This window comes from Streptomyces himastatinicus ATCC 53653, from assembly GCF_000158915.1.
Taxonomy (GTDB): Bacteria; Actinomycetota; Actinomycetes; order Streptomycetales; family Streptomycetaceae; genus Streptomyces; species Streptomyces himastatinicus.
On the sequence record NZ_GG657754.1, the window covers coordinates 10,478,941 to 10,521,193 of the forward strand.

The 42,253-nt window shown below is 69.8% G+C and carries 40 protein-coding genes and 4 pseudogenes; 19 read left to right on the top strand and 25 right to left on the bottom strand.

Annotated features, from left to right (window positions below):
• The 4 genes from SSOG_RS57115 to SSOG_RS44085 all read left to right on the top strand — a co-directional run.
• Positions 1-353 (top strand): asparagine synthase-related protein (locus SSOG_RS57115; protein ID WP_009720817.1); only part of this gene is annotated, 353 nt, incomplete at its 5' end.
• An 11-nt stretch (positions 354-364) separates the two neighbouring features.
• Positions 365-1,639, top strand: a complete 1,275-nt coding sequence (locus SSOG_RS44075; RefSeq protein WP_009720818.1) for a cytochrome P450 family protein — start codon at positions 365-367, stop codon at positions 1,637-1,639.
• Between the two features lie 156 nt (positions 1,640-1,795).
• Positions 1,796-2,749, top strand: a complete 954-nt coding sequence (locus tag SSOG_RS44080; RefSeq protein ID WP_009720819.1) for an L-tyrosine/L-tryptophan isonitrile synthase family protein — start codon at positions 1,796-1,798, stop codon at positions 2,747-2,749.
• A gap of 133 nt (positions 2,750-2,882) precedes the next feature.
• On the top strand, positions 2,883-3,605 hold the full coding sequence (locus tag SSOG_RS44085) for a DJ-1/PfpI family protein (RefSeq protein WP_342634403.1): 723 nt from the start codon (positions 2,883-2,885) through the stop codon (positions 3,603-3,605).
• Positions 3,606-3,711: 106 nt separating this feature from the next.
• Here the strand turns inward: SSOG_RS44085 and SSOG_RS44090 are convergent, their stop codons facing one another.
• Positions 3,712-4,674 carry an NAD(P)H-dependent flavin oxidoreductase gene (locus tag SSOG_RS44090; protein WP_039940213.1) on the bottom strand — a complete coding sequence of 321 codons (963 nt, stop codon included), beginning with the start codon at positions 4,672-4,674 and terminating at the stop codon, positions 3,712-3,714.
• Positions 4,671-4,967: pseudogene (locus tag SSOG_RS44095) on the bottom strand (cupin domain-containing protein); the annotation flags it as partial. The gene SSOG_RS44090 and the pseudogene SSOG_RS44095, both read right to left, overlap by 4 nt.
• Before the next feature lie 144 nt (positions 4,968-5,111).
• On the opposite strand from SSOG_RS44095, the gene SSOG_RS44100 reads away from it, so the two are divergent.
• Positions 5,112-6,341 (top strand): hypothetical protein, encoded by a 1,230-nt coding sequence (locus tag SSOG_RS44100; protein WP_245606524.1) that lies wholly within the window; start codon positions 5,112-5,114, stop codon positions 6,339-6,341.
• Positions 6,342-6,391: 50 nt separating this feature from the next.
• Here the strand turns inward: SSOG_RS44100 and SSOG_RS44105 are convergent, their stop codons facing one another.
• From SSOG_RS44105 to benA, 5 genes are all read right to left on the bottom strand, one after another.
• Positions 6,392-9,187 (bottom strand): helix-turn-helix transcriptional regulator, encoded by a 2,796-nt coding sequence (locus SSOG_RS44105; protein WP_009720824.1) that lies wholly within the window; start codon positions 9,185-9,187, stop codon positions 6,392-6,394.
• Between the two features lie 72 nt (positions 9,188-9,259).
• A complete protein-coding gene (benD, locus tag SSOG_RS44110; RefSeq protein ID WP_039940215.1) occupies positions 9,260-10,045 on the bottom strand; it encodes a benzoate diol dehydrogenase BenD in 786 nt (261 codons plus the stop codon).
• Complete coding sequence (gene benC / locus SSOG_RS44115; RefSeq protein ID WP_039940218.1) at positions 10,042-11,073, bottom strand: benzoate 1,2-dioxygenase electron transfer component BenC; 1,032 nt, start codon at positions 11,071-11,073, stop codon at positions 10,042-10,044. Before benC ends, benD begins: the two co-directional genes overlap by 4 nt.
• Positions 11,074-11,107: 34 nt before the next feature.
• Entirely contained in the window at positions 11,108-11,614 is a 507-nt protein-coding gene (gene benB / locus SSOG_RS44120; protein WP_009720827.1) for a benzoate 1,2-dioxygenase small subunit, read from the bottom strand.
• Complete coding sequence (gene benA, locus SSOG_RS44125) at positions 11,611-12,963, bottom strand: benzoate 1,2-dioxygenase large subunit (RefSeq protein WP_009720828.1); 1,353 nt, start codon at positions 12,961-12,963, stop codon at positions 11,611-11,613. Before benA ends, benB begins: the two co-directional genes overlap by 4 nt.
• Positions 12,964-13,369: 406 nt before the next feature.
• Here benA and SSOG_RS44130 point away from each other — a divergent pair, with 406 nt between their 5' ends.
• The 3 genes from SSOG_RS44130 to SSOG_RS44140 all read left to right on the top strand — a co-directional run bounded on the left by SSOG_RS44130 (position 13,370) and on the right by SSOG_RS44140 (position 17,641).
• Positions 13,370-15,580, top strand: coding sequence for an MMPL family transporter (locus SSOG_RS44130; RefSeq protein WP_009720829.1), 2,211 nt, complete (start codon positions 13,370-13,372; stop codon positions 15,578-15,580).
• 118 nt (positions 15,581-15,698) lie between these two features.
• The gene (locus SSOG_RS44135) at positions 15,699-16,964 is read left to right on the top strand and encodes a sensor histidine kinase (protein WP_050800201.1); all 1,266 of its coding nucleotides are present in this window, start codon (positions 15,699-15,701) and stop codon (positions 16,962-16,964) included.
• Positions 16,961-17,641 (top strand): response regulator transcription factor, encoded by a 681-nt coding sequence (locus tag SSOG_RS44140; RefSeq protein WP_009720831.1) that lies wholly within the window; start codon positions 16,961-16,963, stop codon positions 17,639-17,641. Before SSOG_RS44135 ends, SSOG_RS44140 begins: the two co-directional genes overlap by 4 nt.
• A 520-nt stretch (positions 17,642-18,161) precedes the next feature.
• On the opposite strand, the gene SSOG_RS44145 is transcribed toward SSOG_RS44140, so the two are convergent.
• Complete coding sequence (locus SSOG_RS44145) at positions 18,162-18,707, bottom strand: MFS transporter (RefSeq protein WP_009720833.1); 546 nt, start codon at positions 18,705-18,707, stop codon at positions 18,162-18,164.
• A 78-nt stretch (positions 18,708-18,785) separates the two neighbouring features.
• Positions 18,786-19,007, bottom strand: a complete 222-nt coding sequence (locus SSOG_RS44150; RefSeq protein WP_009720834.1) for a twin-arginine translocase TatA/TatE family subunit — start codon at positions 19,005-19,007, stop codon at positions 18,786-18,788.
• A gap of 165 nt (positions 19,008-19,172) precedes the next feature.
• On the opposite strand from SSOG_RS44150, the gene SSOG_RS44155 reads away from it, so the two are divergent.
• Positions 19,173-19,556: a BlaI/MecI/CopY family transcriptional regulator gene (locus SSOG_RS44155; protein WP_009720835.1), complete on the top strand. Its 384-nt coding sequence runs from the start codon at positions 19,173-19,175 to the stop codon at positions 19,554-19,556.
• Between the two features lie 8 nt (positions 19,557-19,564).
• On the top strand, positions 19,565-20,494 hold the full coding sequence (locus tag SSOG_RS44160; RefSeq protein WP_009720836.1) for a M56 family metallopeptidase: 930 nt from the start codon (positions 19,565-19,567) through the stop codon (positions 20,492-20,494).
• On the opposite strand, the gene SSOG_RS57120 is transcribed toward SSOG_RS44160, so the two are convergent.
• Entirely contained in the window at positions 20,454-20,777 is a 324-nt protein-coding gene (locus SSOG_RS57120) for an ArsR/SmtB family transcription factor (RefSeq protein WP_245606697.1), read from the bottom strand. The two genes, SSOG_RS44160 and SSOG_RS57120, sit on opposite strands and share 41 nt — an antisense overlap.
• A gap of 81 nt (positions 20,778-20,858) precedes the next feature.
• Positions 20,859-21,311 (bottom strand): annotated as a pseudogene (locus SSOG_RS57125) (tellurite resistance TerB family protein); the annotation flags it as partial.
• A 262-nt stretch (positions 21,312-21,573) separates the two neighbouring features.
• Here SSOG_RS57125 and SSOG_RS44170 point away from each other — a divergent pair.
• Positions 21,574-22,146, top strand: coding sequence for a TerD family protein (locus SSOG_RS44170; RefSeq protein WP_009720839.1), 573 nt, complete (start codon positions 21,574-21,576; stop codon positions 22,144-22,146).
• 44 nt (positions 22,147-22,190) lie between these two features.
• On the opposite strand, the pseudogene SSOG_RS44175 reads toward SSOG_RS44170, so the two are convergent.
• From SSOG_RS44175 to SSOG_RS44185, 3 genes and pseudogenes are all read right to left on the bottom strand, one after another.
• Positions 22,191-23,395 (bottom strand): annotated as a pseudogene (locus tag SSOG_RS44175) (GTP-binding protein).
• A gap of 7 nt (positions 23,396-23,402) precedes the next feature.
• A complete protein-coding gene (gene rpmF, locus SSOG_RS44180; protein WP_039942791.1) occupies positions 23,403-23,573 on the bottom strand; it encodes a 50S ribosomal protein L32 in 171 nt (56 codons plus the stop codon).
• Between the two features lie 214 nt (positions 23,574-23,787).
• Positions 23,788-24,960, bottom strand: a complete 1,173-nt coding sequence (locus tag SSOG_RS44185) for a cytochrome P450 family protein (protein WP_009720842.1) — start codon at positions 24,958-24,960, stop codon at positions 23,788-23,790.
• Positions 24,961-25,236: 276 nt separating this feature from the next.
• On the opposite strand from SSOG_RS44185, the gene SSOG_RS44190 reads away from it, so the two are divergent.
• Positions 25,237-25,965, top strand: coding sequence for a transporter substrate-binding domain-containing protein (locus SSOG_RS44190; RefSeq protein ID WP_009720843.1), 729 nt, complete (start codon positions 25,237-25,239; stop codon positions 25,963-25,965).
• A 76-nt stretch (positions 25,966-26,041) separates the two neighbouring features.
• Here the strand turns inward: SSOG_RS44190 and SSOG_RS44195 are convergent, their stop codons facing one another.
• Positions 26,042-26,971: an NADP-dependent oxidoreductase gene (locus SSOG_RS44195; protein WP_009720844.1), complete on the bottom strand. Its 930-nt coding sequence runs from the start codon at positions 26,969-26,971 to the stop codon at positions 26,042-26,044.
• 80 nt (positions 26,972-27,051) lie between these two features.
• Between SSOG_RS44195 and SSOG_RS44200 the strand changes: the two genes are divergently transcribed.
• Entirely contained in the window at positions 27,052-27,432 is a 381-nt protein-coding gene (locus SSOG_RS44200; RefSeq protein WP_009720845.1) for a winged helix-turn-helix transcriptional regulator, read from the top strand.
• Between the two features lie 839 nt (positions 27,433-28,271).
• On the opposite strand, the gene SSOG_RS44205 is transcribed toward SSOG_RS44200, so the two are convergent.
• Genes SSOG_RS44205 through SSOG_RS44215 form a run of 3 tightly spaced genes read right to left on the bottom strand, consistent with a single transcriptional unit; the run spans position 28,272 to position 30,881 of the window.
• Complete coding sequence (locus SSOG_RS44205) at positions 28,272-29,009, bottom strand: HAD family hydrolase (RefSeq protein WP_009720846.1); 738 nt, start codon at positions 29,007-29,009, stop codon at positions 28,272-28,274.
• Between the two features lie 54 nt (positions 29,010-29,063).
• Positions 29,064-30,320 carry an NAD(P)/FAD-dependent oxidoreductase gene (locus SSOG_RS44210; RefSeq protein WP_009720847.1) on the bottom strand — a complete coding sequence of 419 codons (1,257 nt, stop codon included), beginning with the start codon at positions 30,318-30,320 and terminating at the stop codon, positions 29,064-29,066.
• Positions 30,321-30,347: 27 nt separating this feature from the next.
• On the bottom strand, positions 30,348-30,881 hold the full coding sequence (locus tag SSOG_RS44215; protein WP_050800204.1) for a hypothetical protein: 534 nt from the start codon (positions 30,879-30,881) through the stop codon (positions 30,348-30,350).
• Positions 30,882-30,972: 91 nt separating this feature from the next.
• Here SSOG_RS44215 and SSOG_RS52900 point away from each other — a divergent pair, with 91 nt between their 5' ends.
• Positions 30,973-31,116 (top strand): hypothetical protein, encoded by a 144-nt coding sequence (locus SSOG_RS52900; RefSeq protein ID WP_154686053.1) that lies wholly within the window; start codon positions 30,973-30,975, stop codon positions 31,114-31,116.
• Between the two features lie 25 nt (positions 31,117-31,141).
• Here the strand turns inward: SSOG_RS52900 and SSOG_RS47400 are convergent, their stop codons facing one another.
• The 3 genes from SSOG_RS47400 to SSOG_RS44230 form a co-directional block, all read right to left on the bottom strand.
• Positions 31,142-31,942, bottom strand: a complete 801-nt coding sequence (locus SSOG_RS47400) for a GntR family transcriptional regulator (protein ID WP_009720849.1) — start codon at positions 31,940-31,942, stop codon at positions 31,142-31,144.
• Positions 31,943-31,961: 19 nt separating this feature from the next.
• On the bottom strand, positions 31,962-33,242 hold the full coding sequence (locus SSOG_RS44225; RefSeq protein ID WP_009720850.1) for a DUF3500 domain-containing protein: 1,281 nt from the start codon (positions 33,240-33,242) through the stop codon (positions 31,962-31,964).
• 161 nt (positions 33,243-33,403) lie between these two features.
• Entirely contained in the window at positions 33,404-34,804 is a 1,401-nt protein-coding gene (locus SSOG_RS44230) for a glycoside hydrolase family 43 protein (protein ID WP_039940220.1), read from the bottom strand.
• A 241-nt stretch (positions 34,805-35,045) separates the two neighbouring features.
• Here SSOG_RS44230 and SSOG_RS44235 point away from each other — a divergent pair, with 241 nt between their 5' ends.
• Complete coding sequence (locus SSOG_RS44235) at positions 35,046-35,948, top strand: LysR family transcriptional regulator (protein ID WP_009720852.1); 903 nt, start codon at positions 35,046-35,048, stop codon at positions 35,946-35,948.
• A gap of 70 nt (positions 35,949-36,018) precedes the next feature.
• On the opposite strand, the gene SSOG_RS44240 is transcribed toward SSOG_RS44235, so the two are convergent.
• On the bottom strand, positions 36,019-36,789 hold the full coding sequence (locus tag SSOG_RS44240; RefSeq protein WP_009720853.1) for an oxidoreductase: 771 nt from the start codon (positions 36,787-36,789) through the stop codon (positions 36,019-36,021).
• Between the two features lie 140 nt (positions 36,790-36,929).
• Positions 36,930-37,493, bottom strand: coding sequence for a TetR/AcrR family transcriptional regulator (locus tag SSOG_RS44245; protein ID WP_009720854.1), 564 nt, complete (start codon positions 37,491-37,493; stop codon positions 36,930-36,932).
• Between the two features lie 114 nt (positions 37,494-37,607).
• Between SSOG_RS44245 and SSOG_RS44250 the strand changes: the two genes are divergently transcribed.
• A complete protein-coding gene (locus tag SSOG_RS44250) occupies positions 37,608-38,618 on the top strand; it encodes an NADP-dependent oxidoreductase (protein WP_009720855.1) in 1,011 nt (336 codons plus the stop codon).
• Here the strand turns inward: SSOG_RS44250 and SSOG_RS44255 are convergent.
• Positions 38,605-39,090, bottom strand: coding sequence for a carboxymuconolactone decarboxylase family protein (locus SSOG_RS44255; RefSeq protein ID WP_009720856.1), 486 nt, complete (start codon positions 39,088-39,090; stop codon positions 38,605-38,607). The genes SSOG_RS44250 and SSOG_RS44255 overlap by 14 nt on opposite strands.
• Positions 39,087-39,788 carry a hypothetical protein gene (locus SSOG_RS44260; protein WP_039940221.1) on the bottom strand — a complete coding sequence of 234 codons (702 nt, stop codon included), beginning with the start codon at positions 39,786-39,788 and terminating at the stop codon, positions 39,087-39,089. The genes SSOG_RS44255 and SSOG_RS44260 overlap by 4 nt, the downstream gene beginning before the upstream one ends.
• Before the next feature lie 81 nt (positions 39,789-39,869).
• Between SSOG_RS44260 and SSOG_RS54510 the strand changes: the two genes are divergently transcribed.
• From SSOG_RS54510 to SSOG_RS54515, 3 genes and pseudogenes are all read left to right on the top strand, one after another.
• The gene (locus SSOG_RS54510) at positions 39,870-40,067 is read left to right on the top strand and encodes a hypothetical protein (RefSeq protein ID WP_039940222.1); all 198 of its coding nucleotides are present in this window, start codon (positions 39,870-39,872) and stop codon (positions 40,065-40,067) included.
• 150 nt (positions 40,068-40,217) lie between these two features.
• Positions 40,218-41,615 carry an FG-GAP-like repeat-containing protein gene (locus tag SSOG_RS44270; protein WP_245606525.1) on the top strand — a complete coding sequence of 466 codons (1,398 nt, stop codon included), beginning with the start codon at positions 40,218-40,220 and terminating at the stop codon, positions 41,613-41,615.
• Between the two features lie 89 nt (positions 41,616-41,704).
• Positions 41,705-42,253, top strand: a pseudogene (locus tag SSOG_RS54515) (endoglycosylceramidase); the annotation flags it as partial.

Consider the following 42,253-nt stretch of genomic DNA (forward strand, 5'->3'; position numbering starts at 1 on the left):
ACCGCCTTGTCGAATATGCCTTCGCCACCCCCTGGGCGCTGAAGAGCTTCGACGGCCGGGAGAAGAGCCTGCTGCGCGCGACGGGCAGCGGAGTGGCTCCCGAGTCGGTGCTGTACCGCCCCAAGAACCACTACCCGGCCACCCACCACCCCGACTACAACCGCGGCTTGCAGAACATGGCCCGCGATGCCCTGGCCACCGCACAGGTCCGTGCCCTGGCCGACGAGACCCGCATCAAACCCTGCCTCGACACCCCGCCCGACCAACTGGAGTGGGGCCATCGCCTCCGCCTCGAACGGGTCGTCGACCTCGCCCTGTGGCTGGACCACTACCAGCCCGAACTCGCCCTCTGAGGAGGCATCGCATGACCCTTCAGGACCCCCTTCCGGCCGTCGAACCGAAGGCCCAGTCGGACTCCCTTCCCGACCCGGTCCCGCTCATGGGCTGCCCCTACAAGAGCAACCCCTACCCCCTGTACGAGCGGATGCGCGAGGCCGGGCCCGTCCACCGTGTGCTCTTCCCCAGCGGTGTGCACGCCTGGCTCGTCACCGGCTACGACGCCGCCCACGCCGCCCTCAACGACGACCGCCTGGGCAAGAACCACGACCGGGGCAACGACCGCTGGCGCGCCCGGGCCTCGATCATGCCGGAGCCGCAGCACTCCCAGCTCCAGGTCCACCTCCTCCACCAGGACCCGCCGAAACACACCCGCATGCGGAGCTTCGTCACCGACGCCTTCACCCCACGGCGCGTCGAACAGCTCCGCCCCCGGATCGAGGAACTGGCCGACGCGCTGATCGACGCCCTCCCCGAGACCGGTCCCGCCGACCTCGTCGCCGGTTTCGCGGCCCACTTCCCGTTCCAGGTACTCGCCGAAGCCATCGGCCTGCCACAGGAGCTGGCCGCCCGCTTCGACCGCGACTGGGGCAAGGTCGTGCAGCCGGTCGGCCCCACCGACCCCGCACGCCCCGTGTACGAGGCCCGTCTGCACGGCCTACAGAGCTACATCGCCGACGTCGTGGGCTATAAGCGCGAACACGGGGACGACGACCTGCTCGGCTGCCTGGTGGCCGCCCGCGACCGCGGCGAACTGTCCCAGGAAGAGCTGGACTCCATGATCTTCCAGCTCCTCGTGGCGGGCCAGGAACCGGTCACCAACCAGATCACCACCGCTCTGATCGCCCTCTTCCGCCATCCGGACCAGCTGGCCCGGCTGCGCGCGGAACCCGCGCTCCTGCCGCGCGCCGTCGAGGAACTCCTCCGCTACGACAGCGCCTTCGAACTCACCACTTGGCGCTTCCTCGCCGAGGACGACGACCTGCACGGCACGCGCGTCCCGGCCGGCGACTCGGTGATCGTCTCCCTGTGCGCCGCCAACCGCGACCCCCGCCGCTTCCCCGAGCCCGACACCCTCGATCTGGACCGCAGTCCCAACCCCCACCTCGCCTTCGGCCACGGCATCCACTTCTGCCCCGGCGCCGCCCTCGCCCGCGCCGAACTCCAGATCGCCCTGGGCACGCTCCTCGCCCGGCTCCCGGGCCTGCACCTGGCCATCGCGGACGAGGACATCGAATGGATCTCCGCCGTCCTCGGCCGGGGCACCAACCACCTGCCCGTCGGCTACGACCGACGCCTCTGACACCGGCTTCCGGCTGACCGGAGTGCGCTTCACGGCCCGCTCCGGCTCCGGCTGACCGCCTCCCGCTGACCAACGGCGCCCTGGCCCCCGACACTCGCCAGGGCGCCATGTCGACGTGCCCGCATACCTCAGGAGAACGACATGTCATCGACGACCATGCCGCCGACCACCGCCCCCGCCACCGACATCAGCGCCGCGATCCTGAACCTGCTCCTGCCCCATCACCGTACGACCGACCGGGCCCCCGCCTCGGCGGAGGCGTTCCCCCGCCAGATGCGCCGCATCAACGACTTCGTGCGTGAGGGCGCCACCATCGTCTTCACCCTGCCCGGCTTCCCCTGCAAGTCCCCCAACCCGGCCAAGGTTCTGGGCCACCTCCCCGACCAGGGGGAACGTCTTTCTCTCACCTTCCTGAACACCTTGTGCACCGAGATCGAACGGATCTACCCGCCCGGCGCCCGCCTGATCATCTGCTCCGACGGTCACGTGTTCGGCGACCTCATCCACGTCCCCGACGAGCACATCGACGCCTACGCCGACGAACTACGCATCGTCATGGAGCAACACGGCCTGAGCAGACTGTCCGTCTTCGACCTGCGTGACGTCCTCGGCGACCTCCCGCACGACACGAAACGCGCCCACATCCATGGGCGCCATGCCCCCACGGTGGAGGCCCTGCGAGCCGAGATCCGCGCCGATGACCACGCGCTCGCCCTCTACCGGGGCATCACCCGCTTCCTCTTCGAAGACACCGCCGACCATGCGGGCACTCGCTCCGCCCTGCAACGCGAGTGCCGCGACCGTGCGTACGGCGTCATCCAGCGCAGCCGCGCCTGGGGCGACCTGATAGCCCAGCACCACCCCCGCGCCGTCCGCCTGTCCATCCACCCCCAGCCCATCGGCGCCCCCAAATTCGGTATCCGCCTCCTCGACGCCCCCGACGTCTGGACCACCCCCTGGCATTCGGCAGCCCTGCACCGTACCGACGGCACCTGGACGCTCATGTCCCGGAAGGAGGCGGCCCGACTGGGCCGCCTGGTGCGGCAGGGAGGCAGGCCCAGCCACTTCACACAGAGCTGCGAAGCCGAAATACCGGGAACTCGACCGTGATGTGGTCCGACTACTGGTTGTGCCGGTACTGGGCCGGTGGTGATCACAGGGGAGGGCGTCCTTCATGGCAGATGTGAACCGTAGCCGTCGCACGGTGCTCCAGGCAGCCGCGGCAAGTGGATTGGGGGCGGGGATGGTGACGACGGTCGGGGCGTCGACGGCCCGGGCGGTGGCACCGGAGGCCGGTGGCCCGGCGAGCCACCGAGGCGATGCGGACTCGGTGTCCGTGGCGGTGTTGCTGTACGAGGGGTTCACCGCACTCGACGCGGTCGGGCCGTACGAGGTGCTGTGCCGGGTGCCGCGGGTGACCGTGACCATGGTGGCCGAGAAGGCCGGGCGGATCCGTACGGACACCGGCGAACTGACCCTGGTGGCCGAGCGCTCCCTGGACAGTGTGGACCGGGCCGATGTGCTGGTGGTGCCGGGAGGCAGCGGTACCAAGGCGACGATGGAGAACACCGTCGTACTGGACTGGATCCGCCACATCCACCGGCGGTCGGTGTGGACCACATCGGTGTGCACGGGTTCGCTGATCCTGGGCGCGGCCGGGCTGCTGCGCGGTCTGCCCGCCACCACCTTCTGGGCCGGCCGCTCCTACCTGGCGGACCTGGGCGCCGAATACACCCCGGGGCGGTTCGTCGAAGCGGGGAAGATCATCACCGCGGCGGGGGTCTCCGCCGGTATCGACATGGGTCTGCACCTCGCCGCCCGCCTGTCGGACGAGAAGGTGGCGCAGGCGATGCAGCTCGCCGTGGAGTACGATCCCGATCCGCCCTTCGACACCGGCAGCCCGGAGAAGGCGGGCCCGGAGCTCCAGCAGCTTGCGCTCCAACTGCTCGCGGACGCCGAGCGGTAGCGGGCGGGCCGGGAACCGCGGCCTCTCCGCGTCCGGCTGGCCTGTGCGTCTTGTCTCGACGGCCCGCCCTGACGAGCGGCGGGCCGTCTGACAGCGGCCGTCGCCTTCAGTGTCTTCCCACCCGGTTCAAGATGTCCTCGGCCTGCGCGGCCAGGTGGGAAACCAAGTCGGCCGCGGGTGACAGGCCAGTGATGAGATCGACAGCCTCGCCGGCCCAAACCGGCTCCGGTGGCACTTCGCCCCGTGCCACATCGTCTTGGTAGTCACGCTGAGCCTCCACGTCAGCAGCGAGTTCCGCTTCCCTGCCCCTCCATTGGTCGAGGTAGCGATGGCCCAGGGTCCGAGCGGTGTACTGCGCGGGCCAGGCGGAGCCCCGGGCGATGTCCAGGACGCGGTTTCGCTCGGTGTCCTGCCCGCGTCCCTCGAGGATCGCGGTGGCGATCGACGGAGGGACGAGGGCTTCGGCGGAGGCCTGGAAGCGGGTGCCGATGAGCGCCCCCGCGGCACCCAGGGCCAGGGCAGCTGCCAGCCCACGACCGTCAGCGATTCCACCGGCTGCCAGCACCGGAACCGGTGCGACGAGGTCCACCACGGTCGGCACGAACGGCAGGGTCGACCGTCCGTGCCGGGCCCCGTGTCCACCGCTCTCGGTGCCCTGCGCCACGATGACGTCGGCGCCCAGCTCCACCGCCTGCCTGGCTTCCTCGAGATCGGTGACTTGGATGATGAGCGTCGTGCCGGACTGGCGGATGCGTTCGGTGAACGGGCTCGGATCCCCGAAGGACAACATCATCGCCCTGGGTTGGTACTCCAGCGCTCGCTCGACCGCATCCGCATCGATTGCCCAGGTCAGAAAGCCGATACCCCACGGCTTGTCGGTCCCCTGCTTGACCATGGTGGCCTCGCGGGCCAGCCAGTCCGAATCCCCGTCTCCGGCGCCCAGCAACCCGAGCCCACCGCCACGTGAGACTGCTGCCGCCAGGGCACCCCCGGAGGACCCGCCCATGGGCGCCAGCGCGATCGGGTGCTGCACACCGAATAACTTCGTGAACGCCGTTGACAATGTCATGACGACATCATTGCTTTCGCCAGGAGAGAGTGCGCACGCACCCCTTGCAGGCCGAACAGGATGAGAAGCTCAACCACGCCACCGTCGGCGCTGCCCAGCCAGTGGGGCAGGGACGTGTCGAACTCGGCTGCCTCACCGAGCGGCAGTGTCAGGTCGCGCTCGCCGATCACGAGCCGCAGGCATCCGCCCAGCACGTAGAGCCATTCGAAGCCTTCGTGGGTCTGTGGGGTCGGTTCGAGCGGTTCCGGCGCGGCGGGGATGATCATCTTGAACGCGTGGGGCCCGCTACGCCGAGGAGTGTCGGTGATGCCTACGCCCGACCGCTGTCAGTGGTCGGGTGGAGAATTCCGATCGTGACCATGACTTTGCCCTTGACTCTGCCCGCCTCACTGATGGACACCCATCATGTCGACCCAGCCGCCGACGGGTGGGGGTTCATGACACACCACGTCGTGGCGACGCCGGCCGGTGACACGTACGCGCTGTCCGGGGCGGGGCGCTACCGCGGGGAAGCCGATGGCTCGACGGACCCCGCCGAGCAGAACTTCGGCTACCAGATGATCACCCGGCACGCCCCCGACGGAACGCCCGTCGCCACCGCCTTGTTCGGGCAGCCGTGGCCGGACGGTACCTCCTCGGCGATCGAGGAGGGAGGGAGCCCGAACCTGGCGGTCCTCCCGGACGGGACGGTGGCTCTCAGCTCGAAGCCGGGAAGCACCCACCTGATCTCCTCGGACCTGAGCCGGGTCCTGGCCTCCTGGCCGATGCCCTGGGGCTGGGAGGAGGAAAAGGCGAGGACAGGCGATCCCTACGCCGCGTCGATAGCCGTCACTCCCTCAGGCCTGCTGCTGTGCACGACGTCCGAGTACAACCTGAGCAACTGGGCTGGAGCGCACCCGAACATCGTCGCCCTCTCCGAGCCCGGCAGCGGTCTGGCCCCCGGCTCCAAGGCCACACTGCGGGCCATCGCGACCCACGACTCACGCACCGCCCGGCAGATCGACGCCGACCACTACCCTCATGTCCGCTTCCGGGGCGCGCCGGTGGGGCGCGACAACCGCCCGGCACCCTCGCTGACCGAGGTCGTGTCCAAGGACGCCCGCAGCCCCTATGACTACCTCGACTCCAGGATGGGCCGACCGGCGCCGCTGGGCGACGACCTGTTCGTCGTACCCGTCTTCGGGAAGATCTACCGTTCGGGCAACCGGGGCCAGGTCTTCACCTTCGCGCTCCTCGACGATCAGGGAATGGTGCGGGGCCGCCTGGAGGGGCTGGACCCGTACAAGGACAGCCCGTTCACGGGCTTCTGCTTCACCGTGGTGGCCGACCCACACCGTGCGCGAGCGTTCCACCTCAACCGCTACGGCCTGTACGCGTGGGACGCCGACGGCCGTCTGCGATCCCGGATGTCCACCGAGGACAAGCCGTTCAAGGCCCTTACGCACTTCGCCCTGCTGGACTGCACGCCCGCCGGCGAACTTCTCCTCGCCCACCGCAAGCAGCACCTGCTGCTCCGCGTGCCGGTGCCGGAGGACCTCGATGGCCTGGCGGCCGCGGTGGAGGCCGCCCTGAAGGGCTACGGGACCGGGCGTAACGCGCTGAAGTGGCAGTACGACCCGGTGAACTGGCACTGGGTGGATAACTCCGCCCAGGTACACCACCTTTGAGACGCGACCCAGCATTTTTCTCGGCATCGAGCGTTCCCAAGGACTGCGGATCACTCGATGGTCGGCGTCTCCCTGAATCGTGCGGCGAGTTCACTGCGGGAACGGATGCCCAGCTTGGAGTAGACGTGGGTCAGGTGGTACTGAACCGTCTTGACCGAGATGAACAGCTCCAGCGCCGTCTGCTGATTGGTCGCTCCGGAGGCGACGAGACGGGTCACGGCCCTCTCCTGCGGGGTCAGTTGGGCCATGCCCGGACTGAGGCGGACGGCGTGCAGCCCGCCTGCCTGCAACTCTCGTTCACAGCGTTCCACCAACGTGCCCGCACCGAGGGTGGCGTAGGCGTCTCGGGCGTTCCTCAGGACGGTATCGGCCTCCCGGCGCTTGCCGGCGCGGCGCAGCGTCTGGCCGTAGGCGAAGTTGACCCGGGCACGGTCGTACGGCAGGGGGAGGTGTTCGAGGTGGGTGAGGGCCTGCTCGAACTGCTGACGGGCGGTGTCGATGTCCCCGTGCGCGGCGACAAGCCGTCCGCGCGCCAACCCCAGGCGGGCCATGGCGGAGCGACGGCCGAGGCGGGCGGCCCGCTCCTCGTGCGGGGCGAGAAACACATCGGTCTCGTCCAGGCGACCGGTCATCACCAGGGCGTTTGCGTAGACGTCAGGCCAGGGCCAGAAGCCCGGCTCGTCGATCGACCTGCGGGTGGGGAGTTGGACGACGGGGGTGAGAGCCTCGACGACCCGGTCGTAGTCGCCGCGCGCCTCGGCGACCTGCGCGCGGGCCAGGCAGGAGGGGACGAGCATGATCTCGTAATGGTGGGGGTCGGCGGCGGCCTCGGCCACGTGGTGATCGGCCGCCTCCCAGTCGCCCCGGAGCGCGTGGATCTGGGCTCCGGTCCAGTGCACCATCGGGCGGACCAGCTCGATCCGGACGTCGGCGAGCCGGGCGGCGGCCCGCTGCACGGTCTCCAGAGCCTCTTGCCACGCACCGAGTGCGAACTGTGTGCGGGCCAGCCAGCCCTGGGCCCACAGCGAGATGCGGGTGGAGCCCAGGCGATAGCCGGTGGGGACGGCGGCCTCGAGTCTGTGTCGGGCGGCTTCGGGAGCGTCCAGAGCGAGGTCCACCCAGCCCCGGCCGAGCTGGAAGCGCTGGGGCTGAGCGCCGCCGACGAGTTTGGCGGCGGCTGTTTCGTAGGCCGCGAAGGCCTCCTCGGGACGGCCCATCGCGGCGAGTCCGAGGCCGAGCACGGCCTCCGACTCGATGGCGGAGGGGTCGTCGGGATCCGCCAGCTCGATGGCGCGGCGAGCCCAGGAGACCAGGTCGTGCCCGTCCCAGCGGCCCAGGGCGTGGAGCACCCGACGCTGGCAGATCATGGCCATCAGGTCCCGGTGGCGCGCCGGGTCGCAGCGTTCCCAGGCATCGGTCAGGAAGCCCTCGGCTTCCGGCGGCCGTCCGCGCATGATGGCCAGATAGCCGAGGACGACGTCGCGCAGCGTACTGGCCGGGAAGCTCTCCAGTTCTGCGGCGAACGCGGCAGCCTGCGGTATGTCTCCCGCGCCGATCATCGCGTCAACCGCCCGCAGCAGCCTGTCCTCGCGCGCGGTACGTGAGGTGCTCAGCCTGCCTGCCCGCACCAAGCTGTCGGCCACCGCGGACCACTCTCCCGCGGAGGCGTGCTCGGCGGCGTACCGGTCGAGCTCGTCGGCGAGCGTCTCATCGGCCGTGGTGATGGCCGCCACCCGGTGGATCAGCTGCCGTCCGCGGTCCGCGGTGATCCTCGTCGCGCGGCGGTGCAGCGCGGCCCGCCGCGTCAGATCGATGCCGGTGAGGACAGCGGCACGAACCAGGGGGTGAGCGAACGCCAGCTGTGCGCGCCCGGGGTCGATGGTGGCGGTCAGCAGACCGGCCGCCCGCGCCTCGTCCGCGGCCGGCAGAGCATCGCCGACACCGCCCAGTTCGACGGCTTCGGCGAGCGTCGCGTCGTCTCCCAGGACGGAACAGGCCTCCACCAGATGCCGGGCCTGCGCGCCGCATTCGGAGAGCCGGTGGCGGACGACCGCGGCGTAGCGTGCGGGGGCGGGCAGTTCGGGTCGCCATTCCTGCCAGGTCTCGCGGGGCAGTTCGCGCAACAGCTGCGTGAGGTGGCGCGGATTGCCCCGGGTGTGACGGCACAGATGCCGGGCCGCCGGGAGGTCCAGCGCGAGGCCGTGTTCCTGGCGGGCGAGTGTCCGGGCGTCCTGGGGCGTCAGCGGCCCGGGACGTACGACGTCGACCGTGCAGCCGTCGAGGAATTCCAAGGTCCGCAGGACGGCCAGGTGGACGTTTTCGGGTGCCCGTCTCACCCCGTACAGCTCATACGGTTGGTCCCGCGCGACGAGGATCACGAGGGCCCGCTGGTCCGGCATCCGGCGCACAGCGGAGTGGAGGGCACGCAGGCTCTCCACATCGGCCCAGTGGGCGTCCTCGACCACCACGATCACCGGTTCCCGATCCTGCCGGGCGGTCCACTGGCGGCACAGCAGACGCCCGGTGTCGAGCACCGCGGCGGGCTCCGCCGGGTCGGGCAGGTCGGTACCGGCTCCCAGAGCCCGTACGAGCTGTTCGGCGATCCCGAGCGGAAGGTCCGATTCCCAGGACACCCCGGTGACGCGCAGGACGAGGGGCGGGACGGCGTGCGTACGACGCTGATCGAGGACATGCCCGACCAGCGCCGTCTTACCGATGCCCGCAGGTCCCTCGACCAGGACCAGTCCGGGGCTGCCTGAGCAGGCGGCGCTGATCGAACGGGTCAGCGCGGCGATCTCACCGACCCGCCCGATCGGACGTCGCGGCAGCTCAGAGTGGTCACTCATGTGCCGGCACGCTAACACCGGCGCCTGCCGGCGCAGGCGGGTCGTGCGGGGCACACTGCCAGGTGGAGCGCATCAGCCGAGGTCCCCGCCGGCGACGGGCAGCACCGTGCCGGTGATGTAGGACGCCTCGTCGGAGGCCAGGAAGCAGATGGCGGCGGCTTGTTCGTCGAGCGTTCCGTACCGCTTCAGCAGGCTCGAGGAGAGGGTCTGAGCGATGTGGGCTTCGAACCAGCCCTTCTCCTGTGCGTTCCGCGGAGCCGGTGTGCCCCGGGAGACGCGCCGTGGCGGCGCCTCGGTCCCGCCCGGCGCGGTGGCGACCACGCGGACCCCGTGCTCGGCACACTCGAAGGCGAGCGACGCGGTGAGGGCGTTGATGCCGCCTTTGGCCGCGGAGTACGGGATGCGGTGGACGCCGCGGGTCGCTGCCGAGGACACGTTCACGATCACCCCGGTCCCCTGAGCCGCCATCGTCGGCAGCACCGCGCGGCAGGACCACAGCGTCGTCATCAGCGAGCGGGTGATCTCCGCCTGGATCTCCTCGGCGGAGAACTCGGTGAACGGCTTGAAGTTGATCGCGCCGCCCACGTTGTTCACCAGCACGTCGATCCGGCCGAGCACGTCCAGGGAGCCGTCGATCGCCGACCGCGCACCCTCGTAGGTCTCCAGATCGGCGAGGACGGCGTGGGCAGTGAGGCCGGCGGCGGCGTCCCGGACCGGTTCGGCGCGGTCCACCAGGACGAGCTCGGCCCCTTCGGCGCTCAGCCGCCGGGCGACCGCGAGGCCGATGCCCTGGCCCGCTCCGGTGACCACGGCCTTCCTACCGGCGAACCGGCCGGGATGCGGTGCGTACGCGCTCACGCCGCCTCCGCCGTCTCGCGCACCCCGGCCGGGCCGAACTTCTCGTAATGGAAGCCCGCCGGTGCCACGCCGAGAGAGCCGATATGGCCGCGTACGGCCTCCACCATGGGGGGCGGGCCGCACAGGTAGACATCCACGTCGCCGTCGCGCAGCGTCGAGGAGTCGATCAAGCTCGTGACGAAGCCCTTGTTACGGGCGGAACTGTTGGCGTCGGCCACGCAATGGTCGAAGGTGAACCCCGGAATGACCTCCGCGTAGTCCTCCAAGGTGTCCAGGTGGACCAGGTCCGGATCAGTGGTGACGCCATACAGCAGGTGGACCGGGTGCGCGGGCGGCTTCCGGGTGAGGTGCTCCAGCATCGACAGCAGCGGTGCGAGACCGGTGCCGCCCGCCAGCAGCAGCGCGGGGCGAGCGAGGCCGCGCAGGTAGAAGCCGCCCATCGGGCCGGTGAACTCCAGCCGGTCACCTACCCGGGCGCGCTCGGCGAGATAACCGGACATCGCCCCGCCGTCGATGATGCGGACCAGGAAGGAGATCTGCCGCTGCCCCGGGCCGGAGCTGAAGGAATACGAGCGGGTCTGGCCCATGCCGGGCACGGCGATGTTGGCGTACTGGCCGGGCAGGAAGTCCAGCGCGTCCCGGTCGTCGACGTCGAGAGTGAACTCGACGGTGGTCGCGGAGTGCCGCTTGAGGTCGGCAAGGATGGCCTGGTGCCTGGCCGCGGCGGTCTTCGCGGCGGCCGATGAGGAGGCGATGCGCAGGACGAGGTCACTCCGGGGAGTCATCTGGCAGGGCAGACAGTAGCCGCTCGCGGCCTCGTCGTCGGACAGCGCCTCGTCGATGTAGTCACCGCCGTCGTAACTGCCGGACTCGCACAGCGACTTGCAGGTCCCGCAGGCGCCGTCACGGCAGTCCAGGGGGATGTTGATGCGGGCCCCGTAGGAGGCCTCGGCAACGGTCTCGTCCGGTCGGCACTCGATGAACCGGGTGATGCCGTCCTCGAAGTTCAGGGCGACCTGAAAAGGCATGCGGGAGCTCATTTCACACGAGGATGCGATCGGGTCAGACGTGGTAGATGTCGACGACGTGGTGCACGTAGTCGTTCTTGAGGACGACCTTCTTGCGCCTGATCAGCGGTTCGGGGCCGGACAGGTCGAGTCGGTAGAAGGACGTGCCGAAGTACGTGTCGACGCTCTGGTAGCGGTAGTAGAGCGTGAACCAGTTGAACCGCACGTCGACCCGGTCGCCGTCACGGCCGGTGACTTCGACGTTCGTGATGTTGTGGCCGGTGCGCGGCTCGGGCAGGCTCGTGGCGCTGGAGCGATCGGTGCGGATACGGAAGACGCGGTCCTCCAGACCTGCCCGGCTGGGGTAGTAGACCAGCGAGATCTCGGTCTGCGGGTCGCGGGTGAGCTGGTCGTCGTCCGCCCAGGCCGGCATCCAGAACTCGGCGTCCGGGTGGTAGCACTCCAGCCACTTCTCGAACTCGCGGTCGTCGAGATACCGCGCCTCGCGGTAGAGGAACTGGCGGATGCCTTCGAGTGTGGTCTCCTCGATCGCCGTGGTCACTTCGCCGCCTCCAGGGCCTTGCGCAGGGTGTCGAGCCAGTAGCCGTGCTGGATGGGGTAGAGGCCCTCGTCCTCGGTGCGCACCCCGCTCGCGATCGGGTGGATGCCGATCTTCTTGGCGTCCTCGTCCGGACCGTCGATCCGGTGCACGGCCCCGCGGCTCAGGTCGTTCCACGGCATGGACTCGGCCAGGTAGGTCTTCTGGCAGGAGCGGAACTCCTCCAGGTCGTCCGGGGTGGCCATACCGGTGGCGTTGAAGAAGTCCTCGTACTGCCGGATGCGCTGCGCCCGGGCCTCGGCCGGCTCGCCCTTGGGGGCGATGCAGTAGATGGTGACCTCGGTCTTGTCGACGGAGATCGGCCGGAAGTGCCGGATCTGCGAGCTGAACTGATCCATCAGGTAGACGTTCGGGTACAGGCACAGATTGCGGGACACCCCGATCATCCAGTCGGCCTTCTCCTCCCCGAACTCGGCCGCCAGCTCCTCGCGCTTGTCGTGCAGCGGTCGGTTGGTGGGGTCGAGCCACCTGGTCCACAGCAGCAGGTGGCCGTGGTCGAAGGAGTAGAAGCCGCCCTGCTGCTTGGACCAGCCGCCGGAGTCCATGGTCTTGGTGTCGTTCCTGGATTCGCCGGAGGTGCGGCGGGCCTGGGTGGCGGCGTAGTTCCAGTGGGTGGCGGAGACGTGGTAGCCGTCGGCGCCGTTCTCCGCCTGGAGCTTCCAGTTGCCGTCGTAGTGGTAGGTGGAGGAGCCCCGCAGCACCTCCAGGCCCTCCGGCGACTGGTCGACGATCATGTCGATGACGACCGCCGCGTCGCCCAGGTGCTCGGTGAGGGGCTTGACGTCCGGGTTGAGGCTGCCGAAGAGGAAACCGCGGTAGTTCTCGAAGCGGGCGACCTTCTTCAGATCGTGCGAGCCGTCGGTGTTGAACTGCTCCGGATAGCCGGCCTCGCGCGGATCCTTCACCTTCAGCAGCCGACCGCTGTTGCTGAACGTCCAGCCGTGGAACGGGCAGGTGAAGGTGGTGCGGTTGTCGGTCTTCCGGCGGCAGAGCATCGCGCCACGATGGCTGCACGCATTGATCAGGCAGTGCAACTCGCCCTGCTTGTCCCGGGAGATGACGACGGGGTGACGGCCGATGTACGTGGTGAAGTAGTCACCGACCTCGGGGATCTGGCTCTCGTGGGCGAGGTAGACCCAGTTCCCCTCGAAGATGTGCTTCATCTCCAGCTCGAAGAGTTCCTCGTCGGTGAAGACGCCCCGCCGCACCCGGTACACGCCGCTGTCGGGGTCTTCCACGAGGGCGTCTTCGACGATGGCCCGCGCACGGCTGAAGTCGTCGGCCATGATCATCCCGTCCCTTCACCTCGGCCGAGCCGCTTCGGACGGCGGCCTCGCTGCCCTTGCTTTTCAGCACCATGACAGCGCGGTGAAGAACCGGCCCCAGACATTTCCCCAGGGTTGGCCCAGGAGGGTGTCCATATCTTCGGAGTCTCCATCGCGCGCGATCGACCGGCGCCGACGAGTCAGCCGCTCTGCGCGGGCCAGGCTCACCGACCCGATGCCGGTCCCGGACGGCCCTGCTCCGGGGGCGGTGTCGCCACCCGTACGGGGTCCCTCGTACCAGCGGCGGACCCGTTCAGCCCCGTCGTACTGCGTTCTCAGTAGCGGGAACTGTCGGCAGCCGCACGACGACAGGACGGCACGCTCCCGGAGAGCCTGGGCGGACAGTCGGCACCAGATCTGGAGACCTCCTTCCGTGGCTACATTCCTTTACCAAGTGGGCCGTCTGGCCTTCCGGCGGCGCTGGTACGTCGCCCTGGTCTGGGCGGCCGTCCTGGCCGCCGTCGGACTGGGTGCCCTCAAGGCTCCGGGAACCTCCGACGAGGAGTTCTCCATGCCGGGCATCGAGTCCCAGAAGGCGTTCGACCTCATGGAACAGCGCTTCCCCGGAGCCACCGCCGACGGCGCGACCGCCCGGGTCGTCTTCGTCGCGCCGAGCGGTGAGAAGGTCACCGCCACCGAGAACAAGCAGACCGTCGAGAAGGCCGTGGCCGACCTGGCCGGCGGCACGCAGGTCGCGAGCGCCGTCGACCCGTTCCGGGCGAAGGCCGTCAGCAAGGACGGCACGACGGCGTACGCGGCCGTCACCTACAAGGTCGCCGCCAACGACCTCACCGACGCCAGCAAGACGCGGCTGGAGCGGGCCATCCACACGGCCCAGGACTCCGGGCTGACCGTCGAGGCCGGTGGAAGCGCGATGGGCGACGGTGGCGGGCCCGGTGGCGTGGCCGAGGTGGTCGGTGTCGCGATAGCCGCCGTCGTACTGCTGGTCACCTTCGGTTCGCTGGCCGCCGCCGGACTGCCGCTGCTGACCGCCATCATCGGCGTCGGCGTGAGCATGGGCGTCATCCTGACCCTGTCCGAGGCGCTGGGCCTGTCCACGACGACGGGCACCCTGGCGATGATGCTGGGCCTCGCGGTCGGCATCGACTACGCCCTGTTCGTCGTCTCCCGCTACCGCGAGGAGCGCGCCAAGGGCCACGCGCCGCAGGAGGCGGTCGGGCTGGCGGTCGGCACGGCCGGTTCCGCGGTCGTGTTCGCCGGGCTCACCGTCGTCATCGCGCTGGCCGGACTCGCGGTGGTCGGCATCCCGATGCTCACCAAGATGGGCCTGGCCGCGGCGGGCGCGGTCGTCGTCGCCGTACTGATCGCGCTGACGCTGGTCCCGGCGTTCCTCGGCTTCTGGCCGAACGCCGTGCTCCGGCGGCGGGCCCGCAAGAGCGGCCGCATCGAGGAGAGCACCGAGAACAACGGCGGCAGCCGCTGGGCGCGGTTCGTGCTGCGCCGTCCGCTGCCCGTGCTGCTGCTCGGCGTGGTGGGCCTCGGGGCCCTCGCGGTGCCCATGACGAACCTCCAGCTCGGCATGCCCGGGGACGAGGCCAAGTCGACCTCCACCACCGAGCGCCGGGCGTACGACGCGCTCGCCGAGGCCTTCGGGCCGGGCTTCAACGGGCCGCTGACCGTCGTCGTGGACGCGAAGGGGGACGCCGACCCGAAGGGCGCCGCCGGGACGGTCGCGAAGGAGATCGGCGGCACCGAGGGCGTCGTCTCCGTCTCCCCGGCCCGCTTCAACGAGAACGGTGACACGGCCGTCTTCCAGGTCGTACCGTCCACGGCGCCGACCGACGAGAAGACCAAGGACCTGGTCACGACCATCCGCGGCGAGCGGCCCGGGGTCGAGTCCGAGACCGGGGCGACCTTCGAGGTCACCGGCACCACCGCGCTGAACATCGACATCTCCGACAAGGTGCAGGCCGCGCTGATCCCTTACCTGGTGGTCGTCGTCGGCCTCGCGATCGTGCTCCTGCTGGTGGTCTTCCGGTCCCTGCTCGTCCCGCTGAAGGCGGCCCTCGGCTTCCTGTTGTCGGTGCTTGCCTCCCTCGGCGTGGTCGTCCTGGTCTTCCAGCAGGGCCACGGAGCGGAACTCCTGGGCGTGGAGCAGACCGGCCCGATCATGAGCCTGATGCCGATCTTCCTGGTGGGCATCGTCTTCGGCCTGGCCATGGACTACGAGGTGTTCCTCGTCTCACGGATGCGGGAGGCGTACGTCCACGGCGAGCGGCCCGGCCAGGCGGTCACGTCCGGCTTCCGGCACAGTGCCCGCGTGGTGGTGGCCGCCGCGCTGATCATGATCGCGGTGTTCGCCGGGTTCGTCGGCGAGAGCGACTCCATGATCAAGATGATCGGGTTCGGACTCGCCTCCGCCGTTCTGTTCGACGCCTTCGTCGTACGGATGGCGATCGTGCCCGCCGTGCTCGCCCTGCTCGGCGACAAGGCATGGTGGCTGCCGAAGTGGCTGGACCGGCTGCTGCCCAATGTCGACGTGGAGGGCGAGTCGCTCGGCCGCCGACCGGAAACGAAACCGGAACCGGCCGGGACGCCCGACCTGGAAGTGGCCCGCACCTGATACGACCCGCCTGCCCCACCCCACCAGGGCCGCCCGTGGCGAACGACACGGGCGGCCCCGGCGGCCGTTTGCGCGGGGAACGGTCACGATGGCCACAGAGCACCGACCGGAGAGCCCGATGAGCACCAGCCTTGAGCGTTACACGGACCGTTTCGAGCAGTACGCCGACCGCCACCCCCGCATCGTCGACGTGGCGGTCGTCCTGGCACTGATGGGGTGCGCGGCCCTCGGCAGCAATCTCACCCTGCCCGGTGCCGATCCGCCCGACCAGGACAGGACCGCCATCGTCCTCATGGGCGTGTCCTGCCTCGCCCTGCTGAGGTACCGCACCCACCCGCGCGCCGCCGTCGTCGTGACGGCGATCTGCACGGTGATCGTGATCGCGCTGGGGTACCTGCTCACGCCCCTGCTGCTGGGCCCCGTCATGGCGGCGCTCTACTGGCTGGCCACGCTCTCCGACCGCAGGACCACCCGCGTCTTCGGCTTCACCAGCATGGTGGCGCTGATGGTGGCGTCGGCGGTCTCCGACTCCATGGACAGCCTCTCGCTGGTGCTCAGGACGATCGGCCCCTTCTTCTGGCTGCTGCTGCCGCTCGCCGCCGGCACCATGACCCGGCTCCGACGCGCCTACCTGGCGTCGGTACAGGCCCGCGCCGAACACGCCGAGCGCACCCGGGAGGAGGAGGCACGGCTGCGCGTCACCGAGGAGCGCATGCGCATCGCCCGCGACCTCCACGACGTCGTGGCCCACCACCTGGCCCTGGCGAACGCGCAGGCCGGTACGGCCGCCCACCTCGCGCTCACCAGCCCGCAGCAGACGAAGCAGATCCTCACCGACCTGACCGGCACCACCTCCTCCGCACTGCGCGAGCTGAAGGCCACGCTGGGACTGCTGCGCCGGAACGACGACCCGGCCTCCGCATCGCTGGAGCCGTCCCCCGGCCTCGCCCGCCTGCCCGAACTGGTCTCGGGGTGTGCGTCCGCGGGACTCGCCGTCACGGTCACCACGACAGGAGAGCCCCGTCCGCTCTCGCCCGGGGTGGACCTGACCGCGTTCCGGATCGTGCAGGAGGCGCTCACCAACGTCACCAAGCACGCCGCCGCGGACTCCGCACACGTACGCCTCGTCTACTCCGGATCACGCCTGCTGATCACGGTCAGCAACGACGGCCCGGACACCACCGGTACCAACAACGCCGCGCCGAGCCGGGGCTTCGGCCTCATGGGCATGCGTGAACGCGCCCTCACCATCGGCGGCGAACTCCGTGCGGGACCCCGCCCGGAGGGCGGCTTCGAGGTCACCACCGCGCTGCCGCTCCAGCCGTCGGCCCCCGCAACGGCCGTAGCCGCCACAGATGTTCCCGCAGGAGGAGAAGAGTCATGACCATCAGGGTGCTGCTCGCCGACGACCAGGCCCTGCTGCGGGCCACCTTCCGGATCCTGATCGACTCCTGCGAGGACATGGCGGTGGTCGGCGAGGCCTCGGACGGCACGGAGGCGCTGGAACTGACCCGCGCCCACGACCCCGACATCGTCCTCATGGACATCCGGATGCCGGGCACCGACGGACTCGCCGCCACCTCCGCGATCTGCGCCGACCCGGAACTGGCCGCCACCCGTGTCCTGATCCTGACGACGTTCGAGACCGAGGACTACGTCGCCCAGGCGCTGCGCGCCGGTGCCAGCGGCTTCCTCGGCAAGGACGTCACGGCCGACACCCTGCTGGCCGGCCTGCGCACGGTGGCCTCCGGCGAGGCCCTCCTGTCACCCGCCGCGACCCGCACCCTCATCACCAACTTCCTCATGACCCCCGCCCCCGGCACTCACCTTGCGCCGCCGCAATCCCTGTCGGAACTCACCGACCGCGAACGCGAGGTGATGGGCCTGGCCGCCGAGGGCAAATCCAACACCGAGATCGCCGAGATCCTCGTCCTCAGCCCGCTGACGGTACGCACTCACATCCACCGCGCGATGACGAAACTGGGCGCCCGCGACCGCGCCCAACTGGTCGTCATCGCCTACCAGACGGGCCTGGCACAGGCGACCCCGCCTGCCCCATGACGGCGGACCCTTTTCGAGCGTCACCCAGCAGGACGGTCACCAGACCACCGAGGACAGCGATACCGGCAGCCACAAGGAAAGCCAGCCGGTACCCGGCCGCCAGGGCCGTTGCCCGGTCGGCCGTACCCATGTGGGCGGTTCGGGCGGCGGCGATGCTTCCTAAACCGGCGATGGCAAGGACACCTGCCACGTACTTGGCCGTCTCGAAAAGGCCATAGCCCACGCCCTTTTCGTCCGCCGAGAGGTCCTTTCCACTGCCCTGGTAGGAAAATTCATTGGCCGGCATGGCCACCAGGTCCGGAAGGAGGAAACGCGCAGTACTCCTGGACGGATCAAAGGCGCTGCGGCCTTACGTTCGTGGATGACGAATATGAGGAAGACGAGGGCCGATGCCGCCAGGGGGCCCAACACGACGGGCGACGCCAACCCGGCGTGCTCGACGCCCGCGATCCCGTAGACCAGGAGCATGAGACCGGCGACGGACAATGCCGCACCGGGCAGGTCCAAGCCGGTGGAGGGCCTATGGGGTCGGCGGCCGGGGCAGGAAGACGTAGCGCCAGCCGAGGCCTTGGGTGACGGCTCCACCGACGACGGCTCCGCCCGCCGCCCCGAGCCCGCCGGCGACCGCGACAGCGGCGAACGTACGGTCGCGCTCACCCGCGTCGGGGCGGTTGCTGATGATCGCGAAGGACGTCGGGACGGCCAGGGCCGCGCCCACGCCCTGGAGGGCCCTGCTGATGAGGAGCAGCCAGGGTGTGAGCGCGAGCCCGGCGAACAACAGGCCGACGGTGAACAGGCCCAGACCGATGGTCAGGACGCGTCGGCGACCATACCTGTCGCCGCACCGGCCGCCGAGCAGCAGCATTCCTCCCAGGGGGAGCGTGTACGCCGTAATGACCCACTGAGCACCGACCTGGCTCACGCCGAAGCCGCGTTGCACGGTCGACAGTGCAACGGTGACCACCAGCCCGTCGAAGACCACCAGGAAGTTCGTCACCACAAGCAGCGCCGTGAGGTAGAGCGCCATCCGGGGACGGGCTGCGTGCTCGGGGTGAGAGAGCGACATGGCCCTCCGGGGCCAACGGAACGTGCCGCCCGACTGTAAGTCGGCACCTCCGAGGCCGACGCTCTCCGGCGCCGACGATCAGGACGGGTCCTTGCGCGTGACGTCGCCGGGGGCGGCCCGTATGACGCGCGGGGCGTTCGGGGTGTTGGCCGAGGTGCCGTCGGCCTTCATGGCCCTGGCTTCGCCTTTGAGGATGCGGGCCGCTTTGCCCGCGGAGCGGGTGAGGTCGGGGAGCTTCTTGGCGCCGATCAGGACGATCGCGACGATGAGGAGGAGAGCGAGCTCGCTGAGGCCGAACATGGGTGGGTGGTCCCCTCCGGTAGGTGGCGGCCCCGTGGCGTGGCCGCGAACGACGACGGTAATCTACGGCACTGTAGAAGTATGGGCCAGGGTGCCGTTGGATCGCGTGGCTACGATGAACCACCCCGCCCGGGCATGGGCGGCGGGTGACCGGAGGGAGACGGGGTGAGAGACCAGGAGCGCGGCCGACGGCGCGGTCAGGGTGAGCTGGAGGCGCAGGTGCTGGCGGCTCTGCGTGAGGCGTCGGAGCCCGCGAGCGCGGCGTGGGTGCAGGAGAAGCTCGGCGGCGCTCTGGCCTATACCACCGTGATCACCATTCTCACGCGGCTGCTGGCCAAGGGCGCGGTGACGCGGGAGAAGGTCGGCCGGTCCTTCGTGTGGACGGCGGCGGCCGACGAGGCGGGTCTGGCCGCGTTGCGGATGCGGCGGGTGCTGGACAAGGAGAGCGACCGCGAAGCGGTGCTGGCCAGCTTCGTGACCGGCCTGTCGCAGCAGGACGAGGAGATGCTGCGGGAACTGTTGACGCGGACCAGGGAAGCGGAGGAGTAGAGGAGTTCATGGGGGTCTTCGTCTTCCTGCCACTGGTGCTGCCCTTGACGGCGTGGCCGATCGCCCGGCTGGCGGAGCAGCATCTGCACCCGCGTGCGGCGATCTGGCTGCTGTCCGCGGTGGCCGGGGTGTTCGCGGTGTGCAGCACGCTGTGCCTGGGGCTGCTGATGGTGGTCGGCACCGCGCAGTTGCCCGGCAACCCGCTGCCCGACGGCTGGTCGGACCCGGAGGTGCGCGAGGCCGTTCCGTACGACGAGGTGGCGGGCAAGGCCGCCATTCCCGCGCTGTTCGCCGTGCTCGCCGCGTGCACCCGGCTGGTGTGGCGCCACCAGCGCGTACGGCGCCGCGCCGAGCGCGCCCTCGCGGGCCTGCCCGCCACGCCGGTGGCGGTGCTGCCCGACGAGGTGCCGTACGCCTACGCCCTGCCGGGCAGGCGGGACCGTGTCGTGGTGAGCACCGGGATGCTCGCCGGGCTGGACTCGGCCGAGCGCCGGGCCCTGTTCGCTCACGAGCGCACGCACCTCGCCCGCCGCCACCACCGGTTCCTGCTCACCGTGCAGCTCGCGGCGTGGGCCAACCCGTTCCTGCGCCCGCTGCGGACCGCGGTCACCTACACGGCCGAGCGGTGGGCAGACGAGGAGGCGGCACAGGCGGTCGGCAGCCGGCGCACCGTGGCGCGGGCGATCGGCAAGTCCGCGCTGATGTCCCGGGGTGCGCCGGTCGCCACGCTGGCGGGTTTCGCGGCCACGGGGCCGGTGCCCCGCCGGGTGGCCGCGCTGCTGCGCCCCGCTCCCGCGGGGCGCATCTGGCCGCCCGCCTTCACCACGGTGGGCCTGGCCGCATGGGGCGCGGCGGTGGGCACGACGGCGTCGGCGTTGTCCTCGGCGAACTCGGCGGTCACCCTGTTCCTGATCCTTCACGCGGCCACCCCGATGTAACCGCGTCGCGGGTGTCCTGCGGTGCCGATGGGGCGAGCAGGTAGGACTGGAGCTGTCCGAGGAGTTCGGTGATGTTCTCCTGGTCGGTGCGGTAGCGGACGAGCTTGCCGGTACGTACCGACCGGAGCAGCCCGCCGCGTCGGAGGACGGCAAGGTGTTCGGAAGTGGTCGACGCGCCGAGTCCGGCACGTTCGGCGGCCTCGCCGACCGTCAGTTCCTCACCATTGGCGAAGTGCGAGAAGAGCTTTTGGCGCGTCCCGCTGGCCAGTGCCTTGAGGAACACCTGGAGCTCGTCTCCGGGCAGGGCGGCCCCGGGGGGCGTCTCCTGCTCCGCGTCGGCCTGGTCGTCGGCCCCGTGCGGTTCCAGGTCGAACTCGGCCGGAGGGATGTCCAGGGCGAAGCAGGCTTCGCGGACGACGGCCCGTTCGCTGTCGTCGAAGTGGCCGTCGGCACCGCCGATGACGATGCCGATCTGGACGACGGCCCGTGCCTCGGCGGGCTTCTTCTTCGCCTTGCTGATCTCCTGTATCGCGCTGACCTTGCCGAGTTCGAAGTCCGCGGTCAGCTTGTCGAGGTTCTCCTCGAAGCGGCGGTGGAGGTCGTCCGGAGGGAAAGTCTGGAGCACATCGTTGGTGGCGATGAGCTGGGCGACGCGTTCCCGCTCCGAGGGGTCGATCCGGCCGTCCGCTGCCGCCACCAGGGCGCACATCGCGATGCTGGCGTCCCGGAAGGCTCCGCTCTTCAGGTGGCTCTTCTTCGCGGAGAGCTGAGCCTGCATCGTTTGGACCGAGTCCTTGAGGCGGTCCCACAGCGCCATCTGCATCTCCTTGTCGGTACTCGCCCGTCGCGTGACGTGGAAAGAGAAAACTACAGGTTTGTAGAGAGGTGCCGCGAAGGGGGCTGAGCCTCCGCGGGTTTTCTGGTGGCCTCAAATGATCGGTCACCTGCCTCTGTGAGTTCTACAGTCCTGTAGATTTTCCCTTGGTCGGGTACGCGGCGAGAGCAGGCGGTGTTTCTGCGTGCACTGATGCGTACCCGCCCGTATCCGTTGGTCATTTCGAACCCAGGAGCTGTGCCCTGTGACCGTGAGCCTGTCCAAAGGCGGCAACCTCTCCCTCACCCGCTCCCAGCCCGGCCTCGCCAGCGTCGTCGCGGGCCTCGGCTGGAAGGTGAACACCGGCCCTGGCGACGTGGACCTCGACGCCAGCGCACTGGTGCTGGGGGCGGACGGCCGGGCCCTCTCGGACGAGCACTTCGTCTTCTTCAACAACCGTGCCACGCCCGACGACTCCGTTCGGCACACCGGCGACAACAGGACGGGCGAGGGTGAAGGAGACGACGAGCAGATCGCCGTCGACTTCACCTTGCTGCCGCCCGAGGCGGAGTCGGTCGTGTTCGTGGTGTCGATCCACGATCAGGACGGGGCGGCCGACACCTTCGGCCGCGTGCGCGATGCCTACATCCGTGTGGTGCACCAGGCGGCTGGTGTGGAGATGTGCCGCTACGAGCTGACCGAGGACGGCCACGATGAGACCGCGATGGTGTTCGGCCAGCTGTACCGGCGGGACGGGGAGTGGAAGTTCCGCGCGATCGGCCAGGGCTATGCGTCGGGGCTGCTCGGAATCGCCAAGGACTATGGCGTCGATGTGTGAGCGTTTCGGGGACGCCAGCTGAAGTCCGTCGAGTGCGCTGAGCTTCAGCGCTGAGACACGGCTTCGGGCTCGTGGTCACAGGTCCCTTCGAGGCCGTAGGTCTCCCAGGCGGGGAAGGGGTCGTCCCAGGCCGACCAGCCCCGGGCGCCCAGTGCGTGCTCATCGTCGGTGAGTAGGCATGCGGACAGGGCGTGGTGCAGGGCGGTGGGGCGCAGTCCGGTGCCGATGAAGACGAGTTCCTGGCCGCGCTCGGCGGCTTCACCGGCCTCGCTGTGGCCCTCGCGTGCTCCGGAGGGTTCGAACCGGGCGACGGCGCCTGCCTGTGACCACAGTCCGGTCACCCGCGGGCGGGTGGCCAGCCAGAAGAAGCCCTTGGAGCGCAGGACGCTGCCGTAGGCCCCGGTGTCCAGGTCCGTGGCGATGAAGTCCCACAGCCGGGTGGGATGGAAGGGCCGGCTGGCCCGGAAGAGGGTGCTGGAGATGCCGTATTCCTCGGTCTCCGGCACATGGTCGCCGTTGAGTTCCCGCACCCAGCCGGGAGCTTCCTGGGCGCGTTCGAGGTCGAAGCGGCCGGTGCCGAGCACGTCCGTGGGGAGACCCGGCCGTGGGTTGCGGGTACGAGATGGGCGGCCGGGTTGAGCCGGGACAGCGCGGCCGCCAGCCGTTCGGCTGTGTCGGGGGTGACCAGGTCGAGTTTGTTGAGGACGATGACGTCGGCGAACTCGACCTGGTCCATGAGGAGGTCGCTGACGGTGCGTTCGTCGTCCTCGTACTGGTCGAGTCCCCGCGCGACCAGCTCGTCGCCGCCGGTCAGTTCCGGGAGGAAGTTCGCGGCGTCGACGACCGTGACCATGGTGTCGAGCCGCGCGACCTCGTCCAGCGTCGCGCCGTCGTCGCGGGGGAAGGCGAAGGTAGCGGCGACGGGCATGGGCTCGGAGATGCCACTGGACTCGATGAGGAGGTAGTCGAACCGCCCCTCTCTCGCGAGCCGGTCCACCTCCTCCAGCAGGTCGTCGCGCAGGGTGCAGCAGATGCAGCCGTTCGTCATCTCGACGAGGCGTTCTTCGGTGCGGGAGAGAGCCGCGTCGCCGTCGCGGACGAGTGCGGCGTCGATGTTCACCTCGCTCATGTCGTTGACGATGACGGCGACCCGCAGCCCGTCGCGGTTGTTGAGGAGGTGATTGAGGAGGGTGGTCTTGCCGGATCCCAGGAAACCCGACAAGACCGTCACCGGAAGCTGGTCGGCCATGGCGCGGTCAGCCCTCGGGGCGCAGCAGACCGCGCCGGTAGGCGGGGACGAGCCGTCGTGGCACCTGGTGTTCGCGGCCGTCGATGGTGATCGTCACCAGATCCGGCGCGCTGGCCTTCCACTGCGCGCGGCGGTTGCGGGTGTTGCTCCGGGACATCTTCCGCTTGGGTACGGCCATGACGAAATGGGTCCTTTCCTGTTCGGGGTGGTTCCCGTCACCGTACATGAAAATGGGAGCCGTTTTCATGTAGCGTGATGGCTGCGCTGTGAGGCCGTCGCTCAGGAGGAAAAGTACCGTTGGTGATGTTGCGGGTGCGCAGGAACGCCTATGGGATCGTCACCGCTATCGGGCGGGGGCCGGAGTGAGGGGCTGCGGCTTGCCGGGTGACGTCTCAGACGAGAACGGGGAGAGTGGCTAGGCCGCGAACCAGGCGCGTCGGACGCCAGACCAGCTCTCCCGGGGGCACCGCGAGCCGGAGGTCGGGGAAGCGGATCAGGAGTTTTCGGAGGGCGAGTTCCGCTTCAGCTCTGGCCAGCGGAGCGCCGACACACCGGTGGATGCCGTGGCCGAAGCTGAGGTGTCCGGTGGTGTCCCGTCCGAGGTCGAGCTGCGCGGGTGCGGGGAAACGGGCGGGATCGCGGTTGGCGGCTCCGATGGCCACCTGCACCGGGGTGTCCGCGGGGATCTCGGTGCCGCCGAGGGTGATGGCCTCCGTGGTGTACCGGAACGTGGCCACGCTGACGGGGGAGCTGTGGCGGAGCAGCTCGTCCAGTACACCCGGGATGAGGTCTGGCTCGCGGCGCAACCGTTCCAGATCGGTGGGCTGCTGAAAGAGGGCGAGGAGCGCGCTGCCGATGAAGTTGGTGGTGGTTTCGTGCCCGGCGACCAGGAGGAGAACGGCGAGGGACACCAACTCCTCCTCGCTGAGCCGGTCTTCGCCGTCGCGGACCCGGATGAGGTCGTCCAGCAGTGCGTCGCCCGGGCGCTCTCGCCTTTCGGCGATGAGGCCCGTCATGTACTCGGCCATCGCGTGCGAGGCGGCGTCGATCCGCTCGGGCCGGCCTGCCGCGAACAGCTCGGCGGACCAGCGCTTGATGTCCGACCGGTTGTCCTCGGGCACGCCGAGAAGCTCGCAGATCACGGTGACGGGAAGGGGCATGGCCAGTTCGGCGACGACGTCGGCCTGGCCATGCGTGGGCCACGCGTCCAGGAGGTCATCAGTCACCTGCTCGATGAAGGGCCGCAGCGCTGCTACGGAGCCTGTGGTGAACGCCTTGGCCACCAGTTTGCGAAGGCGGGTGTGCTGCGGAGGGTCGCTGGCCAGCATGCTCTGCGAGATGGCGGGGTGCAGTCGGCGCTTGGAGCCGTTGTTGGCGAAGAAGGCAGCGGTGTTCTTCGACAAGCGGGGGTCGGCGAGCGCCTGTCTGGCTTCCGCGTATCCGGTCACGAGGTAGCTCATGTACCCGGATGCGCCGTTCCGTACGGGCCGGACGGGGCAGTGGGGCTGCTGGGTGCTGCCGAGGTCCTGCGGCTGCCGCTGGTGGTCCTGCGGGGAATCGTTCACGCGGCCAGGTTCCCATCCGTTCGAACGGCCGGTGCAAGGAATGAACTGAACGAAGTGTGCTTTTCATCCGTGGTCCGGAGAGGCGAGTGGGACGAGTACTCAGCAGGAGGGGAGCGAGGGGCCATGGTGTTCGGGACGGACGGGCCGCGAAGTGAGGAGGTACCTGCCGCGGCCCGGTTCGACTACCGGCGCGAGCGTACGATCCCCAAGTGCCCACCCCAGGACGATTGGACTCGGCGAAGCCGAGGGTTGCCGACCGGTACTTAGACTCGGCCCATGGAGATCCCTGACACCACCGCGCTCGCCCGCGACCTCGCCCCCACCGGAGTGCTCCGCGCCTCCATCAACCTCGGCAACCCCGTCCTCGCCCAGGGCACCCCGGACGCGCCCCGCGGGGTCACCGTCGATCTTGCCGGTGAGATCGCCCGACGCCTTGCCCTGTCCGTGGAGTTCCTCTGCTTCGACGCGGCCCGCAAGTCCTACGAGGCCATGGCCACCGGCCGCGCCGACCTGTGCTTCCTCGCCGTCGAACCGGCCCGTGAGGCGGAGATCGCGTTCACCGCCCCGTACGTACACATCGAAGGCGTGTACGCCGTCCCGGCCGACTCCACGCTGCGAACCCCTGACGACGTGGACCACCCGGGCATCCGCATCGGCGTGAAGCAGGGCTCCGCCTACGACCTCTACCTGACGCGCACCCTGCGCCACGCCACCGTGGTCCGGGGCCCGGAGGGGGTGGACGTCTTCCACGCCGAGAAACTGGAGGTCGCGGCGGGCATCCGCCAGCCACTCACCGCACACCTCGCCGAACGACCCGAACTGCGTCTCGTCGAGCCCGCGTTCATGACCATCCGACAGGCCATCGGAACGACGAAGACGCGGCGTCCGGAGACGGTGCGGTTCCTGAGCGAGACGGTGGCTCACTTGACGGAGTCCGGGTTCGTCGCCGAGGCCCTGAGCCGATCCGGACAGAACCCGGCACTCGCCGCGCCTACGGAGCGATGACCCCCGAGGGCAATTCGCCGCGGAGCAGACGGGGCGCATCAGTGGGGCCTGGCTCGCGCGAGGCCCCACGACGGGATCAGACGGTGAGGACGAGCTTGCCCTGGAGGTGACCGCCGTCGAGCAGCCGGTGAGCGTCGGCGACGCGCTCGAACGGGAACGTCTCCTGCACGTGGACCCGGAGCCTGCCCTGTTCCACGAGTTCGACGAGACCTCGCAGGGCGACCGGATCGGGGTCGACCGCGATGCCGCTGAAGCGCATAGCGGCCGCCTCGTACTTGGCGACGAGCTCCGAATTCTCCTCGGCGACCGCCGTCACCAGGTGACCGCCCGGGCGGAGCACTTCGAGCGACCGCTCGACGGTGTCGCCGCCGATCGTGTCGAGTACGACGTCGATATCGCGGACCGCCTCGGTGAAGTCGACCGCCGTGTAGTCGATCACCTCGTCGGCGCCGAGCCCCTCGACGAACGTTTGCTTGCTCCCGCCGGCGGTCGCGATCACGTGCGCGCCGAGCGCTTTCGCGATCTGGATGGCGACGTGGCCGACCCCGCCACCACCGCCGTGGATCAGGACGCGGTCGCCCTCGGTCACGCCGCCGAGGTCGACGAGGCCCTGCCACGCCGTCAGCCCGACGACCGGCAGCGCCGACGCCTCGACGTGCGAGAGCGACGCCGGCTTGCGTGCCAGGTGCAACGCCGGCGCCGACACGACCTCGGCGTACGCGCTCGCCGCCCGCGGGAACAGCGGCATTCCGAACACCTCGTCGCCGGGCCTGAACCGCCACGTCTGCGGCGCCCCCTCGACCACGCCGCTGATGTCCCGGCCGAGGATGAACGGCGGCAGGCCGATCAGGGGGAACTCACCGGCGCGCAGGCGCGCCTCCAGCGGGTTCAGCCCGATCGCCTTGACGCGGACGAGAACCTCGGTGGGGAGGGGCTGGGGCTCGGGCGCGTCCACGATGGTGAGCACCTCGGGACCGCCGAGCGTCTGCTGGGTGATGACTCGCATGACTCTCCTGGCTTTTTCGGGAGGGGAGAAGAGAACCCAGGCTATGAATGTGATAGGAACCAGCAGGTACCTTTGGCGCCATGAGCGGTTTCGGTCCCGGTGCTCCCTTTCTCGCCGACTGTCCGGCGCGTATGGCGGTCGAACTTATCGCCGACAAATGGACGGTGGTCGTGCTCTACGGCCTCAGCAGGGGCCCGGTGCGCCATGGCGAGCTGATCGAATTGATCGGCGGCATCTCCCGCAAGATGCTCACCCAGACGCTCCGACGGCTCGAGGCGCACGGACTCGTCCGCCGCCACGCCTACGCCGAGGTGCCACCCCGCGTCGAGTACGAGCTCACCCCGCTCGGGGCGACGCTGATCGATCCGATCCACATGCTGACCGAGTGGGCGAGGGCGAACGGCGACGCGGTGCTCGATGCGCTCGACGCCGATCCCGAGCCGGTCGCCCATGGCGATTGAGGCCCCGCCAGGGCACTCTCGGCCGCTACTCGGTATCGACCCGGCGAAGTGGCGCTTGAGGCAGGCGGCCAGTGCGCGCTCGTGCCGCCACGCGACGGCCTTCTTGAGCCGGGCCGTCCGCCGGTGTGGACACGGCGGCAGCTGATGGACGGCATACGGTGACGGACCCGGCCGGTGCCCCTGGCGCTACGACAAGCTCGCCGTCCGCTATGAGGCAACCGTGCTGATCGCAGTCCTCAACGAATGGCTGTGAACAGCACGCTGACTCCTGGACTTCAGCATCCGAAGCGCATCGGAAGCCGCCGGCGACAGCATGGAGTCGCGCAGATCCGCCAGGGGGCCAAACCGCCGCATCGGTGGAACCGTCGATCTCGGCCACCGCCAGTGCTCCGGCCTTGAGCTCGACCAGCAGCCGCTCGTCTTCCACCGCGATGGCGTATGCCGAAACACGGGTCTGCACGTGAGCATCCATGGTGCCCGTCCCTCCCCACATCAAAGCCACCTGGCGAGGACTTTAGCTCCCCCCGAAGCCGCTCGCCGGAAGGCTACGACGCCTGTGCGGGCTGCCGAGGGAGCCGAGAAGCCGTCCTCTCCTGTGACGATGTCCAACGGCGGAACGTGTGGGCCGTGGGGTGCGCGCGCTTGGGCCGTGCCGCCTATCACCGTCGTACCACTCCGTGCCGTCAGGCCCGCCAGGGCGCTGCGCCTGCTGAACTGAACCATGGGATCTGTGAACGTGTTGCATCGCGCTTCAACCCGGTTCGCGATCGCGCTGCTCACCCCCAGCGATGGTCAGTCGAGCCAGTACTCCCAGCCCTCACGCCAGCCGAAGTCGGCGTTCACCAGGTCTTCCAGCGGTTTGCCATCAATGACGCCGAGCAAAGCTCGTCAAGGCTCTCGATGCGGGGGACGGTCGGCGCCGCGGGCGGACGGGAGCCATGACGGTCCAGCCATACACCGCGCAGTCCAGCCTCGGTGGCGGCCTCGGCGTCCGTGCGCAGCCTGTCTCCCACGTAGACGACCCGCTCGACGGGCAGTCCAAGGTCCGCACAGGCGGTACGGAAAATCGCCGGGTCAGGCTTGGCGGCCCTCGCCTGGCTGGAGGCCGTGACGTGCGGCAGCCAGCCCGCGAGCCCTATCCGGGCGATCTTTCGCCGCTGCTGATCGGCGTCCCCGTTGGTGACGACACCGAGCTGGAGCCGCTCAGGGCGGTCGGCCAGCGACCTCAGCGTCGGCAGGGCGTCGGGGTAGGCCCGCCACTCGGCTTCGTAGCACGCCAAGTACCGCACGAACCAGGCGTCCGCCTGCTCATCCGACCACCGGCCCAGCCCGCACCTCTCCGCCAGGCCCGTCACGCGCAACCGGCGCTGCTCCTGGAAGGTGACTTCACCCGCCAGATAGCGATCCATGGCCGAGGTCTCCAGCTCGCGCCACCACCGGACGATCTGCGCGGGCTCGATTCCGGGCAAATCCCCGTGGGCGAGCACGGTGGCCGCGACAGCGGCATCGGAGGCGGCGTCGTGGTCGAGCAGCGTCCCGTCCAGGTCGAACAGCACCGCCGCGCAGGAGGGCGTCATGTCAGAGATCTTTCATCGTTCAGGTACGGGGCTGCTTCGGCAGGTTCCTCGGCATCAGGTGAAGCGCCGTGGGGCGAAGGCGTGGGCTGTGGTGGCGAGTTCGGCAGCGTGGCCGCCGCCCTTGACCGTCGCGGAGATGATATCCGCGGTGATCGGGGCCAGGGTCACCCCGAGCATGGAGTGTCCGCTGGCGACGAGCACGTTGTCCTTACCCGGCAACGGTCCGATGGCGGGCAGCCCGTCAGGCGTCATCGGACGGTGTCCGGTCCAGGCGCGTGGCTGCTGGGTCGGTGCGAATCCGGGCAGGAAGTCGCGGGCGGCGCGGGCGATGCCGCGTACACGATGCGGATCGATGGTGGCGTCGGAGCTGCCGAATTCCATCGTTCCGGCGAGGCGCAGCCGGTCCGACAGTGGCGTGACGGCCACCTTCGCCTCGCCGAGGTACACCGAATGACGCAGCTTCACCGAGTTGGTGATGTCGTCGAAGCCGTATCCCTTGCCGGGCTGGATGGGCAGCGGGCACCCGGCGAGGCGTGCGAGGCGGCCCGTGTGCGCACCGGCCGCGAGGATGAACAGATCGCCGTGGACCTCCTCGCCCCCGGCGAGGATGGAGGTGGCCGCACCGCCGCGGGAACGGATGTCGCTGACTCGGCTGTTGTGCCGGAACCGGACGCCGAGTTCCTGGCAGCGCGCTTCCAAGCCCCTGACGAGGCTTACGGGATCCACGTGACGTTCCTTCGCGCAGTGGAGGCCCGATCGCACCTGTGGGCCGAGCGCGGGTTCGAGATCCCTGACCTCGTCACCGGAGAGCGGGACGGCGGTGTGGCCGATCCGCTCCACGGGTGCCGTTGCCGCCTGGTACTCCCGCATGCCTTCCATGGTCTGGAAGGCCAGGAGCTGGCCGGTGCGGTGCTGTTCGAAGCGCACGCTTTCCTGTTCGTACGCGTCGAAGAGGGAGGTGGTGCGTTCGTTGAGCGAGGTGAGCGCTTCGACACCGTGGTGGAAGTCCTTGGGGTTGCAGTGGCGCAGCATGGCGAGCATGAAGCGTACGTGCTCGGGGTTCGGGGACGGCCGGACGTACAGGGGGCTGTCCTTCTTGAGCATCCACCGGATGGCCTTGCCGAGCATCCCGGGCGCGGGCACGGGGGCCGACATGATCGGCACGATCCACCCGGCGTTATGGATAGACGCTCCGCTCCCGCTCTCGGCCGCCGCGTCCACCACGGTGACCTGCAAGCCGTCGGATGCGAGCCGATAGGCGGTGGCCAGTCCGATCACTCCGGCCCCGACGATCACTGCGCTGTCCGTCATCGTTGTCCTTCCTGCGGTGCGGCCAGGTCAGCGGAGGAACTTGTCGGCGAGCAGACGGGCGATGGCCCAGTCCTGCATGGCGATGCCGACGGTCTTGAACACGGTCCGCTTGCCGTACTCCGCTGGGGGCGAGGTCAGCGCAGTGCCCAGTTCGGTGAGGGCGTCCTGCGTGATGGCTCCGGCGCGCAGGGCGTGGATGATCTCGCCGGACTCCTCGAGTACGGCGTCGAGTTCGTCGATGACGACGGTGCCGGTGGCGAGTAGTTCGTCGGGGAGTTCCCGCATGGTGGGGCGGAACGCGCCGATGGCGTTGACGTGCAGCTGGGCGGGCAGCGCCGACTCCGGGAAGAGCGGACTCGTCGCGTGGGTCGCACAGCAGACGATCTCGGCACCGCGGACGGCCGATTCGGCATCGGTCGCGGCCACGATGTCCACGCCGCTCAGCTCGGGTTCCAGGGCCTCGATGAGCGCCCGGGCACGCCCGGAGTCCATGTCCACGACCGTCAGCTGACGCAGCGGGCGGACCGCGTGGACGGCACGCACCTGGTCGAGGGCTTGCACACCGGCGCCGATCAGCGTGAGGCGGTCGGCCTCGGGGGGGCGGCAAGGAGATCGGTGACGACGCCCACGACCGCGCCGGACCATGCTCACCATGGCCGCCATCACCCTGCTGGGCTTCGTCGTCTGCGTCACCCTGGCCCCGGAGACCCGTGGACGCCGACTGGCCGAGGCGAGCGGTGTCGACCCGACCGAGCCGGAGCCGGCGGTTCAGCCTGCTGCGTCCACGGTCCGCTGATCTCGCTGGGGACAGTGGGCGCGGCTCAGTCCGTCTGTGACCACCGACCCGTGGCCAGGTCCAGTGCGTCGTCCGGGAGCGGGAGCTCGGGGTGGGCGGTCAGCCGTACCCACTCCAGCAGCTCGCCGGACGGGCCGCCGTGGACGCGGATGACCGCGGTGAGCACCGGGGTGTCCGGGGCGATCCCGAGGTGGCGGCGGACCAGTGGCGACGGATTGTCGGCGCGCAGCGACCGTCGGACGGCGGTGATCTCGTACCGGCCGGAGAGGATCTGGAGCATCTGCTGGGTGCGCAGTTCCTCCAGTGTGTGCCGGGCGCCGACCTCCGGGGCCTGTACGTGGTGGGAGACCAGCAGGGGCTTGCCCTCCCGCTCATGCGACTGCACGCACTGCCACAGCGCGCTGCCGGGTGTCAGCCCGAACGCCCGGCAGGCCTCGGCCGGTGCGGTTTCGATCCCCACTCGTAGCGGCTGGAAGGCGTCCGGGGAGCCCTTGCTGTCGAGGACGAACCACACCGGCCCGTTGCCGGGCGGCTCCGGCGGGACGTACGGGGACGTGGCGCGCCGACCACGCCCCCGTACCACGAGCCCTTCCCGCGCGAGCCGCTCCAGCGCGCGCCGGGAGGTGATGAGGCTGACTCCGTACCGCTCGGCCAGATCGCGCTCGCCGGGGAAGCCGGTGCGGCCGACCCACAGCCCGTCCAGAATCTCGGCGCGCAACTGCCGGTACAGCTGGACCTGCATGGGGACGTCGGGGCCGAGGACATCGGCGTCCCCCTTGCCGGGGCGCGGGCTGCTCGGGGCGGGGAAGGCGTCCTGCCAGGTCATACCCGGCAGACTAGTGAGGTCAGTGGGCGTGGTGGGGCGAGGTGAGGTAATGCTGCCGCAGCAACTCCTTGCCGTAGTCGTTGCCGTTGGGCGTCCGGACGACGGCGTGGACGTGCATCTGGGTCGCCGGGTCGCCCTGTTTGGCGCCGTACGCCCCCGCCAGCGGGCCCGGTGCCTGGCAGTCCAGCTCGATCCAGATCACCGGGGAGTGCACCCTGTAGTAGAAGGCGGAGTCGACCGCGGTGCCGCCCGCCCAGGTCAGACGGGTGTCGGCGAGATGCTTCCGTACCTCCTTCATCTTCGCCCGCGCCACATCGGCCTTCGCCTTGCCGACGAAGCTCTCCACGAGGGCGAGCAGCTTGGTCCGCTGCGCGGCGGTGAGCTTCGAGCCCTGGATGCCGGTGTACGCCTGGACCGTGTTGTCCGCGAAGGCGCCCGCGACCATGGACTCGCCGGACTTGTCGGAGGAGGTGATCGCGACCGCCCTCTGCTCGCTCGTCAGGGAGTTGATGAAGTCGAGACCGGCCTTGATCTCGTCCTGGCAGACACTGACCGTCGTCCCGTCGATCTGCATCGTGGTGGGCTCGGAGCCCCAGAAACACGGGCTCATGACGACCTGGTCGCCCAGCACGAAGTAGTTGATCACCAGATGGTGGCCGTCGATCTGCCAGCCCCAGGGCGCGGTGGCGGACGGCTCGCCCATGACGGTGAAGTAGAACGCCTCGTCGTTGAAGGACTTGGTGTTCCCGATGGCCTCGCCCGCCGCCTGGTTGAGCTTGCGGATCTTCTCGGTCGTCTCCAGGCCGTCCGCGCTGAGCGAGGCTTTCAACAGGGCGGTGGTCAGGGCCCTCTGGTCGTCGGAGAGATCGGCGAGGCTGACGCCGTTGCGCTCGTAGGAGTCGATGTTGCACCACTGGCGCCACTCCAGGGAGTGGATGGTGAACTGCGTCTCCTTCTTCTGCGCGTCGCTCAGCCCGGCCAGGAAGGCTTTCGCGGCGGCGGTCACGGGGGCGGTGTCGACACCTTCGGAGTGGATCGTGAAGAGGCCGTCGATCTTCTCGCCGTCGGTGGTCAGCCCGAAGAAGTCGTCGGTAACGGCCAGGTTCCCCGGGCCGCCGCCGGGCCCACCCGGACCGCCGGTGGGGGCTGCGGTCGGCGTGGCGCCCGTCCCCGTACCGTCGTCGGCCATCGCCTGAACCGCGGCCACTCCGCCCATGCTGGCCACGGCGGTCGCCCCACTGGCGACCATCAGCCGCTTCATGAACGCGCGCCGGTTCGTCCCCGTCCGCTGTTCCGTCATCCCTGCCCCTTCGCGTATGTCTCACGGCCCGGCCGGATGGCCCGCCGTCGGAAGGGAGGCTAGGGACGCCGTATAGGGGGAGGCTGGGACGAGCCTGTGGCCCGGATATCACACACCTGTAGGGGATTTCCGCGACGGATCAGCCTCCGCGCCTCCACCGCTCAGTAGCCGACGCGGAAGGTCGCGTCCTGCCGCTCGGTCGCCGTCGAGATGGGGTCGATGCGCAGGACGTAATTGGAGTGGCGGATGTAGCGGGTGGGGTTGTTGTACGAGCGGAAGGAAGCCCAGGTCGAGTCGGCCAGCCCGGCCGTGCGGTAGAAGGTGGCGTCCGCGGCGTACGTCGATGTCCCGTCGTTGGCGTCGAGCCGGAGTTCGTAGTTGTAGTGACGCAGATGGCGGGTGGGATTATTGACCGACTGGAAGGACACCCCCGAGCTGTCGGCGAGGCCCGGAACCAGCTTCCACAGCGAGTCGGTATACAGGTCGAAGGGGTACGCGTCGATGCGGCCGACGTAGTCGAAGTGGCGGACGTAACGGTCGGGATAGTTGTACGACTTCAGCCGGTTCCAGGCCGGGGCACCCCATGTGGCGATCAGGTTGTTGTACTCGGCCGTGGTGATCGTCGTGATGCCGCAGTGCTTGGAGTTGACGGGCTGGGTGTAGGTCTTCTGGTCGAGCGCGGTCCAGGTGCCGGAGGCGAGATCGGTGCTCCGCCAGGCGTAGAAGACCCCGTTGGGGGTGTAGGTGTCGCCCCACAGGTACCAGGTGATCGAGGTCAGGGACTTGTAGACGGTCGGGGCCTCGGTGCCGCCGTGCGCGACACCGGTGCTGAACTCCCGGAAGCTGCCGGGGTTCAGGGAGGTGGAGCGGGCCGCCACCAGTGTCTGGTTCTTCTTGAAGAACAGGTAGTTGTAGCCGTTGACGCCGACGGCCATGTCTCCGTCGATCACGTCGTAGCCGGGGTCGAAGAAGACCTGCGGGGCGGAGGCGGTGACGAAGTCGCTGGTGTAGTTGACCATGATCACGTTGTGGCCGCTGGAGTTGACCGAGGAGTAGATGACCGCGTACTGCCCTCTGCCCGCGTCCCAGAACGCCTCGGGGGCCCAGCTGTGGGTGGTCATGTCGTGCAGCTTCAGCCGCCGGTAGCCGGTGAAGGTGCGTAAGTCCGCGGAGTCCCAGACATGGATGTACTGGCTGTTGTAACTCCAGTCGGTCCCCTTGAGGTCGGTGGCGATGACGACGAAAGTGCCGTCCTGTTTGCGCATGAGGAAGGGGTCGCGCAGGCCGAGGGCGCCCGCGGTGGGGGTGACCAGGGGGTTGTTCTGGTTCAGCGGCGTCCAGTTGAGGGAGTCCGTGCTGACGGCGAGGTGAAGGCCGTAGTCGGTGCCCGCACCGAGGCTGGTCGACTCGGTGAAGTAGCACATCGCATAAGCCGAGTCGGCGGCGTGGGCTGTTCCGGCGCCGAGGGCCAGCGCGCCGGTCGCCGCCAGGGGAGTGGCGGCGGCCATGCCGAGGAAGCGGCGGCGGGACGGCTGGGGGCCGGGGCGGAGCGTTGCACTCATCTTGGTCTCCAAGGGAGGTGCATGAGCCGGGCGGGCGGCCGCGGCGATGCCGATATTTCGAACATGGTTCGGTGAATCGATCAGAAAGTAGACCGTGGCAGTCGGTGCGTCAATCGTTCTGCCGAGCCCGGCCTTGGGGGGGGGCATCGGTGCGGCGCCGGGGGTGAGAAGCGCTCACTTACTATGACAACGATTACATCGGGGTGGACCGCGGTCCGCCGCAGGGAGGGAGTGGGAGCCGATGAGTCTTCGTCAGTTCGAGTACGCCCTTGCCGTTGCCGAGGAGGGCTCGGTGACGGCGGCGGCGGAGCTGCTGCACGTCGCTCAACCGTCGGTGTCCCAGCAGATCCGCGGCCTGGAGGCGGGGAACTCGGCGGTGACACTGTTCGACCCGCACGCGCCGACCGGGCTGGTGCCCACCGTGGTCGGCCGCGCGTTCCTGCGGGAGGCGCAGGTCGCGGTGAGCGCGGCGCGGCGGGCGAGGGCGACGGCGCGGGCCGGTGGTGAAGAGCTGGAGGGCGAGGTGCTGGTCGCGGTGCAGATGGGTCTGGGCACGCGGCAGCTGCCGGGCGCGCTGACCGCGCTGCGCCGCCGCTTCCCGCGGCTTGAGGTCACCGTCTTCGAGGAGCCGAACCCCGCCGAGCTGGAGCGGCTGGGGCGCCGGGGCGTGCTGGACCTCGCCCTGGTGGCCGAGCCGTGCGAGGGCCCCGCCGACGCCCACCACCTCGGCGACGAGGAGTTCGTCGTGGTGCTGGGCGCCGGACACCCGCGGCTCGCCGCGGACCGGGTCGAGCTGCGCGAACTGGAGGGCGAGCCGTGGGTGAGGTTCGGCCGCGACAGCGCGCTCGACGGCGTGCTGCGCGATGTGCTGCGGGACAACGAGCTGACCCCGATCACGATCGCCCGCGTGTCCCAGACGGCGACGGCCGTGCGCTGGGCCGCCCACGGGCTGGGAGTGACGCTCGTGCCGGCCTCCGCGGTGCCCCAGGCGTACGAGCACCTCGCGCGCCCGGTGTTCCCGGTCGTGTCCCAGCCCGTCGTCGCCGCGCTCCGGAATGGCGCGGGCCCGGCGGAGAGGGCCCTGCTGGAACTCCTCCGTCAGGAGACCTGGCACAAATCCGCTTTCTTCTCACCGGTGTCGTGACCGGTGGAGAAGGAGGTGGGCGCCGCTGAATGTATCTTGCCGGGAGTGGCGTTCTGGAATTCCGTCGGTGTCAGCCCCTGGGGAATTCTCCGCCGTCCACGACGAAATTACTCCCGGTCAGCCAACTCGCCCGGTCGGACATGAGGAACAGCATCGCGTGGGCGATGTCATCGGGCTGGCCATCGCGCCCCAGCGGGGGAGTGGTGGTGTCCTGGCCCGGCCCCGCGTCCAGGCGCGCCCACTGCTCCCGCGTTGCTTCACCGCCGGGGGTGGCGGTTCTGCCGGGAGACACGGTGTTCACCCGGATTCCGAACGGGGCCAGCTCCGCGGCCAGTCCCCTGCTGTACGCCTCCAGCGCCACCTTCGCCGCCACGTAGTGCAAGAACGGTGGTGGCGTGAGGGTGACCGCGGCCGAGGAGACATGCACGATCACCCCCGAACGCCGCTCCCGCATCCCCGGTGCCAGCAGCGAGTCCAGCCGCACCGACGCCAGGAAGTTCAAGTCCAGCGCGTCCTGCCACTCCTCGTCGGGGATGGCCGCGGCGCCCGCGTGCGGAGCCGCCCCACCCGCGTTGTGGACCAGGATGTCCACCCCGCCGAGTACCTCCTGCGCGGCCGCGGCGAGCGCTTCCGCTCCGGCCCGGGTCCGCACGTCGGCCTCCACGAAGGTGGCTCCCACTGGCGCCGTGCTCGTCGCCGACCTGGCGGTCGTGAGCACCTCGGCGCCCGCGTCCAGGAGTTGGCGCACGACGGCCGCTCCGATTCCGCGAGAACCACCCGTGACCAGGGCCCGCTTCCCCGCCAATTCTCGCGTTCCTGATCCGTTCTCGATCGTGGTCATGCCACCGGTCCTCTCAATTATGCGTTTGTCCGCTCGACGGAAGAAGAGGCGCGGTGAGCACCTCGTCGAGCCGTTTCACGGTACGTACGTAAAAGAACGAGAGGCAAAGACCAAATATCAGCGGGTGCTATAGGGGATGCCTATGGCGTCGTGCTCGCCGGCTTCGTCAGGATCGCGCTCGCGACAACCTCGAAGAGATGATCGGCGCGTGGGGCGAGCGCGGGTTGATCGCTGAGCCACGCGAGCGACCCGGCCAGCGCGAACAGGTCGGTGCCGTCGATGTCGGTTCGCGCCATGCCCTCCGCCTGGGCGCGGACAAGGAGTCGCGTGCCGGCGGCGCGCATCGTGACGCACGACGTATGAAGTGCGGACTCCGCGTCCTCGATGGCAGCCACCATCAATGCCACCACGCCGCGATAGTTGTGCGCGCATGCGACGAAGTCGCGCAGCCACGACACCAGCGCATCGTCGGGCGGGCTCGACGTTTCGACCTCGCCCGCCCTTGCCGTCAGCTCGTCGAAGCTCGTACGGAGCAAGGCCTCGAACAGCGCCTCACGCGTCGAGAAGTGGCGAAGCAGCGTCGCGAGTCCCACATCGGCCCTGCGTGCGATGTCGCGCATCGACGCGTCGACGCCTTGCTCGGTGATGACGGCGCCCGCAACTGCGAGTAGGTGGTCGCGGTTCTTCCTGGCGTCGGCCCGCATCGCTCCCTCTTGCTTTCCGGATCAGTGATCCATATGTATGATTCGGATCAGTGATCCGGATACCTGGATCACTGATCCGATCAGCGTATCCCGTGGTAGGGGCAGGAGAAGACGATGTCGACACACACGATGCGGGCGATCCGTCTGCATAAGCACGGCGGCCCTGAGGTTCTGCGTGACGAGGAGGTGCCGGTTCCCGAGCCGGGGCCGGGCGAGGTGCTCGTTCGCGTGCACGCGGTCGGCGTCAATCCTCCGGACTGGTACCTGCGCGACGGGCTGACCAACCTGCCTCCGGAGACGAGGCCGAAGTTCAGCTTGCCCGTGATTCCGGGGACGGACGTGTCAGGCGTCGTCGAGGCCGTCGCCGCCGACGTGGCGGGCTTCTCCATCGGTGATGAAGTCTTCGGCCTCCTTCGGTTTCCCAGCTTCGACGGCAGCGCGTATGCCGAGTACGTGGCCGCGCCCGCGTCGGACCTCGCACGCAAGCCGACGGGCGTCGATCACGTGCACGCCGCCGGGGCGCCCATGGCCCTGCTGACGGCGTGGCAGTTCCTCATCGAGCTCGGACACGATCACCCGTCGCCCTTCCAAGCGGCGCGGCATCGTCCCGTGGCGCTCGACGCCGACACGACGGTGCTCATCAACGGCGCCGCGGGCGGCGTGGGCCACTTCGCGCTACAGCTGGCGAAGTGGAAGGGTGTACGGGTCATCGCGGTGGCATCGGGCACGCATGAATCATTCCTGCGCGATCTCGGTGCCGACGAGGTCATCGACTACACCAAGAGTCGTCCCGAGGAACTCGTGCACGACGTCGACCTCGTCCTCGACGCCGTCGGCGGCCACGAGAGCAGCCGCTTCCTGCGTACGCTCAAGCGTGGCGGCTCCCTGTTCCCCGTGTTCTTCGGCGACTTCGACGACGAAGAGACCGCCAAGCTGGGCGTCACGGTCTCGGGCACCCAGGTGCGCTCGAACGGCGCCCAGCTCGCCGAAGTGGGGCGCTTGCTCGAGGCGAGCACGGTTCGCGTCGCGATCGACAGCACGTTTCCGCTGGCGGATGCCCGAGCGGCGCACGAACGGGCGGCCCGGGGGCATATCCAAGGCAAGATCGTGCTCACGGTCGCCTAGGGTGCCGGTGCCGCGTCCACCGCGAAGAGCCGTAGCTGGAGGGCCAGTGTGCCGTAGTAGCCGACCAAGGTGGAGAGTTCGAACAGGGCGCGTTCGCCGAGGGCGGCTCGGAGCTCCGCGTACCGCGCGTCGTCCAGGGCTCGGTGAGGCCGACGGCGGCGCCGGTCCGCTCGTGGGCGTGTCGTTCGAAGGCGCTGTCCCAGGCCGTGGCCACCACGAGGATCGCCGTCTCCCATATGCGCGGAGTGAGGTGGGAGGCGTAGCGGATCGCGGTGCCCAGGCTCTGGAGGGCGCCGCCGAGGGCGGGGCTCAGCAGCATGGCGTTGAACGGGCCGTGCAGCCGCCCTTCGGCATCGGTGAGGGCGAAGGGCTGCGGACCCGCCGCGCGGGGGCCACCGGTGATCTCCTCGTGCAGCGCTCGCTGGCCGGGCCCGAGGGTGGAGGGGCGGAGGAGCGGGAGGCGGTGTGTCACGGCAGCTCCCGGGAGAGTGCCACCAGGTCTTCGTCCGTGAGCAACCGGTTTTCGCGTGACATCAACTCTCTTGCGGATACGAGCAGTTCATCGACCGCGACGGGGTCGACCGGGTCGATGCCGGTCTCCTGCGTGATGATGTCCAGGCCGCCCCAGCAGAAGGCGTGGGTTCCGGTCACCGGGTGGTTCCAGGCGGTGCGATAGCCCGTCAGTTCCTGGCCGGAGCGGGCGAGGCCCGTCAGGAGTTCGGTGCTGATGCCGGTGTGTATCCCGTACAGGGCCTCGAAGGCGAGTGCCGTGGCGGCCAGGTCGGCGTTGCCGGGACCACCGCAGTAGCCGTTGACGGAGAGTTCGACGGCCGTTGCTCCGGCCCGTACCGCGGCCACTGCGCAGGCCACGGCCAGGCCGAAGGTGTTGTGCGGATGCAGTCCGACCTCGACGTCCGGGGCCAGCGTCCGGGTGCGGTGGACCAGAGGGGCGTACGCTTCCGGGCTCATCGCACCCGGCCCGTCGAACAGTGTCAGTTCGGTGGCCCCGGCTCCGGTCAGCACGGTGACGGCCTCCTCGTGCGCATCCTCGGTGAGGTACGAAACCATCAGCAGCGGCACGATCACGTCGAGGCCGAGGGAGCGCGCGTACCGGACGAGCCGGGCGGCCGCGTCCGACGTTTCGCCGAAGCCCTGCACCCAGACCTGCACGGCGTCGTAACCGGCCCGCGCCGCCCGGTCGCCTTCACCTCGGCCTCGAGGGCGCCATCGTCGCGCCCGGCCAGTCCGGCGGTGACGACCTCCGGCACCCGGGTGCGCACCACCCGACGCAGGAACGACTCCTTCGCCTCGGCGGAGGCCACGACGCCCGGGAGGGTCTCCACCGAGCGCAGCGTCGCGTCCCGCAGGCGTACGGCAGTGGGCAGCGAACCGGTGACCGGGGCACACTGCGGGAAGGGGCTCGAACTGATCGACGAGACGCCCCCCTAGGGGATCCCCTAGGGGGGCGTGCGCAACCGTTCGGCGACTCCGGCTGTCCTGGTGGGTGTACATGAGGTAAACGCTCACCAACGAGCTGGAGGATCTGTGCGATCCCGTTCTCTCTCCGCCGTCGCGCGCTGCGCGACGGTGGTCGCGCTTGTGACCACCCCCCTCTTACTCGCCGCCCCCTCGGCGGGCGCCGCCGAAGGGCGCACCACCGCCGCGGCCTCCGCGCCACGGGTCGACTTCAACAAGGACGGTTACGCCGACCTCGCCGTCTCCGCGCCGAGCGGCACCGTGGGCGGCCAGGCCAAGGCCGGTTACGTCGCCGTCGTCTACGGCTCGGCCTCGGGTGCGAACACCGGTCACCGACAGGTCGTCAGCCAGGCCACCGAGGGCGTCCCGGGCGATCCCGCCGCGTCCGCGCGCTTCGGGGACACCACCGTGGCCCGCGACCTGGACGGCGACGGATACACCGATCTGGCGGTCCAGACGGGTAACAAGCCCGCCGTCACGGTCCTGTGGGGCTCGGTGAACGGGCTGACCGGCGGCACCGAGCTGCCCGCCGGGGACGGCGACTCGTTCGGCTACAGCGCCATCGCGGGCGGCGACTTCAACGGCGACGGCCAGGCCGACCTGGTCGACACCGTCACCCTCAACGAAGGCACTGACGACGAGTCGGCCGGACTGCGCGTCCGCTTCGGCCCGTTCACCCGTGACGGCAAGGACGCGGGCAGTACCGTCGGCGACACCGGCCGGTTCGACGTGCCGACCAGCCTGACCGCGGGCGACATCACCGGCGACGGCAAGGACGACCTCGTCTCCACCCACGCCTTCGAGGAGATGTCGCAGTCCACCCTGTTCTTCAAGGGTGGCGCGGAGCTGGCGAAGCCCGTCAACCTCACGGACGCCGCCTCCGCCGCCATCGGCGACGTCGACAAGGACGGCCACGGCGACCTGGTCCTGCGGACCGTCCCCGACGACATCGTAGAGAACCTCCCGTACGACCACGGCACCCTGAAGGTCCTCTACGGCACGGCCTCGGGCCCGAGCACCACCCGCACCGCGACCATCGACCAGAACACCGCGGGCGTGCCGGGCGTCAACGAGGACGGCGACCAGTTCGGCGCCTCGCTCAGCGCCGACGACGTCAACGGCGACGGCTACGCGGACGTCGCGGTCGGCATCCCGTACGAGGACCTGGAGGCCGGTCAGAAGGACGCGGGCAGTGTCGTCCAGCTGTACGGCGGCTCGGGCGGGCTGTCCGGCGCCGGTGCGCAGGCGTTCACCCAGGACACCGCCGGGGTCCCGGGCGTCGCGGAGGCGGGCGACTACTTCGGCGCGGCGGTCCAGCACGCCGACACCGACGGCGACGGCAAGGCCGACCTGTCCGTGGGTGCCCCCGGCGAGGACGGCGCCCAGACCTCCAGCGGTGCCGCCTGGGCGCTGCGCGGCTCGTCGGCCGGTCTCACGACCGACGGCATCGTCTCCTTCGGCCCCGACGGGCTCGGCGCCCCGGAAGCAGGCGCGGCCCTGGGCAGTGGTTTCCCGCGGTAACCCGATTGTCCCGATGCGTCGCGAACGCCGAACGATCCGCTGACCGCCGCTAGTTGACGATTCTTCATGTCTACTGGACGGTAGTGTCCATGGCGACGCATGCGACGCGAGGCATCGCGACTTCAGGCATACGGAACGGCCGGTCCCGAGCGGGCCGTACAGGGCTGCTCGGGGCGGCCGTTCTGCTGGTGGCCGCGATCGTGGCCCCGGGCTCCCCGGCGGCCGCGGCCGAGGCGCCCTGGTTCGACGGGCGGGCCGCGGACGAGGTGACCACGGACGGGACCCGGTTCGTCGACGGCCACGGCCGCGAGGTCGTGCTCCGCGGCTTCAATGTCTCCGGCGAGACCAAACTGGAGGAGAACAACGGCCTCCCCTTCGCCCGCGTCGCCGACGCCCGGAAGTCCGCCGCCGCGATGCGGAACCTGACCGGGGCGAACTCGGTGCGCTTCCTGCTCTCCTGGGCCCACGCCGAACCCCGGCCCGGCGAGGTGGACACCGCGTACCTGGAGCAGGTCACCGCCCAGATGAAGGCGTTCCTCGACGCCGGAATCCGGGTGTACCCCGACTTCCACCAGGATCTCTACTCCCGCCACATCTTCGACAAGGACAGCTGGTACAGCGGCGACGGCGCCCCGAAG

Coding starts and splice junctions, on each gene's coding strand:
- SSOG_RS44075 (WP_009720818.1), top strand. CDS start 365: ATGACCCTTCAGGACCCCCTTCCGGCCGTCGAACCGAAGGCCCAGTCG.
- SSOG_RS44080 (WP_009720819.1), top strand. CDS start 1,796: ATGCCGCCGACCACCGCCCCCGCCACCGACATCAGCGCCGCGATCCTG.
- SSOG_RS44085 (WP_342634403.1), top strand. CDS start 2,883: ATGGTGACGACGGTCGGGGCGTCGACGGCCCGGGCGGTGGCACCGGAG.
- SSOG_RS44090 (WP_039940213.1), bottom strand. CDS start 4,674: ATGACATTGTCAACGGCGTTCACGAAGTTATTCGGTGTGCAGCACCCG.
- SSOG_RS44100 (WP_245606524.1), top strand. CDS start 5,112: ATGACACACCACGTCGTGGCGACGCCGGCCGGTGACACGTACGCGCTG.
- SSOG_RS44105 (WP_009720824.1), bottom strand. CDS start 9,187: ATGAGTGACCACTCTGAGCTGCCGCGACGTCCGATCGGGCGGGTCGGT.
- benC (WP_039940218.1), bottom strand. CDS start 11,073: ATGCCTTTTCAGGTCGCCCTGAACTTCGAGGACGGCATCACCCGGTTC.
- benA (WP_009720828.1), bottom strand. CDS start 12,963: ATGATCATGGCCGACGACTTCAGCCGTGCGCGGGCCATCGTCGAAGAC.
- SSOG_RS44135 (WP_050800201.1), top strand. CDS start 15,699: ATGAGCACCAGCCTTGAGCGTTACACGGACCGTTTCGAGCAGTACGCC.
- SSOG_RS44140 (WP_009720831.1), top strand. CDS start 16,961: ATGACCATCAGGGTGCTGCTCGCCGACGACCAGGCCCTGCTGCGGGCC.
- SSOG_RS44145 (WP_009720833.1), bottom strand. CDS start 18,707: ATGTCGCTCTCTCACCCCGAGCACGCAGCCCGTCCCCGGATGGCGCTC.
- SSOG_RS44150 (WP_009720834.1), bottom strand. CDS start 19,007: ATGTTCGGCCTCAGCGAGCTCGCTCTCCTCCTCATCGTCGCGATCGTC.
- SSOG_RS44160 (WP_009720836.1), top strand. CDS start 19,565: ATGGGGGTCTTCGTCTTCCTGCCACTGGTGCTGCCCTTGACGGCGTGG.
- rpmF (WP_039942791.1), bottom strand. CDS start 23,573: ATGGCCGTACCCAAGCGGAAGATGTCCCGGAGCAACACCCGCAACCGC.
- SSOG_RS44190 (WP_009720843.1), top strand. CDS start 25,237: ATGGAGATCCCTGACACCACCGCGCTCGCCCGCGACCTCGCCCCCACC.
- SSOG_RS44195 (WP_009720844.1), bottom strand. CDS start 26,971: ATGCGAGTCATCACCCAGCAGACGCTCGGCGGTCCCGAGGTGCTCACC.
- SSOG_RS44200 (WP_009720845.1), top strand. CDS start 27,052: ATGAGCGGTTTCGGTCCCGGTGCTCCCTTTCTCGCCGACTGTCCGGCG.
- SSOG_RS44205 (WP_009720846.1), bottom strand. CDS start 29,009: ATGACGCCCTCCTGCGCGGCGGTGCTGTTCGACCTGGACGGGACGCTG.
- SSOG_RS44210 (WP_009720847.1), bottom strand. CDS start 30,320: ATGACGGACAGCGCAGTGATCGTCGGGGCCGGAGTGATCGGACTGGCC.
- SSOG_RS52900 (WP_154686053.1), top strand. CDS start 30,973: ATGGCCGCCATCACCCTGCTGGGCTTCGTCGTCTGCGTCACCCTGGCC.
- SSOG_RS47400 (WP_009720849.1), bottom strand. CDS start 31,942: ATGACCTGGCAGGACGCCTTCCCCGCCCCGAGCAGCCCGCGCCCCGGC.
- SSOG_RS44225 (WP_009720850.1), bottom strand. CDS start 33,242: ATGACGGAACAGCGGACGGGGACGAACCGGCGCGCGTTCATGAAGCGG.
- SSOG_RS44230 (WP_039940220.1), bottom strand. CDS start 34,804: ATGAGTGCAACGCTCCGCCCCGGCCCCCAGCCGTCCCGCCGCCGCTTC.
- SSOG_RS44235 (WP_009720852.1), top strand. CDS start 35,046: ATGAGTCTTCGTCAGTTCGAGTACGCCCTTGCCGTTGCCGAGGAGGGC.
- SSOG_RS44240 (WP_009720853.1), bottom strand. CDS start 36,789: ATGACCACGATCGAGAACGGATCAGGAACGCGAGAATTGGCGGGGAAG.
- SSOG_RS44245 (WP_009720854.1), bottom strand. CDS start 37,493: ATGCGGGCCGACGCCAGGAAGAACCGCGACCACCTACTCGCAGTTGCG.
- SSOG_RS44250 (WP_009720855.1), top strand. CDS start 37,608: ATGTCGACACACACGATGCGGGCGATCCGTCTGCATAAGCACGGCGGC.